The following is a 57,671-nucleotide window of genomic DNA, read 5'->3' as shown; positions in this document are numbered from 1 at the left end:
AGAAGAATATTTCCTGATTGGTGTATATTATTATATAAGTAACGCTAGCCTTGGTTAAGTTAGGTTCTTACAAATTACCTTTCCGCAATTCTTTCACGGCATGATCAGCGGCGCGGGCCGTAATGGCCATAAAAGTAAGCGAAGGATTTTGGGTAGAGTTGGAAGTCATGCAGGCGCCATCGGTTACAAACACGTTTTTGCAATGGTGCAACTGGTTCCATTTATTCAGGAGCGAGGTTTTCGGGTCTTTTCCCATGCGTACGCCGCCCATTTCGTGAATATCAATACCGGGTGCCTTGTTAGGATCGTCGTGCGTTTGAATATTGGTAAAACCCGCCAGCGTTAGCATTTCGGTTAGTTGTTCATGAAAATCCACAATCATTTTTTCGTCGTTGTCGTCGTAAGCTACGGATGTTTTCAGGAGCGGAACGCCCCAGGCATCGGTTAAACCCGAATCAAGAGCAACGTGATTGGTTTCCTTCGGAATGGTTTCGCCCATCATGTGCGAACTTACCCGCCAGTTGCCGTATTTTTTACCGGTTAAACTTTTCTTTAAGTCTTCGCCAAACCCTGTGGTATCGCGGTCTAGCATGCGGCTGGAGCCAAAGCCGGCAGCGTAGCCCCGTAAGAAGTCGGTTTCCTGTTTGTATAAATTGCGGAAGCGCGGAATGTAGCTACCGTTGGGCCGGTTGCCTTCGGTAATGGTTTCCTGAAAACCTTCGTACTCCGCCGAAATAGTAGTCCGGAAATTATGGAAAGAAATATATTTACCCAGCAAGCCATTGTCGTTCCCCAATCCGTTCGGGAAACGGCTAGACTTAGAGTTTAATAAAATCAGGTTGGTGTTTAAGGTAGCGGCGTTTACAAAAATAATCCGGGCGTAATATTCGGTCATTTCCTTGGTATGCGCATCTACTACCCGTACGCCGGTGGCTTTGCCTTTCTTTTCGTCGTAAATAATCGAATGCACCACCGAATCGGGCTTCAGGGTGAGCTTACCGGTTTTCTGCGCCCAGGGCAAAGTAGAAGAATTACTGCTGAAATAACCACCGTACGGGCAGCCGCGCTGACACAACACCCGGTTCTGACATTGGCCCCGCCCCTGCTGGTGATGAATGGGATTGGGTTTGGTGAGGTGCGCACAACGGCCAATAATTACCGGGCGCGAGTTGTTATAATGCTTCGCCATTTGCTGGCTGAAATACTTTTCTACGCACGATTGCTCATGCGGCGGCAGAAATTCACCGTCGGGTAGTTGCGGCAAGCCATCTTTATTGCCTGATATTCCGGCAAATTTTTCGACGTAGCTGTACCAGGGGGCAATATCTTTATACCCAATGGGCCACTCTACGGCAAAGCCATCGCGGGCCGGGCCCTCAAAATCTAACTGCGACCACCGCTGGGTACCGCGGGCCCACAGCAACGATTTACCACCCACCTGGTAGCCCCGAATCCAGGTAAAAGGCTTTTCCTGTACGTAAGGGTGCTCGGCATCTTTCACAAAAAAATGCGCCGAATCTTCTTTGTAGGCGTAACATTGGCTCGCAATCGGGTTGGCTTCTTTTTCAGCTTTCGATATTTGCCCCAGGTGCGGAAATTCCCACGGGTTTTTCATGGCCGTCGGGTAATCTACGCCGTGTTTCACATCGCGTCCGCGCTCTAAAACCAGGGTGCGCAAACCGTAACCGGTTAGCTCTTTCGCCGACCACCCGCCGCTTATACCGGAGCCAATTACAATGGCATCGAACGTGCGGCTTTTTACTGAATCTATGTTAAAAAATGGCATTCTAAATATTAAGAAATAAAATCAGAAAGAATTACTACCAAATATTGGTCTAAAAATCAGGCTTTAAGAGGCACGCAGCCGTGGTAAAAACCGGGTGCCATTTTGTACTCCATCATATTCAGCAGCACGTACTCAGAATTAAGATAGCCCTGAATGGTTAAATTCTTTACCAGACTAATAAATGCTTTGGTTGCCGGATCGTCGCTTTGTTGCAAATGCGTTAGTACAGCCGTGCGCTGGGTAACATCCAGGTCTATAAATAATTTTTCAAAAGCGCCCTTCGCCACCTGATCGAGGGTTATTAAGCCTTGGTTTAAGTTATTCTGGGCAACTTCGCCGTAGCAATCCTGAACCATGCGGAGCACAAATTGATGCACCTTCAAAGTTTTTGCTCCCGGTGTATCGGTTTCGGGAATAATGGTTTCTACTAACTCGGCCAGCAAGGCTTCTTCGGCGGGCGGTAAAACAGCAACAGGGCCCAGTGTAGCGGGGTTCCAGCCAGAAGCCCAGGCCGGCAGGGCAACCAAACCGGCTACCGCCATCGATAAGTTTTTTAATGCAGTGCGTCTTTTCATCAGAAAAGTAAATCTTGGGCTTGGTAAAGGCAATAGCCTTTGTTTCCCATTTTAAATATTAAACCCTTAAAGCAACTTTGCCTTAATTAAAAGGAAAAATCATATTTTTTAAAATTATAGATTATAACTATCAGATACAAATACACGCCCATAGTTATTAAACTATTTCAATATTTATTAATCAGAACTTTCGCAAATCGGTTTTAAACATCGTAAATCTTTCCCATTGTCCCCTCTCAAAAAGAACTTTGAATAATTCTGCAAAAGACCTTTTTATGCCGATTTATATCTTTTAAAGCCATAAATATTCTCTTTGGTTCCTGATTTTAAAAATGCCACTAAATTTCACTTAAAATATTGGGCTAGTTAAGTTAGCGAAACAATCTGGCCGGTCCGCACCGATTCGTCGCAGGCAAACGCAATCCGAAGGCTGTTTACCGCGTCGGCAATATGGTCGGTTAAATCAATATTTTCCCGGATTGCTTTCAGGAAATAGCTTTGTTCGCGGTTACAAAGCTCCTGGTGATCGGGTTCATCTTCCATGCTAATCCAAGTATCTTCCTGCAAAAATTCTGATTGTTGGTTTATAGCGGCCCGGTGGTACCGCAGCCACTCGGTTTTGGTATGGTCTTCCACCGAATCGGATTTACCGGTGCCGCCAGCATCTTTGGCCACAATAGATACGGCCCCTTTGGGCCCAATAACGTCTTTCACGAAAAAAGCGGTTTCGCTCATCATGGGTCCCCAGCCGGCTTCGTACCAACCCACCGAACCATCTTCGAAACGAATTTGTAATTGCCCGTAGTTGTAATTACCTGCCGGAATTTCTTCGGTTAACCGGGCACCAATGGCACTTACCTGTATAGGCTTTGAGCGTGTCATCTGGCACATGACATCAATATAATGCACGCCGCAATCTACAATCGGGCTCAAACTTTTCATTAGATTGCGGTGTACGGTCCACATATTGCCGTGGCTTTGCTGGTTCAGGTTCATGCGCATGACCAGGGGTTTACCTAGTTCTCCGGCCAGCTCAACAAATTTAATCCAGGACGGATGATGCCGCAAAATATACCCTACTACCAATTTTTTACCGGCTTTGGCGGCGGCTGCAGCTACGCGCTCGGCTCCGGCCACGGTATCGGCGAGCGGCTTTTCTATGAACACGTGGCAATTATTTTCCAGCGCTTTTAGGGCCAGGCTTTCGTGCGTATCGGGGTAAGTAGAAATGCAAACTGCATCGGGTTGGGTGCTACGCAACGCTTCGTCAAAGTCCGAAAACAAAGAGTAGCCGCCGCCCAGTTTTTCGTTTAATATTTCCTTACTTTTTCCGGTCGATACAATTCCACAAATTTCAAAGCCATCTAAATAATGATAGGCTGTAGCATGGGAAGTGCCCATATTGCCGCAACCAACTACCAGCACGCGTATATTTTTTGTTTTTTCCGACATAGAATATTTAAAGGTTTTGCCCCATATGAAACATTAAAAAGAATATTTTGGCAAGCTAAATTTTCGGACGTTTCGCCTCTGCTAAAGCCGAATATTATTAAGCTTACTTTAATTAACAAATATTTTTAGCGTTAATAATTACAACCATTTTTTCAGAAAAGCCATAATATCCTGGCGCATTTCCGGAGTTTCCAGGTGACCTACGTTATAAATTTTCAGTTGCCAGGCTTCCGGCGCATTCTTGGCGGCGTAAGCCTTTTTTAGGTTAGCATCTATAATGGCTAAACCTTTTAAGGGTGTAAGCGGGTCTTGGCTGCCGGCTAAACCAAAATGCGGACGGGGCGCAATTAAGGCATTTATACTGGAGGTGGTAAAATGATTGAGCAAATCGGGCACGTAGTAATAAATGCCGTGCCGCTCCAGCCCTTTTTCTTCCAGCAGCGTCTGAAAATCGGTGAGGCAGTTTAAATCTACGGTAACTTTAATGCGCTCGTCCAGGGCTGCCAGCCACCAGGCCATGGTACTGCCCATCGACATGCCCATAGTGGCGATGCGTTTGGTATCTACATCGGGGCGGGTATGGAGGTAATCGAGGGCGCGCAGGTGATCGTACACCATCATACCCCACATAACCTGACCTTTCCAGAGCATTTCTTTAAAAATATCAATTTCGGGCCGGCCGCTGCGTTCGCCAAAGCCCCAGCTATCTATACACAAACCGGCATAACCGGCCTGGGCCAGCGCTACCGCATACGGCGGACTTTGCATTTCTTTGCGGCCTTTCAGGAATTCGTTTTTACCAACCTGATACTGCCCGAAATGCGAATGATTAAATAATATTACCGGAATTTTGCCGGTTGCCGTTTTGGGTTTGGTAAAATAAGCCGGCACTAATTCCAGCCCGTTCAAATCCAGCAGCAGTTTTTCTATAATTATTTCGTCGGTTTCTTCTCTGGAAACTACTTTAACCGAAATAGGCCGGTGGCGATCGGGTAACTTACCCAATAATTGGTATAAAGCTTTGCGTTGTTTTTGTTCGTTTACTAAGGGGCGGGCAGCAGCGTCATTTTCAGGCATAACCATTTTATTTTCTACGGAAGTCACAGGCACTACCCGAAAAGCCATAAATATTAAAATAACGCTAAGCGCTACAAACAATTTCCCCCATTTAAGGTATCTGGTAATCATCATTCTTAAAAAACAGTAAAAATATATTCTGATTGGGTGAGGCCGCTTTTCTTAACATTCATTTACCAGCCTTGTAAATATTCCTGAATCAGGCACCTTCACCAGCAGATTAAGGGCTTCTAATATTTTATCGCTAAATTAGCAGTAGTCTATTGTTAAGTAAATATATATTTTTACCTTTTTAAAACGAACGGCTGTTATATAATTACGCATAGGGCAGCGAACAGCAGATTTATTTTGGGTAAACCCTTTATCGGTAAGCTTGTAGTACTAAAGAAATTTTAAATTTTAAGTTATTATATATTTAAGCAATGGCTCTTTTCGATGAAAAATATAAATCAACGGTAGTTTCTTATGCTCCCCGGAACGAACAGGAAGCCTGGATTGCCATTATGCATGCCTGTATTGCCGTAGACGAAGTGGTAGCAGACGAAGAACTGGAAGAACTTTCGGAAACCCTGGCTAATAATTCTTTTTTTGAAGAGCACGAGGTGCGGGAATATTACCGGTCGGTGTTGCTGGCACACGCCAAAATTGGCAGCAAGCACCTGATTGATACCAGCGTGGATTTAATATCGTCGGAAAACAAAGCCAATTTATTTGCCCGCACCATTGAGTTGGTATTGGCCGATGGCGTGGTTGCCGACAAAGAAGAAGAGCTAATCCGTTATCTTTTTTCGGCTATGGATTTAGAAGAAGCCGTTGCCCGCAATATTGTAAAAGAAATTCTGGAGCGGCACAAAGGCCGGGTAGATATTTAAATTATCTAAAATTTTTCAGTAGAACCCACGCAAGAATATTCTGCTGGAATTAGCACTAAAGCTTCCAGATTATTTCATGCTCTGGCAATCAATCAAAGGGCTTTTATTGGCTTACCCACGCCATGGCATCGTCGCGGTGCAGTTCGGTAAAATATTTTATTTCGGCGCTGGTAAAAGGCTTAATCATGGTGGCAATCCATTCTTCCCATTTTTTATCGCCCACAATAGCCACTTTCCGGAAATCGTTAACGTGTTTTAAGTCAAATTTCAGGTCTTTCCACAGCCCGTCCAGGTGCCAGCCGGCAAAGCCTAGCATTTCCCAATACAGGTTAATTTTGCCGTGCTGGGCTATTTTCTGTTCCAGTAGCGGAATAATGGTATCGTAATCGTGCTTATCCAGGTGCCCCGAAACCCGGACGGCTACCAGGTCATCTTTTTCGGTTGTTAGTTGGCTAATCATAATAGTTAAATTTATTTTCTTTAAATATTACGTTCCGGCCATCAGGTGTGTTTTACACCTTATTTATTCGGTATTTTTTCTGAAGTATTAAAAACCTTTTCGGAAAGCCGTACAGCCGCTTTCTACCATTATTTAACCCAAAATATATTTACCCCTTGCACAAATATTCAGGCTAAAACTACTTTAACGTGGCTTACTCACCGCAAATAACTACTGCTTAAATATTTATACAACAATTACTTGCAAGAGTGCTCCTATTCTTTCGCCTAATATATTACAGAAAGAAATTTTAATGAGTTAGCGGTATTCAAGGATGTATTTTGGTCATTCAACCGTTGGGGTTCGGCCTTCGGGTACAAAAATTTTCAAGCGCTTTTTTTGTGATACATCTTTGTAATGTAAACAACAAAGCGGCTGGCTTTTAAAGCCGCCAAGTTGTAAATAATTAAATAAAACAAGAATAATAAACCCCCGATCCTAATCTAAAAACACTATGAAAAAGTTAATTTTATTTCTCGCTTTCCTGACCCAAACTGCACTTGTATTTGCCACCGACCATCAGACTACCGGTCGCCAGACCGAAAACCGCAGAACGGTGACTACCCGATACGAAAATACGAAGATGCACCGCCAGCCCGGTACTTCTACCCAAATTCTAAGATCTTTACACAGCAACGATGAAATTCAGTATGTGCGCCAATATAACCAAAGCTGGAGCATTGTATTAGTAGATGGCCAGGTAGGGTATGTGCTGACTTCGGAATTAGGCATAACTAAAAATAAACCTAACGTAACCATCGCCAAGAAATAAACACAACAATAAATTTAAACTTAACCTGATTAGGTCCGCCTGTATTGGGTAACTAACGCCAAACGGTTCTTTGTATAGCAGCTGATGAAATTAATATTATTAACCTTATTAACGCTTTTTGGCTTTATTTTCCGGGTATTCGGGCCGGAAACCCAAACATATAATTATGCTTTAGACGAAAGTAAATCGGTTATAGAGTGGTCTGGTGCGAGCCCCAACACCTCGCATCAGGGCTCTTTTGCGGTAACCAGCCCAGGTATTCAGGTAGAAAACAATATTATTACAGGCGGCATTTTTGTTATTCCTATTGCCTCCATCAAAAATTTTGACTTACCCAAAACCATAAAACCCGTTTTGCTGAAACACCTGAAAAGTAAAGATTTTTTTAACCTAGCGCTTTACCCGGAAGCCAGTTTTGCCCTTACCCAGGTAGCGCCGCTGGCGCAGGCTTCGGCTGAGGGAGTAGCGGGCGCCAATATGCTGGTTACGGGCAGTTTTACTTTGCTTGGCCAAACGCACCCCATAACTTTTCCGGCCCGCATAGCTGTGCAAGACGATGCCGTAGCGGTAGAAGCCATTTTTAAACTGGATCGTACTAAATGGGGCATGACTTATGCCGCCGACCCGGCTTTAAAAAATCGGCATATTTATCCGGAAGTAGCTATTCATTTAAAGCTTGTGGCCAACCGGAACGAAGTTAATTAATTTAAATTTATGGGCGCTTAAGGTAAATACCGATTTGGGCGTTAAGCAATAAACCTAAAAAAAGCAGGCTCCTTTACAGAGCCTGCTTTTGAGTAATTTAGTAATAATTTATACGGTTAACAATTATGGCCGCTTTTAACTTAAATAATTGCGGTACTTAATATATAGGTTAGCTCAAATACTTTTACCCGGAAAAACCCGGCAAGGATAATGCTTTAAATCAAACCAGGATTTGGGCCATAACATACATTAATACAAACCAGGTAGTTACAGCTACCCCAATTGAAATTTCTGAAGATTGTAGAGTTTTTTTCATGGCTTTGAATTTAGATGGTGAATGATAATTATTTAAAATGCTTTAAATTCTAGTGTTTACTTAAGTCTTAATATCAGGTCAGAATAAGTGTATACTAGCTTTTTCTACTACCCAACCCAGCAACTCAGGATTGTATAATATATTATACGTAAATTAAAACAATCTGTTCCTCAAATGCACTATTTTTATTTAATATATTTTTATTTATCAATTAATTACGAATATTTACAACAATATATTTAAATAATTATATAGTAAACTCCTTAACACTTAAACTAAGTTAAGCAAGCTTGGTTGGCTGCCCCAACTTCCAAATCTGCTGAGCGTAAAAAACCAACTTCAACCTTAAACCAAAATTTTTATTGCTAGTTGGCATGAGTAAGGTAATTACCCAGAACTATAACACTATTTTATTGCCTTATTTAAATCCTTCCTTACTTTGTAGCAATCCGGAAATAAAGAGCAGTTTTGGGTTTAAGTTAGTTTAGATGAGCCTTAAATTTGAGAGATATGCAAAGCCTGAGCGCTAAAGAATATAAAAACGAATTTGTAAATAATTTCCCGGGCGATAATTCCGGCGATTTACGTCCGCGCCAAACCCCGGGTGTTTTATATAGTAAAGCTAATCCTACGCCGGTAAAAGCGCCCAAATTATTGGCTTGGTCAGCGGAATTAGCCGCCGAACTGGGCATCAGCAAACCTACGCAACAATCAGATACAGACATACTGGGCGGTAATCTGGTAACCGATTCGATGCAACCTTATGCAGCCTGCTACGCCGGGCATCAGTTTGGCCAGTGGGCCGGTCAGTTAGGCGATGGCCGGGCTATAACTTTAGGCGAATGGCTAACCAATGCCGGCCAGAGTTGGGAACTGCAATTAAAAGGCGCCGGACGTACGCCTTACTCCCGGCGGGCAGATGGCCGGGCAGTATTACGTTCTTCGGTCAGGGAATATTTAATGAGTGAAGCCATGCATTATTTGGGCGTACCAACCACCCGGGCATTGAGTTTGGTAACTACCGGCGACCAGGTTATGCGGGATATGTTTTACAACGGCAACCCCGCCTTTGAGCCGGGCGCAATTGTGATGCGGGTTGCCCCCAGTTTTTTACGCTTCGGAAACTTTGAAATGCTTGCGGCCCGCCAAGAAATTGGTAATTTAAAAAATCTTACCAACTGGACTATTTCGCGTTATTATCCGCACCTGCCGGGCAAAGACGCCATATTGCCTTGGTTTGAAGAGGTGGTGGCCAGAACAGCCAGCTTAATGGTTGAATGGCAACGGGTAGGATTTGTGCACGGCGTAATGAACACCGATAATATGTCTGTTCTGGGATTAACCATAGATTATGGCCCGTTCTCTTTCCTGGACGATTACGATCCTAATTTCACGCCTAACACCACCGATCTACCCGGCCGAAGATATGCTTTTGGTCAGCAACCTTCCATTGCCTACTGGAACCTGGGTTGCCTGGCCAGCGCGCTTGCTCCTTTATTACCCGATACTGATGCTCTGGTAGCTACCCTGAAAACGTATGAAGCTGTTTACAGTAAAAAATACCAGGCTATGATGGGAAATAAATTAGGGCTGGACCAAGTAACTAATGAAGATATTTCCCTGTTGGAAGATCTGGAAAGTGTACTCACCCGTTTAAAGCCCGATATGACTATCTTCTACCAAATACTAATGGAACTGCCCGAGCAGGTAGAAATAACGGAAGAAATCCTTAACCATTTTAAAAGCAGCTTTTACCAAACACCCGAACCTAGTGCCGCAGCAGCTTTTATAAGCTGGCTTAAATTATACCAACAAAGAATTAAACAGAATACAATTCCACCGGCAGAAAAGCTTGCCCGGATGCAAAAAACCAATCCACGGTTTATTTTACGCAATTATTTATTGCACCAGGCTATTGAAGATCTGGAGAATGGCGAAACCAACCTATTTGCCAAGCTACAGGAAGCCATAAAAGATCCTTATTCTAAAAAATGGGATGAATTCTTCTTAAAAAGGCCAAATTGGGCCAGCCAAAAAGCAGGTTGCTCCATGCTTTCCTGCAGTTCCTAAACTTTGCTCCTGCCAAGTTCCCGCGCCAGATGCTGGAAATAAACCCTGCGCGGGAACTTGGTAATAGCTTTGCAGATGGTTGATTTATAATAAATTTAGCCAAATTAATCCAGTACAAACGAAAACTCATCGTAATTAGCGGTACGCCAGGCGTGTTGCTGGGTAGTGGGCGAAATCGCGAAGAAAGGCGAGAACGTTTTAACTTTTACGGTTTTGCCATCGGGCAGAAACTCCAAAATGCGAAGCCAGCCATCGCCGCCGTTGCCGTACCAACCACCGCCCAAAGCTTGCGCATTAAACACCATTTGCTGCACCTTTTTGCCGCCCGCATTGGTATCGGTCCGGAAGGCCACGTGCTCTTTGGGTTTATCCGGTGCGCCAATGTGGCCGGCAAAAACCAACTGAATATTCTTGGACGGCTGCACTAATTTCTGATAGATTCCTGCTCCGTAATTTCCTTCGGCAATGGCATAGTTTTCTTTTACCATATGCTCATTTTTAGCGTTCATATAAGAGTGGGTCAGTACCACTACTTTATGCTGTTTATATTTATCCTGGTTGATGACGCCTTTAGCCCAGGCCAAAGTAGTATCGCGCGGCGCAAATTCCAGCGTAACGAACAAGAACTTCTGACCGTGCGGCGAGGTAAATTCAAACGCGGCATTCTCTAAAGTTGGTATTTTCTCGGCGTTTTGGGCTACTTCGCGCACCAGCTTCTGCGTCTGAAAATTCTTATCGATCGGAAAATATTTATTAAAATTGGTATTGCGCGAGCTGATATTGGAGTAGCCGTAATCGTGGTTACCGGCGGCAGTAATAAAAGGCACAATACCATCGAGCTTACTAAATGAACGGGCAACAGATTCTCATTGTAATTTACTCGGCTGGTTGGCGGCTTTTCCATCCGGGTTAATCATCTCGTTTTGTTCAACCAAATCGCCGGTACAAAGCACCATTTTAATATTCAGCGGCTCTACATTTTCTTTAATCCAGGAAGTCATTAATTCCAGTATCGGCTGGTTCCGCTCAAACTTTACGTAGGTTTGCGGGTCCGGCACCAAAATCATCGACCAGGAATTAGAATTGCTTAAGGCCGGCGTAACATATTTCTTTTGGGCAAATACCTGCCCGGTTAAAAGAAGCGCAATTAACAGGTTCAAAAGAATTTTTGATTTCATTATGCTCTTAGGTTGAATAAAAACGGTCTAAAATATTTATACTAACCTCTTCAGGTTCTCAGGCGGGCGGCGTAGTAAGGCCTGGAGCGCAAAAGTATTATCTTCATTTAATAGTTTTACTCCTAGGCCTTTTCTTTAGCGTTTTACCTGGCTCCCGCCTGGCTTTTGAAAGTACTTAAGCTTCGGACTTTTTTTCGGAATCAAGTCCTGAATGGCGGCGGCGGCCTCAATGGGTAAATCCGACTCCAGCACATCGGCACCAGCCTGGAAGGTTTCGCGGTAAGCTTTGCGGCGCTCGGTCGGGTCTTTTAATTTGTCGTAAGTAGGAGCCGCCGAAATCATGCACTTTACACCCCGGGCATGCAATAAATCGTAGAGTTCCTTGTTTTCCGGTTTATTCGTGGGGCCCACGTAAGCCATTATTTGCGACCAGGGCACCCCGGAATTCTCGAAATCTTCAAATTCTTTTTTCGTCCGGACAAAAGCCGAAAACATGCGGTTCTTGTTTTGGTCGTAGTAATATTTGGCTTGCTGCGCATTGTGTACGGTCAGCATCACGTAGGTATCGGCCTGGTGCTCTTGCAACTTCTTGGCGGTCATGGCCAAAGGCACATCTTTTTTATCGAGGTTGATAATGGTTTTGCCTTTACTCCAATTAATTACCTCGTCTAAAGTAGGAATCCGGTGCTCGGTAATATTACCCTCAACATCTTTTAATTTCAGCTTTTGCAATTCGGCCCAGGTATAATCCGACACTTTACCCTTGCCGGTAGTGGTCCGTTCCAAAGTGGCATCGTGCATCAGCACAATAACGCTGTCTTTCGTCAGGCGTGGGTCAATCTCGAAAAAAGCCGGCGTGTGCCGCAGAGTGTTCTCGAAAGTGGCAATGCAGTTTTCCGGAAAACCTTTGATCATGCCGCCGCGGTGCCCGCTAATTAAAGGCACGTCCTGGCCGGTGTACTTGAAAAAAGCATGTAAATCGGCCGGCGATTTAAGGTTTAGCGTATGGAGGTCTTTGCCTTTCTGCGCCCACAACTGGCCCGCCGAACTACTAAGAATAGCTGCCAGTGCCAACACCCGGATATTACGACGGGCTTTGGTTGGAGTAAACTGTTTTAAATATTTAATCATGTTAGCTGGTAATAAATAGTTGGTATTGATTACAGAAAAATTGGTAGTGACGGTAATTTAATAACCCTAGGTTTTGAGCCCATTTTGTATTTTATGAAATAGCTAAAGCCGCCGCCCTTGCTGTGTGTTTTCACCAGCAAGAAGCATGGCAGAAGCTTTAGAATTAGCGGTGATAACACCACCAATGGCACCATAGCGTTTGATTCATTCCAGATTCAAATGTAAATTATAGACTCAGCTAACTACAACTTACTATTCAGGCGAATCAGCGAAATTTCACCGGTTTCATCCAGACCGAAATGCGTAATGGAAGAATTATCCAGCACCAACCGGCGGTAATATTTCAGAGGCATGCCTAACTTGTAAGCGAGGTAAAAACGGTTTACGCCGTTGTGCGCCACTACCATTACATTGCCGATGGGGTATTGCTGCCTCAAATCCTGGAAAAAATCATCTACCCGGGTTACAATTTCCTGGGCCGATTCGCCGGTTCCGCCCGCGCGGGTATTGGCCGGGTCTTCGCACCAGTTTTGCCACAGTTGTTCGTTTTCCGGAATAAAAACCTCTTTGGCTTTGCTTTCCCACTGGCCAAAATCAGCTTCTATTAAGCGGTCGTCGGTTTTTACATCGGGGCGGCCACTCGCAATTTGCGCGGTACGAAAAGCCCTTTCCAGCGGCGAGGAATAAACCGCATCGAACGGAATATTTTTTAATTGTTCGGCGGCTAACTGCGCTTGCTGCAAACCTGTTTCGGTTAACGGTAAATCGGTGCGGCCGCAGTAGCGATTGCCATCGGCGTTCCAGGCCGTTTGCCCGTGCCGCAGTAAATAGATGTTAAGCATATTGATAGTCTTTTTGAATATAGCCCTTTTCCTGCAAGGTCCGAATAAATTCCTGGTATCCGGCTTCGTAGCTGGTGCTTAAGGCCGGGTTCGGCTGAAATTCTTTCTCGATGTGCGTAAGGGCTTGGGTAGCTTCTATAATAGAATTAAAATGAGTTTTGGAGGCCGCCAGAATGGCCGCGCCTACGGCTCCGGTTACATGCCGCATTTTGTAAATAGGCCGGTTAAGTACATTGCTCCGGATGGTAAGCCAGGTATCGGAATTACTGGCGCCACCAGCCGTATACACCGCTTTTACTTTTTCGCCGGATAATCTCTCGATCAACTCAAAGGCGTAGCGCTCCAGGTAAGCAACTCCTTCCAGATTGGCCACAAAACGTTGGGCCGGGGTTAAACCGGTGGGCTCAAAACCGCGGGCCTGTGGCGAAATAAACGGAAAGCGCTCTCCCTCCTGCCTCAACGGGTAAGCCATATAACCCGACGGCATCAGTTGCGCTGCTTGTTCGTTCAGTTCGTCTAAATCAGCTTTAAATTCCCGGGTTATCCAGTCGGCGCCGGTATTACTGGCGCCACCGGGCATCCAGAATCCTTTGGGGTGACGGTGGCTGTAGAGCCGGTCTGCGGGGTCTTTTATTTCGGTGCGGGTTACGCCTTTTACGACTAAGGTTGTTCCAATGGTGGTATTCCAATCGCCGAGGTTAACGGCTCCGGACGCAATTTGCGAAGCGCAGCCGTCGGTCATGCCGGCTACAATTTGTACCTGCGGGCTTAAACCCCAACCTGCCGCCAAAGCCGGGGCTAAATGCCCAATGGGCGTACCCGAAGGTACCACCTCGGGCAGCCACTCTTTTTTTAAAGGCAGTTGTTCGTAAATATAAGCGGGCCAGTAGCCTTCGTTTACATCATAACCCGATTTTAACGCATTGGTATAATCGGTAATGCCCCAGTTTTCGCTTAGTTTACCAATAATAAAATCGGTGGCATGAATCCATTTGTGCAGCCGTTGGGCTTTATCGGGATATTGCTGACCAAACCACACCATTTTGGATAAACCGCTGGAAGCGTTAAAGCCGGTATAGCCCTGCGGATGATATTGCTGGGCAACTTGTTTACACAACCGTCCTTGTTCCGCCGAGCGGTTATCGGAGTACATAATGGCCGGGTGCAACGGATAATGGGCCGCATCCAGCGGGATAACGGTACCGGAGGTAGATGTAACCGAAATAGCTTTAATACTTGCTAAGGTAATTTGCCCGTCGGCTTCTTTTAATAATGCTTTTACCGACCGTTGGGTAGCGGCCCACCACTCCTGCGGCGATTGTTCTTCGCGCGATTTCTCGTTCAAGGCAAAAGCTTCTTCCTGGCTGCCCACCACGTGGCCGGCTACATCCAGCAAAACCACCCGGGCACCTTGCGTCCCGATGTCGATGCCTAAAAAATAAGGTCCTCTCATGCTACTTCCTCCTTGCACATTTGTTTAAAAGTGGCCCGGTTCTTTTTCCATTCGGCGTACAGCTGCTGATCGCGGGCATTTACCTGGGGTTCTACTACGGTTACCGGCACTTCGGCTTGCCCGGCTACACCCAAGGCTTCGTTGCAAATTATAACGCCCCCAACTACCGACGATTGCTGGTAATTAGCGCGTACCCTAACTTTCTTCTGCAACAGGTTAGAAATAAATTGCCGCAGCATCGGGCTCTGAAAACCACCGCCACAGGCCCATATATAATCTTTTTCGTGCGCTTCTATGTCGCAGAGGGTGCTGTAATTTTCTTTGATGCTACAGGCAATATCCCACAAAGTAGCCCACACAAAATGCGCGCGGGTTAATAAATGCGAAACCGGGGCCGGAAAAATAAAACCACCTTTGGTAATCGGGGCTTTTTCGTCGGCAACCAGCGAACCCAGCGAAGCCACGCATTGCAGATGCGTCAGCGCCGAAAGCTCCTGTTCAATTACCGCGTAGCTTTCGTTGGGGTAAAATATTTCTTTCAGGCGCTGATAATTCAGGCCGGTTACGCCCGCGTTGGTTTCCAGAATAAAGCTATCCGCATCGGTGTGGCGGTTAGTCCACGACCGTTCCTGCGCATCAATGACGTAATGGTTAGCTAACTTGATAATAGGCGTAGTCGTGCCCGATACGATTACCACATCGTCGAGCTCGGGTTGGGTGCCCAAAACGGCTAGTTGGGTATCGGCCCCGCCGATAATTACCACGGCCGCCGGCGAAATATTCAAAACACTGGCTTGTTCGGGTAAAATATCTCCCAGAATTGTACCGGCGCTTCCTAATTCCGGTAGGTTGGCCGTGTTAATATCAAAAATAAAACCTAATTCCGGCGACCATTGCTTTTGGGCTACATCGTACAGCAAGGTTTCGGAAGCCTGCGAATGTTCATACCGCGCCACGCCGCTCAACAGGTATTGCGCCCAATCGCTGATACTGACAAAAGTGGCAAACTGCTCCCATATTTCGGGACGCCGCTCCCGGACACCAACCAGTTTTAAAGCCGAAAAGAGGGACGTAGGATAGCGGCCGGTTAAAGTATAAATATTGCTTTTATCGGTCATGATACGCTCCCACTCCCGGCCACGGTGGTCAATATTGGGTAAGCCAATCAGCGAGTTGCCGTTTTGGCCGATTAAAACAATTCCTTCGCGCTGGCTGGTAGCGGTTAAGGCTTTTATTTCTACGCCGGGCACCTGTTGTAAAGCGGTTTGGGCCAGGTTGGTAATAATACCCCACAGCTCATTCGGGTCGAAATAAATAGATTCGGGATAGTTTTCATCTTTGTGGTAAGGCATGTTTGCCCGCGCCACGCTCAATATTTCGCCGCTGGTAGCCGCTACCGCCACCCGCACATTACCGGTGCCAATATCAATAATAATGTATGCTTCTTGTGCCGCCATTTCTTACTATTTACAGAGCTATTTAGCTTTTAACCGTTAATATTTCTTTGTTAGCCAATTGTTTAATATTTCGGTTCTGGTCGGTGAACCAGCTTTTTAAAGCATCGTTCATGATAAAAGCATGGTGGTCTTCTACCTCAAAAGTAGCCCCGGCAATATGCGGCGTGGCCAACACATTAGGGCGGTGAATAATTTTGTAATCGGTGGCATCGGGTGGTTCGTGGTCGAATACATCCAGGATAGCCCCCCGAATCTGGTTATTTTCCAAGGCATCGAGTAAATCTTCGCGGTTTACCACCACGGCCCGGGCCGTATTTACAAAAATGGCATCTTTCTTCATCCGCGAAATCAACGTTTTATCAATCATTCCTTTGGTTTGTTCGGTTACCGGCAAATGAATGGAAACTATATCGCTGGTTTCGAAAACAGCTTCGAGCGTGGTTTTCTTATAAGCTGGATCGGCCTGCTTTACATAAGGGTCGTAAAACTGAATAGGGCAAGGGAAATTCTTCACCATTTCGGCAATGCGCTGCCCAATGGCACCAAACCCAACCATACCAATGGTGCGGCCGGCCAGTTCGTTGCCTTTAAATTGCAGGTAAGAGGTATGCGCACCGACTTCCCAGTTTTCGCCGGCCAGCCACTCGCAACCGGCAATGGTGTTGCGTAAAAACGTAATTACATTGGCCACAAACATTTCGGCCACGGCCTGGGCATTACGCGCGGGCGTATGGAAAACCGGAATATCGCATTCGGTTGCTTTTTCTATGGCTACATTAGAGGGCGTGCCGCGGCATACGCCAATAAATTCTAAGTCCGGGAATATTTCTATTACTTCGGCCGTAACGTTATCGTGTTCAGTTATTAAAGCATTGGCCTGGGTTTCTTTTAACAAAGAAATTAATTCTTCGGCGTGGTAAGCCCGTCCGTGGGGTTTCCAGGGGCGGTAAATAATGTCGCCAAACGTTTGGGCCAACACCGCTTGCGCTTTCTCGTGATAAGGCGCCGTAATTAAAATTCTCATGGTAATCTTGTTTAGGTGAGATAAAACACTTGGGAGAGCATAAACGCTACTGGTTTACTTCCCAAGAAAAATTTATGAATATTAGCGGGCACTTAGTTGTCCTACGGGCCGGCTTGCCACGTCGGCTTTTACATGGTGGGCGGTTTTGGCATTATCGGGTAGGGTAATAAATTTGGTGAGGATGGCACTCAGGAAATAAAGGCCGGCTAAAATCCAGACAACGCCTTCGTTGCCGACTAAGCCAATAAATACGCCCACAATGGCCGGGCCCAGGAAAACCGGCAAACCAGCGCCCAGGTTTAAGATAGCCATGGCCGCGCCTTTGTCTTTAGAAACCAAAGACGGTACCAGCGCCGACAACGGTACATAGCCCGCCAGCAAAGCACCCCATAAAACCCCGGCCATTAATACTATCCAGAAATTATCGCCGACGAGTTGCGGGGTGTAAAAAAATAACAACGTAGACAAAGCGCAACCCACGCCGCCAAACCACATCACCGTATTGCGCCAGCCCATCTGGTCGCCGACAAAACCAAATATTAAGTTAAAAGCAATATTGGCGGTAAAAATAGTACCCCAGATTTGCAGCCACTCGGTAGTAGAAAAGCCGTGCGCCGCCATGTAAGTAGGTAAAAAAACCGGGAAAGCAAATTGGGCCGTGGTATTAATAACGCGCACCAGGCCGCCTAACAGTACTTTGGGTTCTTCTTTTACAATGGTTAAACCTTTCATTAATTCCTGGGCTTTAGCTCCCGGATTGGTATTGCTGGATTTAAATTTATCGCGGTTTAAAACCAAGGCAAAAAAGCCGCCCACCAAAACCCAGAAGATAGAGCTCCACATGGTATTGATATAGCCTAAATGCTGAATGGCCCAACTGGAATAATAAGCGCCCAGTACGTTTAAGCCGCCCGTAAACACAAACCAGAACCAGCCCACAGCCCGGCCCAGCTTTTGCTGCGGGCTGCGATAGGTAATCCAAACCAGGAAAGAATAGGCAAATAATGGATAACCAAAGCCCCGCAAAGCATAGGTAAAGAGCATAATCGGGAAGTTCAGGTTGGTCATACCATAGCCAATAAAACTAATGGTACCAATAATATAAAGGAGTAAGCCCATGGCCATTGTTTTCTTGGCCCCGTAGCCTTCGGCCAGTACGCCCGAAAACCAGGAAGAAATAGCGATGGTAATGCCGTAAACGGTAAACAATGAAGCCGATTGCTGCATGGACATGCCGTGCTCTAATAAATACGGGCTCAGCCAGCCTTGTTCCAGGCCATCGCCCATCATAAAAATTAAAATACCTAAATATCCCCAACCCAGCTGTCCCGGAATGCCGGCTTTTTCCAGTAAGGATTCTCCCGAATTTGTTTCTGTACGCATGTAAGTCTTTGGTTATGATTTTAAATTGGTGGTGGTTTTTGGTTCAAGCGCTGTTTTGTGGAATATTGTATTCTTTTTATTTAACCCGAAGGTTGCAAGGGCAGTCAGGCTCTCTTTTATCTCTTTTTAGATTTTAAAGAAGACAAAAGTTGGCTGGTATCAGGTATAAAGGTTTATATTCATATCATTAAGTTTAATAATTATCTTAAATGCAAATAAAATTAAACCTAATTAAACACTTTTAAACTATAATATACTAAAAAAAGCAAAGCTTTATTTTACCAATAGCCCCGGATAAGTCATGCCGTCGGCCGATTTAAATTCCAACCCGAGCAGGCGGGCTATTATCGGAGCCACATCAATCATCTCCATTTCCTGGATAAATCCGCCTTTTTTAAAGCCGGCGCCCATCCCAATAAAACCAGTCTGGATTTTGGGGAAGTTGGGAAAATAACCGTGGTTGCCCCCGGAGTTAGGTCGGAATATTTCGCCGGTGCTGGCCCGGCCAAAAGTAACACCGGGCGCGGCGGCCAAAGCCAAGGCCACATTGGGGTCGGCGCTGGCTTTGGCTAACTCGGCTCCTTCTATTACTTTAAATAATTTCTGCTGACTTTCGGGTAAAGCCGCTAATAATTGCCGGACCCGGTTAAGCGTTTTTTTATCTTTGGCATCTTTTAAATATAAAAACGCCGAACCACCCGCCGGCTGAAACTGCGCCTGCCACTCGTCTTTTTTAATGTCTTTAAGTAAGCCAGCCTGGGCCAGCCAAATATTGGGCTGAATAGCGGTGTGCCCATCTACAAAGCCGTGGTCGCCGGTAACAATAATGGCCGTTTGGTTTTTAATACCGGCTTTATCTACTGCTTCTATAATGTTCCGGATGGCCCGGTCGGCACCCGTTACGGCTCTTCTTACTTGTTCGCCGTCACGACCTTCGGCGTGGTCTACAACCGGTAAATGCACGGTGGTAAAGTTGGGCCGGTACTTCCGGATTAAATAAGCGGCCATGCGGGCCACGTTATCATCCATAACCAGGTAATCTTTATCCATGTTAAAATCATTGGCTTCTAATTTACCGGTGGCATTTAATTCAATTTCCTGCCATAAACCTGCGGGCGTGGCATGTTTGCTCGTTTCTTCGCGTCTGTCGGGCTGCGAACCTACTTTCCAGATGTCCGGAATATTATAGTCGATGGGAGCACCGGCGGTTACCGGCCACAAAACCGAAGCTGATTTTAACCCGGCCTGGCGCACGGCATCATAAATGGTAGGACTCTTAATAGCATTGTAATGCCAGTACCAGCGGCCGGTGGGGCCGGTTGGCTCAAACGGATCGTTGTAGTAAATTCCGTGTTTGGCCGCCTTCACACCGGTTACCAAGGTGGTATGCGACGGGAAAGTTACCGTCGGGAAAATACCGTTTACTCCTTTGGCGTGCACACCGTTTTCCATAAGGTATTGCAGGTTTACGGCGCCCCAGGATTTATCCAGGTAAAAATCGGGCCGGAAGCCGTCGATGGTAATTAAAATAACGTGTTTGGCTGCTTGCGCCCAACTGCTTACAGAAAAAGATATTATGGCTAAAAGCGTTAATAAAAAGTGTTTCATAGCATAACTTTTCAGGATAGAACCAAGCAATATTTAATGGACAAAGCACCCGATTATTGCCGGTAAACCAGCCTCTACTGCCACCCAAACATGCGAGTATCTGGTAAACCCGCATCAACCGGGGCTTTGCACCAATTATTTAAAAGCAATTAACTCTTTTTAAGTTAATCAGAAAACCATTTGGTTATAATTTGCTTTATTTTAATTAAAAATGCTTAAATTTTATTTAAAAATGTTATTATTTTTTTGCACTTGGGCCAAAAATAAAGTTCCGATTCTGGTCTTTGAAACTAAATTTGCAACTTTGGCTATAGTAACTTTAATCCGGCTCCTGGGCTAAATAGGCGTTAAAAACAATTTTGCTGAAAGGCACGCGGTATTAATATTTAAAATATTCATGCTTTTTCAAGCTGTGAATGAACCAGATTAAATTGCCTCTAACACTTTTGGTTAATAGTAAAAATAATTGAAATACCTTTAAAGGTTTGTTAAGTTTGTATTAAGCCTTAGCGCGCTCTTTTATGAAAAATATTACCGACAGACACCAGCTCATTTTGCAGAAATTACAGGAAGACGGGCGGGTAAATATCCAGGAACTCAGCGATTTAATGGAAGTTTCGGGCGTAACTATTCGCAAAGACCTGAAATTATTAGAAGATAAAAACCTGTTATTCCGAACCCGGGGCGGCGGCTCTATTAACAACCCTTACACCAACGAAAGACCCATTGATGAAAAGGAACTGATAAATGCCGACGAAAAGCAAAAAATTGCGAAAGCCGCTTTATCACTAATCGGGCAAAATGACTCTATTATTATTGGGTCTGGTACTACGGTTTTTCAGTTGGCCCGCCACTTGCATCCAACCAAACACCTGACGGTTATCACCCCCGCCGTTAAAGTAACCCTGGAACTCTGCAACCGCCCCAATGTAGAAATATTGCAACTGGGTGGCTTAATCCGGTCGAATTCGTCTTCGGTGGCCGGTGCTTTCGCAGAGCAAATTTTAGGCGGCATTTCCTGCGGCATTTTATTTTTGGGCGTAGATGGCATCGACCTCGATTTTGGTCTTTCCATTACCAACTTAACCGAAGCCACCTTAAACCAGCGCATGATAGAATCGGCGCAGGTAATTGCCGTACTCGCCGATAGTTCTAAATTTGGCCGCCGCGGCCTGGGCCGGGTTTGCAGCCTGGATCAGGTGCAATATATAGTTACGGATAGCGGCGTACCGGATAGCATCGTTGAAATGCTCGAAGAAAGAGGTATAAAAGTAATTATTGCCAGGTAACCGGCCCCAGCCAAACCTGATAATATTAATTTTAAGACAGCAACAAACGCTTAATAATTAAATAAAGCGGTATAACTGAAAAACGCACCTTTCCTTTCTCGTTAGAACTAATTACTTTAAGTAGTTGCCAGATTAATTTGAGGTTGTGGCAGCGCAAGAATGATAAAAAAAAATGAATATTATTCGGTTAGCGATTATAGACGACCACCAAGTGGTAATTAATGGTTTGGTAGCGATGTTTAGCGGCACTAATATCCAAGTAATTTTTACTTCTACCCAAAGCCCGGCGTTGTTAAATTTTCTGGCCCATACCCAACCCGATGTAATACTGATGGATATTCAGATGCCGGACGTAAACGGCATTGACCTGACCAAAACAGTTTTAAAACAATACCCCGGCATAAAAATTATTGCTTTCAGCAGCTTCGACGATACGCATTATGTAAAACAGGTTTTACGCAACGGCGCTACCGGTTACGTTCTTAAAAATGCCGATCAGGCTACTTTGCGGCAGGCCATTACTGCCGTTGCCAACGGTCAGGAATATATTCACGAGCCTATTCGTAATATTTTAATTCAGGAAAGCATAACGGGCCAGCGCCGTTCTATGTTTGAGGTGCCCATAACCAAACGCGAAAAAGAAATATTAAAGCTGATAGCCGAAGAAAACAGCAACCAGGAAATTGCCGACAGGCTTTTTCTGAGCCTGCGCACCGTAGAAACCCATCGGTTTAACCTTACCCAAAAACTCGACGCCAAAAATACTGCCGCACTGGTAAAAGAAGCTTACAAAAGAGGCTTGGTTTAAAAACAGAAAGCCGTTAATAAGGCACCTTAATATTACAAGCTACTTACTTGGTTATAAATAAATTATACGTTTCTGTTTCGCATATATTTTAGCGCTATTGGTGGTGTTAGCAGCACCCATTCTAAAGTTCCTGCCTAACTATTTGCTGGCGCCTCCCTAACAAACGCAATGCTTCATTCAATTTGTAAAATGGTAAACAGCTTCCATATTAATTGGAAAAAACAGGTTAAACAGTGGCAAAGAATTTATGCTTCCATTCTATTTGTTGGGCCAGAAATTTCTCCACGAATACAGTAGTTTTTATCAGCAAATTAGGAATTCTGATTACCTCACCATTCTTAAATATTATTTCAAAAACAGTATTGGATCCCCAAGGATTTCTGGAACCATGATGAGAAAGAATAAGAATGAGTTGGATATCTTCTTTTAAATATTCCCGGGGCTTTGCTTTTGGTCCAAAATAAAAATTAGCGTGGCCTTTAGCGAGTTGTAAACAAAGGTCTTGGCTGTAATAATAGTAATCTAAAAACAGGTATACGTTGGGCCCATTTATAATAGCAAAAAGTCCGCCCGCTATTGCTATTCCTAATATATTGGTAAATACTTCCCAATCAGTAAAGCCCAGGGTAAAAATCAGTAAAATTATAAAGGTGTCAAATATTGTCGGATAAAGTAAAAAGTTTAAAATTCTGGCCTTGGTAACCGTATATTCAAAAGAGTTGGTTACAAAATGCTTTTTGGGGTCTTCGTAAAACGGGGCTTTTTGATGGCTGACAAAAGTATCGGCATTATTATAGATAGCGGTAATGGCTGCAAAACAATCTTTTAAGTCAGGAACAACGCTAACTTGCAGCTTTTCGTTCTCATCGCAATAATACAAGCAAAATGAATTGTTGTAATAAAGCCCAACTTTTAAAAACTTACCGGACGGGTGCTCTATGGTAACAGACGGACCAGTAAGTTTTACAAAAGCTGGTTGGCGATATTCCTGCCACGGAAAATTTGCTACCAGTTCAATGGTTTCGTTAAGCGTACGGCCACCAATGCGGGTAAACTCCCCTGGTTCGTAGTTTTGCAATTGAACTTTAGAAACCAACTTTTCTACTGCAACTGCTTCTAAAAATTCTGGTTGTGGCATTTATTTTTCTTTATTTTCGCTTACCCAATACTTTAGTTTACAGATTATATGAAAATATTCCCCTGCGTTTAAAACCAAATAACCGGATTACGGATTGGTAAATTGCGTACCACTTCTTCTACCTGCGGGTGGTGGTCGAGTTTTTTCCAGGTATTAAACCAGGTATTTTCTGAAAACTGAACAGCGCCAAAAATTAGAAAGGGTTGCGCTACGGGCCAGTTTTCCCAGTACATCACATCCTGCTTAAAAGGCCACTTACTTTTGTCGGCTACAAACGGCTGCAAATACGCTATTCCCTTCTTAATCGAGCGGCCATCCTGGGTTTGGTAAGACCATAAATTATCTTTTTCCGTGGAAAGAATCTGGCAAATCATGGTCATGGCATCGAGGTTAAATAACGAATACCCGTAAGGCTTGGTGCGCTGTATTTCCAACGGAAAAGAACCATCCGGCGCCATTTGGTTGGCCAGCAAAACTGTTTTGTACCGTTCCCGGCAAAACTTCAGCATTTCTTCGTTATTCGTAAGCCGGGCAAAAGCCGCTACCTGCATTACCCAGCAAGTACCGTGGTTATTTTTGGCGTTCATCTCGTCTTGGCCGTATTTATGGGTAGTTAGCCAGGTTAAATATTGCCCAAACCAGTTTTTAATACCGGCCAAATCGGCCGCCGGAAATGCTTTGGCGTTTTGCATAACCATAACGCCTTGGGCTACTTCCATCAGGTGAATGGTATCGATAATGCCAATGCCGCGGCCCGTGTGGCGCCCTTTAATAGCCTGCGCATACAGCAAATTAGGATTCATTAGCGTTGCCGGATTGGTAAACCAGGCTTTCAGGTGTACGAGGGCATGGCGTACGTATTTCTCGTCGTTGGTAATTTTATAGGCTGAGGCCAGGGCACCCACAATGCGGCTGAACCGAATCATGGCCAGGCGGTGCGCCACAAAATTCTCCGGGTTCGTCATGCCGTCTTTCTGAATGTAAGGTCCTTCGGAGTTCTGCGGATCGGGCCACCAATAATCGCCTTCCGAGAAAAAGTCGTGCGGTGTACCGGCGCTGCGCGCCGAAACACTGGCCGTAACGGTAACCGGTTGCTGCTGCAAGGCCCAGGCGGCCTCGGTTAATATTTGTGATTTTAAAACCTGAGTGGCTTGTTTTTGCAGGTTTTTATCTGGCTTAACCGGTACCAACCCGCTAGCCGACAGACATAATAATGAAAAAAGGAAAATAAAAGATAGTTTAAGCAATTTAGTCATGGTAAATATTAAAGATTTTAGGGCGGAATGGCAAAGTTGCCAGTTGGAAATATTTCAATAATTTGATTTGGGTCAGTTTTGCTTTAAGGTTAATATTAACTGATTTTACGCAAAGTTTTATTTTAAAAAGTTAGTTAGTTAGTTAGTTAGTTAGTTAGTTAGTTAGTTAGTTAGTTAGTTAATCTAAGAAGCCCACTTCTGTCATTCAGGAGGAAACTATTTAGCAGATCACCAAATAGGTTCCTCCTGAACTACAAGTGTGGATTGCTTTAACCTAAATTTTTTATTATTGCGTAATATCAGATATTAACCCAAAACCCGGCAGCGGCAATATTATGGTTTAGTCATAAACTTCCAGGTTACCTTCCCAATTGTGTTAGGTTTACCAGCGGGAGCTTTGGAAATATTACCTTTAAATTGTCCGTTTTTCTGGCGGGCTACTTTAATATCGCGCCAGGCATACGCACCCTTTTCATAGTCGAAAGTTTCTCCATCGTCGTCGTACAAGCGGTAAATGCCGTTTTTCTCGCCGTAATGCCGGATTTCCAGGTTTACTTTTTGGTTGGCTTTGGGCGCTTGCAGCAAAGGCGGCATCATTGGGATAATACCGCCATCTTTTACGTACACCGGCATTTTATCTAAGCCGGGCGTTACGGTTAATATTTGGCCATCGCCTACGTATGCGCCGGTATAAAAATCGTACCAGCGGCCTTTGGGCAATATTACTTTGCGGGTAGTCTGGCCGGCAAACATAGGCGCTACCAGCAAATATTCACCGGCCATATACTGGTCTTTTACTTCTTTGGCTACGGCTTCCAGGTATGGATTTTCTTCGAGATTGGTATTCGTAACGGCCGCAATATTTTCATTCTTGGTTGGTAGTTGGTAGCCGTCTTCCAGGTTCATGGCCCGGAAAGGCGGGGTGCCTTCAAAATGATATTTAGCAAATTCGGTGTACCAGTAAGGCAAGAGGCGCATGCGCAGCAGCGCATATTCTTTTACCTGTTTTTCTACTTCGGGGTAAGTCCAGGGTTTGGTGCCGCTGGCCCAGGCATTAATCATAGCCATCGGCGAAAATACATTAGATTGGAACCGGCGCAGCCATTCTTCGCCGGTTTTAGATGCCCGCACTTCCGGCGTCCAGAGCACGCCGGCAAAGCCGCTGTTAATCAAAGCCGTAATAAAATCTTCGTGGTTATAATAATCGTTGTAAATTACATAAGGAAAAGAAGTGCCGCCGCCGTTGGAGGCCCGCACCAAACCAAAGGTTCGCCGGTTCTGCTTCCGGAACATTTCGGCGCTGTAGCGCATGGTTAGCAAACCGTAAGTCTGGCGTATTTGCTCGGCGCTGGTACCGGACGGGAATAAAGCAACATCGGGCCATAACCAATAATCGTAGCCATCTACCTCATCAATTTTATAGCCGCTTACCCCAATATCAACCTGGTCTTGTTCTAGTTGCGAAAAGAAAATATTCCGTGCTTCGGGCATGGTAAAATCCGGCACCAAGCCTAGCCAAACGGTATGCGAAGCGGTGTAAGGTTTAATTTGTTTGTAAAACGGTGCGTCCGGCGACACGTACGGGTTAATCCAAAGGTTCAGGCGAATTCCTTTTTTCAGCATATCCTGGGTAAACTTGGCCGGGTCCGGAAAACGGGTTTTGTCCCAGGCAAAAGTGCCCGGATACGCTTTGCTCTGCCAGCCCGGCTCCAGGCCAATAAAATCTAAGGGGTAACCTCTTTCAGCAAAGTCCTGCACTTCTTTTTCTACATCGGCAGCAGTAGATTTGGTCATCACCCGCTGGGTAAAACCAAGTCCCCAGCGGGGCGGCAAGTAGCCACCGCCGTTAAATAAATTAAAGCGTTTTACGGCATCTAAGGGGCGCGGACCGGCAAACACATATATTTCAACGCCTTCGGCCGGCACCAGCATTTCTACGGCATCGGAATAAGGACGGGCCGCCCAGGTTTTATCGGTGTTGCGGTCTTTGGGCGCAGGAAAATTTTCACTATCGTGGCGTACGCCAGTACCGGCCCACACTTTAATATATCTCGCGGAATTTACAAATATTCCGTAACCTTCCGACGAAACGTAAAAGGGCGTAGGTGCGTGGGTGCGGCCGTTATCTTTGCCGCCGTAATGGTCTACGTGTAACTCCAATATTTTACCCCGCTGGTGTACCATCTGAAAATTTAACCCAAAACCGTAAAGCTGCTCTTTTTCTACCAGCGGAAATCGCAGGTACGTTTTGCCATCTTTTACCACCGCCGATATTTGGGCTTGCGGCAGCGGAAATGCGGCCTTCCCGATATTATTTAAACCTGCTTTATACGGCGTAGCGCCTGCCGCCTTGAGTAAATCATAAGCTTCGGGCTTTCCAACTATTCCCTTCCAAACGCCTGGTTCTACTTCTTGCCAGGTGAGCGCCTGGGCTTGCACCACCAGGGCGACTTTCAGCATAAAAAAAACACTAAATAACAGCTTAAACTTATGCATGGCAGGGCTTACGTAGTACTACTTAATTTTATTTTTACCGATTTCTGCGCAAAAATCCGCTCTCAGCAGATAGTAATTTTGACCTATCAGAAATATAAAAAACAACAGAAAAGCATAACCGGCTCTGGAACCAGGCCCGGTTAAACAATACAAAAAATTAATCCTTAAATATTTACCTAAACTCTTAAAACACCAAAAACTATGAAAACTTTAAAGCATTTATTCCTGCTTTTATTTGCCTTTACTTTTATTTTAACTAGTTGCGACCCGGATAAAGAGAAAACGGACCCGCAACCCCAAACCACTTTAACCGCTAATGCCGGACCCGACCAAAACGTACAAACCGGGCAAACGGTAACCCTTAATGGCAGCGGCTCTAAAGACAGCGAAAACAAAACTTTTACGTACGCCTGGGCCTTTACCCAAAAACCGACCGGCAGCCAGGCAACCTTAACCAATGCCGCTACCACTACGCCTACTTTTGTGCCCGATTTGGCCGGCGACTACGAACTGGAATTAACCATTGGCAACGGTACTGGATCGCATAAAGACAAAGTGCTGGTTAAAGCCACGGCTTCGACCACGGCTTTGGTGCTGGGCAACATAACCGTTAAAACCGTGCTCGAAGACCGGATTGCTGACCCGAACCTGCCCGATTACCTCGTGAATGCCTCTATTGGAGTTGATGCGGAACTGACTGTAAAACCCGGCGTAAATATTGCCTTTGCCGAAGATGCCCATTTTTCGATTGACGAAGACGGAGTAATTATTGCCAAAGGTGAAGCGAATAAAAAAATCCGGTTTACCGGCAAACAAGACCAGAAAGGTTATTGGGCGGGTATTATGATTTACTCCAATAGCAGCGCCAACGAATTTAATTATACCGAAATATTAAACGCCGGCAGCACTGACCTGGTAGATGAAGTAAAAGCAGCCATAACCGTATCGGATGGTGCCCGGATAACTATTAAAAACTCCGAAATTGCGAAAAGCAACGGCTACGGCCTGTACCTGCGCGATGGTGCTATTCTGTACGGTTTTGCCGCTAATAAATTCGATAATAATACCGCCTCTCCTATTAAGCTAACTGCCGAAAATGTACCGATGCTGGATGCCGCTACCTTGTTTACTGCCAACCACGGCATTAAAGCCATCGAAGTAAATCGCTCTTCTATTCAGGAAACCAAGGAGGTGGTATGGCAAGCGCTACAAAACGGATTTCCTTACCGCTTGACCGGTTTAATTACGGCTAATTCCGGCTGGAAACTTAGCCCCGGCTTAAACATAGAAGTAAGTCAGAATAATTACATTGAGGTGGGCGATGGTTACCTGAACGCGGTGGGTACCGCCGATAAATCAATAACCATTACGGGAGTAGATCAAACGGCAGGTTCCTGGAATGGCATTATATTCTACTCCAGAAACTCGCAAAACAAAATGGAACATGTAAATATTAAATACGCCGGCGGTCAGCCCTTAAACGCCAATATTAAATCCAGTATTACGTTATCCAGCGCTTCTTCCCTGCAAATTAAAAATTCAAAAATTAGTTTTAGTGGCGGCTACGGCATTCACGTATACGGCGACGAACCAACCCTTAATGCTGATGCCGGCACAGTTAACCAGTTTAATTCTAACGCCTTAAATCCTATTTTTTACAACAAATAAGTTATTTCGGAAACCAGAACTGTTAAAAAGATAACCCTGTACTTTACTTGTACAGGGTTATCTTTTTATTTTACAGCCGAAATTAATTAAACCATATTAAATATTTAACCTAAGAACCTTATGCACAAAGGCATGTATAATAAAAACAGGTACCCTTAAGCCCGCATGTTTATGGCGGAAGTTTGGTAAAAGTAAAACAAAGTTTAATAAACTCAGAAAATAGCCGGGTACGGGCCAGCCGGTAAAAAGCGTTAAATTCCGAAACAGCTTTAATGTAAACCGGAGAACAGCGCAACAATGGTTATGTAAAAACGGATAGCACTCTTTAAACAATTAAGTAAGATGAGAAAAATAGGTTTTGTATTATTTATTTCTATTCTTTCGGCGGTATTGGCTATAGCAGGTTACCGCTACCTCGATAAACGGGAACCAGCTGGTTTTTATACCGAAGGCGAACAAAGTGTCCGGTTTGTAAATAATGTTACCGATGCCCATGGTGTAACCGCTAACCCCGAATTTGTAAAAGCCTCGGCCATGGTTTCGCCGGCGGTGGTGCATATAAAAACTACTTATGCTAATGTAGCTACCCAACGGAGTGCTTTAGAAGAACTTTTTGGCGCGCCCCAATCGGGCGGGCAAGCCCGGGCTTCCGGTTCCGGCGTGCTTATTACCCCCGATGGCTATATTGTAACGAATAACCACGTAATTGAGAATGCCTCCAATATAGAAGTTATTTTACCCGATAAACGGGCTTTTAAAGCGAAACTAATAGGCCGCGACCCCAGCACCGATTTGGCCCTGGTAAAAGTAGAAGGCCAGAACCTGCCCATTGTAGAAATGGGCAACTCCGATAATGTGCAGGTAGGCGAATGGGTTTTGGCCGTAGGCTATCCCTTATCTTTAAATTCTACGGTTACTGCGGGTATTGTTAGCGCCAAAGGCCGCAGCATTGGTATCCTCGATCGCCCCAGCCAGGAAAATTACGGGCAGCGTACCCAAGCGGCGGGCAGTTCGGCCATTGAGTCTTTTATTCAGACAGATGCGGCCATTAACCCCGGTAACAGCGGTGGCGCACTGGTAAATAGTTCCGGGCTTTTAATTGGAATTAATGCCGCAATTGCTTCCCAAACTGGTAGCTACGCGGGTTATGGGTTTGCCATTCCGGTAAACCTGGTAAAAAAAATAGTAACCGATTTTAGAAAATACGGCGAAGTTAGGCGCGGCTACTTGGGCGTTAATTTTCCGGCCCCCACCGTAGAAGACCAGATTCTGCGGGAACAAGGTATTAATCCGGCCAATATTAAAGGCGTTTATATTACCGGAGTAGTACCGGGCAGTGGTGCCGCTACCGCCGGTTTAAAAGCCGGCGATATTATTCAAAGCATCAACGGTGTACCGGTAACTTCATCGGCCGAGTTTTCAGAACGCATTGCCCGGCAACGGCCCGGCGATAAGGTAGAACTTTCTTACCTGCGGAATAAAAAAACCGATAAGGTTTCCGTTACCCTGCAAGGCGAGGAAGCTACCCGAGTTGCCGCTAATAATGCTTCCGGCCAGGCTTTACACAATAAATTGGGCGCTTCTTTTGCGCCGCTGCCTGCCGAATACAAACAGCGTTACCGGCTCAGATCCGGCGTAGTTATTACGGATGTAGCCGACGGTGGCTTTTTTGATATGGCCGGCGTTCCCCGCGGCACCATTATTACCAGCGTAAACGGCCGTCCGGTAAATACCTTGCAAGAACTGGATAATGCCCTTGGTTCATCTAAATCCGGTATGGCCCGCATCGACGGCATCACCCCCGATGGTACCGGCTTCGTATTTAATTTCCCGCTTGGGGCATAAGCCAGTAAGTCGTAAATAAATTATCTAAATAACACGGGCTTCTTTAATCAGATTAAAGAAGCCCTTGTTATTAATTTCGAAAAGGTAATATTTATCTTCCGGCGCGCTTATATAAAATTATTGCGCCAAGCTGTAATTCCCAATAGTAAATATTGTATTCCGTAGCAGCCCAGCAAACAGCATCTCTTGCCAGTTATTCAGGATAATTCGCAGCATGTAAAAGAATCTTCTGCCTAAGCTAGATAAACAGGTAATAACAAAACCTGGCATTTACCTGTAACGCTTTCTAGGCAGACGAATGACGGGTGGGCAGGAAAGAATATATATTATCAGGGATGGAAGACCTTTAATACTACTTGGTATAACTTGTTTAGAATTAACTTTAAAATTCAATAAAATTAGGCTCAAAGTATATTACAGGTAAATAGTTAAACCTATTTTACTTTATTTAAATCAGCCCATATTAATCTTTAAAGCTACCTTAAATATTGCCGGGCTATTTTGAAATGTATAAATAAATGCCCAAGGCAATAAACAGAAGAAAAATGAAGGTTATGGCTAAATAAGTCAGTAACCTGGATTTGGTATGAGATTCTTTCTGCATAAAACTAAAGCTAATATTTAAATTTAAAGTAATATTTAAGCTTTCAGGGCAACAACAGCATTGTTTTTAGCAGCGCTGCAGGCAGTGTATAATAAGTTTAAAAAATAAAAGAACTGGCAGCTTAACACCACCAGTCCTTCTTCTGAATATAATTTTTCTTTTTTAGAATCAGTAAATTTGCTTTTAGCTCAAAAACTAATCTGCTTTACGAAACTTGGGGAGCAGCAGATGAATATTTAAGGTAAAATATTGCCGCTTTTAACGAGCAGCAGTATTTTTCTGAATAAAACTTTTGCCGCTGGTGGTTAACAAATACGCTTTGCTGCCCGGCATATTATTTATATAAATTAAATTTTGCTTTAAAGCGTAAGCAATTAATTCTCCAAAATCTTCGGCTTTAATTTTCTCGGTAAGCTGTTGGCGTAAGGCCAGATTATTATGCGGCGCTGGTTCTGTTAACAAATGCGATAACAAAATACAGGTAAGATCGAGGTAATTTTCTGGTAACTTCATAAAAGGAATATTTAAGTTAAATTTCAGTTAGGCCTTTATCCCAAACTTTAGCTTTAAAAAAGAAGCAATAAGGGCTTATAACTACTTAAGCTTAACTTAAAACATTCCAGATTAAATGGTTAAAACCAATGCACCCTAACTTTATAAGTGCGGTTTAGCCCGGCGTTTGCAAGGAACAGTTTGCTAATCTAGCAAATTTTATCTTAAAAGGTTAATCTTTTTAGGATTGCTTTCTGCGCAAATCATACTTTGCTTCTTACGGACCCGGCTCTCCAGAATTTTAATCTTAAATATTTACAAAGGAATATTTAAGCAAAAAATTTGGTTTAACGGCTGCTAACTAAATATCAAGGCCCCGTTAAAGCATCATTCCGGCGAGCCGCAAAAGTTTTGAAATAACGCAATCCAATAATTTTAAAAAGCCGTTCTCCGTTACAAGGTGTTTTAAAAATAAAAATTATAAAACTTCAGTAATTATTATTTAGCATCAGAATGAACTGTTACGACTGATTTTCTGTAGAAGGGATATAACAAATTACAAAATGATAAAAGGAACAGTAAAATTCTTTAACGACCTGAAAGGATTCGGTTTTATTAAAGAAACAAATTCAGAAAACGAATACTTTGTGCATGTATCTGGCTTGGTTGACGAAATCAGACAAAATGATGAAGTAACGTTTGATGTAAAACAAGGACAAAAAGGACCAAACGCGATTAATGTTAAACTAGTTTAGTTTTACTATATAAGCAATTCTTTACAAAAAAGCCGTACCTAAGGGTACGGCTTTTTTGTTTTCATATGCCCGCCAACCGGAATACAATAAGGCAAAATTCTGATTTTGGCAACTACTAGTGTTAAAAGTGCATTTTTATCAAGATAAGCATCTCTAAATAAAGTTGGTACCTTCTATTTTTATCCTGTATATTTTAATTTTCGTTTTCAAGTTTTTTATCAATTTCGGTTGGCTTAAAAAATAATTAAGATAATTCTTGTTCGGAATAAGCGTCTTGTTTTATCTTTATAAGTGTAATTTATACATCTATAAACAAAAATTGTATAACTTAATAAGTTAATCCTTTAAACCAGCAGCATCCATTTACCAGAAAAACTGTACTATAATTATTACCAACCCAACCACCCCCATGAAAATAAAACTTTTACTTTCCTTTTTCCTGGTTTGTAGTTTTACCTCGTTTGCCCAAAACTCCGGCGAACTATCGGTACAAACCAGCCCCGACAAAACCATTAACCGTCACATTTACGGGCATTTTGCCGAGCACTTGGGCCGTTGTATTTACGGCGGCTTTTACGTAGGCGAAAACAACAACAAAATACCCAACACCCGCGGCATACGCAACGACGTGGTAGATGCCCTTAAAAAATTAAAAATACCGAACCTGCGCTGGCCGGGCGGTTGCTTTGCCGATACGTACCATTGGAAAGATGGCATTGGCCCCAAAGATCAGCGGCCAACCATTGTAAATAGCTGGTGGGGCGGCGTAACCGAAAACAATAGCTTTGGTACCCACGATTTTTTGAACATGTGCGAACTGCTGGGCACCGAGCCGTACCTGGCCGGTAATATGGGCAGCGGCGCGGTGCAGGAACTGGCCGACTGGGTACAATACGTAAACTTTAGCGGCGAAGGCCCTATGTCTAAACTGCGGCGGCAGCACGGCCGGCAGGAGCCCTGGAAAGTTAAATATTGGGGCATTGGCAACGAAGCCTGGGGCTGCGGCGGCAACATGACCGCTGATTATTATGCCAACGAATACCGCAAATACGCCACTTTTGTATCGGACTGGAATAACTCCGGCGGGCTTTTCCGGATTGCTTCCGGCGCCAACTCCGCCGATTATAACTGGACTGAGGTGCTGATGAAAAATATTCCTAAAAGCTTAATAGAAGGCGTAGCCCTACACCATTATTCGGTAATTGATTGGGATAAAAAAGGCCCTTCTACTACTTTTAACGAGCAGCAATATTTTACCACCATGCAGCGCGCTTTGTTTATGGATGAATTAATTCAGAAGCATACCGCCATTATGGACAAGTACGACCCGCAGAAAAAAGTAGCCCTGATAGTGGACGAATGGGGTGGCTGGTACGAAGTAGAACCAGGTACCAACCCCGGCTTCCTGTACCAGCAAAATACCATGCGCGATGCCATGATCGCCGGCACTACCCTTAATATTTTCCATAAATACTGCGACCGCGTGCGGATGGCAAACCTGGCCCAGGCCGTAAACGTGCTGCAAGCCGTTATTTTAACCGAAGACGAAAAAATGCTTTTGACGCCAACTTACCACGTAATGGAAATGTACAACGTGCACCAGGATGCCTCTTTGCTGCCTTTAACCTTAAAAAGCAACGATTACAGCGTCGGCAATAACAAACTGCCGGCGGTTTCGGCCTCCGCTTCCCGCGACAAAAACGGGCTGGTACACGTATCGTTGGTAAATATTGATGCAAAAAAAGACCAGGAAGTAACCCTGGATATTAAAGACGCTAAATTCAAATCGGTTTCGGGCCGAATTTTATCTTCTAAAACCCTGCAGGACCATAACACCTTCGCTAACCCAAATAAAATAAAACCAGCTACTTTTAAAGGCGCAAACCTGAAAGGCAACTCGCTTAAAGTAAAATTACCGCCGTTCTCAGTGGTAGTACTGGAACTGAAATCGTAATATTTAAAAGTAGTTAAGCCTGATTAAACAAGTAAAAGCCTCTCCGGATATAAATTTGGGGAGGCTTTTTATTTACCCCAAACCAAAGGTTTTAATTTTGCTTTTTTACAGGCTAATGAAAACTTTGTAGATGACCTCAGAAGAAGTAAAATCGGTTAAGTAATAAAGGCCATCGTAAATATTCCTCATGTATTAAAGCAGCTCTAACTAAGCGTAGACAGCGGCTTTATTCTTTAAATATTCAGGTGTTCGGTAATTACTCAACCAGAAATTAGCTGCATCTATTATAAAGTTAAATTTTAATATATTATAGAATATTAATTCTTTGAATATTCAGAAAATTTTAAAATATTTATAAGTAAAATTATATACTTTAAACTTCAGCTATACTTACCTTTGGCAAAACCATTTCGGATTGAAAAGTAGCGTCGCTATAATATTGCTGTTTGTCATGCTGATGCAAATCCTCAGCAGGGTATTTATTGTGTTCGATTACCAGCTAAATAAAGATTTTATTGCGACCTATCTTTGCATTAACAAAAGCAAGCCCGAATTACATTGCGAAGGCCACTGTTACCTGCAAAAGAACTTAAAAAAAGCAGCGGAACCTGAAAGTAAATCTACCCAGCCTACTTTAAAAATTGATTTTCCTCTATTTCTACAACCTGGTTTTACCTGCAACTTTACCTCCATTACACCAGGTAAATCTTTTTTTGCAGACTATGCGGTTGGGCAAACGGCTGGTTATTTATCGGTAATATTTCACCCACCCCTATTACAGTTAAGCTAATTTTTTAACGCCTAAACCCTGAATATTAAGGTGTTTTGAAGGTAGTCTGGCTTAAGCTTAAAGCCGGCTGTCTGGTAAATTATTTAACTGTAATCTAATTTTCATGAAAAAAATATTCATGGGCATTTTCAGCGGGCTGCTATGCTGCTCCGTAACGTGTGCCCAGGTGCCGGTAAAAGGTAAAGTTATAGATGCCTTCACCAAAGAAGCCTTGCCAGGCGTAAATTTACGGCTAATAAATACAACTACTGGTACTAACTCCAACGCCGATGGTAGCTTTGTCTTAACCGCCAATTCGCCAACTGATTCTATTAGCATTTCTTTTGTTGGCTATCGCAACCGAAAAATTCCTATTGGGCAAAAACAGCTTTTAATTCAGCTTTATCCGCAATCCAGTGCGTTAAATCAGGTAATTGTATCGGCGAGCCGCGAGGGGCAAGCCCGCACCGAAGCCCCCATTGCCATAAGCACCATTACCAAACAGGTACTCACCGAAACCAAAGCCGTAACCCTGGACCAGGTATTAAATAAAGTAAGCGGGGTGTATATGGTTAACCTGGGCAACGAGCAGCACACCATGGCTATTCGGCAACCCATTGGTTACCGCAGCCTTTTTCTGTACCTCGAAGATGGCATTCCGATTAGAACTACCGGCGATTTTAACCACAACGCCTTAATCGAGATTAACATGGCCGCTTTAAAAACCATGGAAATAATCCGGGGCCCATCATCGTCGCTTTACGGCAGCGAAGCCATTGGCGGCGCTATAAATTTTATAACGCAGCCGCCTTCGCAAATATTAACCGCCAAGCTACAAGCCGAAACCAGCAACCAAGGCTATAAACGAACCGATTTTGCGGTTTCGAATACGTTTGGCAAATTAGGCCTGTATGCCGGGGGCTACTATGCCACGCAGCGCGACGGGATTATCAGCCACAGCGATTACAATAAACTGGCCTTTACCTTGCGCGGCGATTACGCTATTAATAGTAAAAGTAAATTTATTACCACCGCCAGCTTAATAGATTACCACACCGACCAGACCGGCGGCCTGGACAGCACTAAATTTTACGGTAAAAAATACGAAAGTCTGCAAACGTTTACCTACCGTAAAGTAAATGCGCTGCGAATTAGGAGTACGCTGGAGCACCAGTGGAATGCTGCTAATAACACCACCTTAAATGTATTTTTCCGGCGCAATGCCATTAAACAAAATCCTTTTTACGCTATCCGGAATATTGCCCAGAACCCTTTAAAAGCGGCCGGCGAAATAAATACCGATGCTTTTAAAAGCTACGGATTGATTGCGCAGCATAAAAAAAATTTTCACTTTCTGGATGCCCGATTAATTGGCGGCCTTAGCCTAGACCAAAGTCCGGCCACTTACGAGGCCCATTATATAAACATAGACCGGAACCAGGCCGGCGTTTATACCGGCTATACGCCTACCGATTCGTTACTCACCAATTATGCGGTAAATTTACTAAACACGGCAGCTTACGGCCAGTTAGAAATATCGCCCCTGCCCAAAGCCAAATTAGTAGCAGCCTTGCGTTACGACCGCCTAGATTATAATTTCGATAATCATATTACACCCAATGCCTTTACCGGCGCACCAGACGAGCAAAATAACTTTACCAGTTTATCGCCGAAGCTAGGCGCCACTTATAGCCTCAACAGCCAGTTGGGCACATATGCCAATTACAGCGTGGGTTTTGCGCCACCGCAAATCACAGATTTGTACCGCGGCGTAAAAGTACCCACGCTTAAACCAACTACTTACGCCAATTACGAAGCCGGCGGCTGGCTCAGCTTTAACCAAAGCAAAGGCTATTTAGATGTGAGTATTTACCAACTCAACGGGGTAAACGAAATTATTTCGGTGCGCCTGCCCGATGGCTCTTACCAAAACCAGAATGCCGGCAAAACCAAACACCAGGGCGTAGAATACACCTTAAAATATGCGCCCCATAAAAGCCTTAACCTGCGGGTTAGCGGTACCAATGCCCGCCACGTATTTACCGACTACATAGAAAGAGGCACGAATTATAATCAAAACGAAATGGCTACCGCGCCCCGGTTTATTTCTAATTCGGAAGTTACTTACAAACCAGCTTTTTTGCCGGGCTTGCGCCTGGGCCTGGAGTGGCAGCACCTGGGCAAATATTACATGGATGCCGCCAATTCTGAATATTACGAAGGATACGATTTATTTAATTTCCGGACCGGCTACACCCTAAAAGGCTTTGAAGTATGGGTGAATGCCTTAAACCTGACCGATAAGTTGTATGCCACCACCGTAGATAAATTTGCTTACGGCAAAAGTTACCGGCAAGGCATACCCCGCACTTTTAACGTAGGCCTGGCTTATAATTTTTCGGCCAAAGCTCCTGAATAATTTCCCTTATTTAAGAAATCCGATTTCGTTTTTAGTAATTCAAGCAACATGCAATATTTACGAACCCTTTTATACATAACTTTTATCGGTCTTATCTTTAATAGTTGCCAACGCCCACTTAAACAAGCAGCGCCGGTAGCAGTAAGAATTTCCAGCCCAAATTTAAAAAGCTCCTGCCCGTACCTTACCCAAGACCACCAAGGCCGCCCGGTGCTTTGCTGGGTGCAGGCCCAGGATACAGCAGGTAATTTTTTAATGGCGTATGCAGTGTCATTGGATGGTGGCCAAACCTTTGGCAATCCTAAATTTATTGCTACTACCCAAGGCGTACACCCGCACGACGAAAATTTATCGAAAATACTTTTCCGGGAAAACGGCGACATCATTGCGATGTTTGCCGTGAACAACCCGAACCCCGAGAATAATTACGCCGGCTTGGTAAAATATACGCAATCGTTTGATGGTGGCAAAACCTGGACTGCGGCTAAACAAATTGCTGAAGATGCCGCTGCCAGCATAGACGAACGTTATTTTGATATGACTTTATTGCCGAACGGCGAAGTAGCAGTTATTTGGCTGGACTCGCGTAAAGAAACGCCCGCCGAAGGTTCCTCGCTGTATTACGCCAGCACACAAGGCCGCGCCGGCTTTAAGCACGAAAAGGTAATAGACCAACAGCTCTGCCAGTGCTGCCGCACCAAATTATTTGTAGATGCAACCGGCAATTTACACGCGGTTTACCGGGGTATCATTAACGGCACCGTGCGCGACATGATGCACCTGGTTTCGCCGGACAACGGCAAAAGCTTTTCGGAACCGGAGCGCATTAGCGCCGATAATTGGGCAATTGACGGATGCCCCCATTCTGGCCCGGCCATGACGGCTACCAACAACAACCTGCATTTTGTTTGGTATACCATGGGCGGTGGCAGCGGCGTTTATTACTGCCGCAAACCCGATAAACAAGGCTTCTCGCAACGCGAAATTGTAAGCAATGTACCCTCGGCCAAACACCCCCAAATTTGCACCTTCAACCAAGAGCAGTTAGCCATTGTTTGGGATGAGCAAACCCAGCAACCAAATAACCTGAATAACCGCATAGGTCTACAAATCCGCGACGGCAAAGGCCAAATAATCCGCAATACCCACCTTACCCCCGACAGCATTTCGGCTACGCACCCGGTTATTTTAAAGGTAGCGGAATCAGCAATAATAGTGGCCTATACAGATAAAACCACCCCAAACAGCCAAGTATGGTATAAGCTGATAACCCTTTAAAATAACCTTCTGCGGATTTATATTTTATAGATCGAAATTATTTAGAATTATTCTTGATAAGTAAGTTTTGGCTTGTAGCTTTGTGCTTATTTACAAATATTCTAAATAATGAAAGGTTTACTACTTGCCACCATTTCTTTTTTCTGGTTCAGTTCTGCTGTATTCGCCCAGCAGAGCAATATTATCAGTGGTCAGGTTTTCGACGAAAAGGGCGCTCCCCTGCAAGGTAGTGTGGTCAGAATTTTAAATTCATTGGTAGTAGTACCGGTTGCTAAAAACGGCGATTACAATATTTTTAACCTGCAAGATGGCACTTATACCTTGCAGGTAAATGCGGTAGGTTACGAAACTGCTACCGCTCAGGTAACGGTTAGCAACAATGCCAGCATCTCCCAAATTTTTAATTTAAAACCCGGTTACAGTCAGTTAAACGAAGTAATTATTTCGTCGAGCCGGGCGAAAGAAACGCTGGGCGAAACGCCGGTATCAGTTACCATTCTGAACTCCCGCGAAATTCAGACGCAAGCCAGTATTAATCCCAATCTAAGCAATATGCTAACTTGGTCGGTGCCGGGCTTGGGCTTTGCGAACAACACCACCTCCAACGTGGGTCAGACTTTAAGAGGCCGCAATCTGCTGGTTTTAATAGATGGCATTCCGCAATCTACGCCACTGCGGGCCGGTAGCCGCGACATCCGGAGCATTGATCCCGCAGTAATAGACCGCATTGAAGTAATAAAAGGCTCTACCTCTATTTTTGGCAACGGCGCCGATGGTGGTTTGATTAATTACATTACCAAGCGGCCCGAAACCGGTAAAAAGTTTAATTCTACTACTACCCTGGGCAGTACGGGCAATCTGGTGGGAATAAAAAATTCATTAGGGGGTAGGTTTTCGCAGCAGTTCTACGGACAGGTAAATAAAGTAGATTACGTAGTTTCGGGTTTGTACGACCAAACCGGCGTGTTTAAAGATGCGGCCGGCGAAGTTATCTCGCCTTATTATGGCCTGGGCGAAACAAAAACCTATAATGGCTTTGCCAAAGTAGGCTACAACATTAACCCGGATCATCGGCTAGAAATAATGTATAATTATTTTGGTTCTCGCCAAAACTCCGATTATGTAGCCCAGGTTGGTAAATACGGCGAAACGCCCACTATTGGGGTAAAAGGCGAAGTGTTGGGCGAAGAACAGGGCACCCGCTACAACCACAACGGCCGACTAGTCTACACCGCTAAAGGTATTTTCGGTAAAACCGACCTGGAGGCCAATGCTTATTTCCAGAAATTTAAAACCATTTACGGCTTCGACAGCTTTTTTTACGGCGGCGGCCAATCCGTTATAGAATCAGATAAAAAAGGCTTACGCGCTAATTTTATTACTCCCTTTACCTTGCCCAACTTAGATGCTACTATTACCTACGGGGTTGATATTTTAAATGATATTACGGCTCAACCACTGGTAGATGGCCGCGTGTGGGCGCCCGAAATGAATATGCAAAACCAGGCGCCTTATGCACAGCTTAATACTACATTGTTCAACAATCTGGTTTTTAAAGGCGGCGTACGTTACGAAAATATTTCGATTGATGTAGACGACTACCAAACCTTAGCCACTGGCCCAAATAATGCCGGCTCGCTTGCGGTAAAAGGTGGCAAACTGAATTACAATGCCCTAACGTTCAACTCCGGTTTGCGCTACATTAAATATAACTTTTTTAAACCTTATGTAAGCTACTCGCAAGGGTTTTCTATTTTTGAACTGGGCCGTATTTTAAGATCAGCTAATGAAAATACCATTCAGCAATTAAACCTGAAACCGGTTATTGTAAACAACTACGAAGCCGGCTTTAATACCGATATACAAAAGCTTAATTTCGAAGCGGTTTACTACCTAAGCACCTCGCGGCTGGGCGCTAATCTGGTAGAGCAAAACGGTATATTTGTAACGCAACGCTTGCCCGAACGCATACAGGGTTATGAACTGGCTTTAAATTACAACGCGCTGTCGTTTTTATCGGTGGGTGGTAGCTACGCCTTTGTAGAAGGCAAAACCGATGGCAACAACGATGGCGATACGCAGGACGGAGAAGACAAATATTTAAATTCTACCCGCATTGCGCCGCCCAAAGTAACCTCGTATATTAAACTAACCCCCATAAAAGCATTAGATTTAAGGGTAGATTATATTTTCTCAGGCGCCCGCGACCGGTTTAACCCTGGAGCTAATGGACGGTACGCTTACGGCGAAGGCAAAATAACCGGCTTCAATTTATTTAACCTGAGTTCGGCTTACCGCTTAAACCAAACTACCCGCCTGAACCTGGGTATTGAGAATTTATTTAACACCCGCTACTACAATCCGGTGGCGCAGTTTTATGGCCGCGACATGGAATATACCCGCGGCAATGGCATCCGGTACAATTTAAGTGTAACTGTTAATTTATAATTACAAAATAGTCGCTGCCGCTAGGTAGTGGCTTTAAATGTATGCGTAACCCCATCGGTAAAAAAGTTTACAAAATACATAAGTGGTGCGGCTTGGTGGCCGGCCTGTTTATTTTTGTAATGGGACTTACGGGCGCGGTGCTGGTTTTTAACCACGAACTAGAAGCTTGGGAACACCATAAATATTGGGAGGTAAACAACCAGGCTCCGGTAAATATCGACAAAGCTTATCGCACCATCACCAGCCAATATAAGAACTGGGAAATTCGGCTGCAGCGATTCTCAGATAATCCGCAGGAAACTTTAATATTTAGTTTACGCCGGCCCCAAGAGCGTTTAATGGTATTTACGCATCCGGCTAATGGCCAAATCTTAGCCACATTAGATTCGCATAAAACCATAACCACTTGGTTGCTAACCCTACATTATTCTTTCCACGCCAACTTACCGGGTAAAATAATGGTTTTTATAACGGGCTTAATTTTCCTGATTTCGCTTGTTACCGGGGTAATTACCTACCGGAAAGTAATTTTAAAAATGCTGCTGTTCCGGGTAGGATTCAGCACCAAAACCAAGCGGTCTTTTGCTTCTTCCCTGCACCGGTTTGTAGGCGTTTGGGCCCTGCTCCTGAATTTATTAATGGTGCTAACAGGCGCGTGGATCAGCTACGGCATTATGGCGAACGGCTTTATAGCGGCTAGTACTCCGGCCAAATCCGCGGCCAGTCCGCCCATTGCTATTTCCATCGATCAGGCGTTAATAAAATTAAAAACGCAGCATCCGGATTTCCGGCCTACCTACATGCGCTTCCCCAAAGCCGAAAACCAACCCTTAACCATTAATGGCTTTGTAAGCGGGCAACCTTTTTACTACAGCCAATTTTACAATGCTGCTACTTTTGATGCAAAAACTGGCGCAATACTAAACCTTAAATTAAACCCTGCTGCCGAAACCAAAACTAAACTTGACAGCATTTCGCATTCCATCCATTTCCTTGAATTTGGTAACTGGCTAATTAAGTTATTATTTTGTTTTATTGGCATTAGTGCGCCCCTGCTATCTATAACTGGGTTCCTGCTCTGGAAGTGGAGAATAAAAAATTTTAAAGAAGGTTTTAAACCCCAACAGAGCCTCCGACCTGGCTCGCGCAGATTGGTAAGTACTAAATAATTTTTAGTACCTAATATTTTACCTTTTTACGTCTGTAAGCCCTTAGATTAGTATTTTTAATTTATTTCCCGAAGCTTCTTTTTTGTTCAGGATGGCAGTTATGTGCACTAGGCTTTTTCGGCAAATTATACCAAATAGTAAATATTACCTTCCATAAAACGCACCTTTATTTTTGTCATCATGGAAGGACCTTTTGGTTAGAAAATCAAGTAGGCAATATACCTTTTAACGCTAGTTGCCTGTAAGAACATCTAAACAATAGATTTTTTCAAAATGACAGAGAGCAAATCTATGCAAGATAGCTGATACTATTTGGTATTATAATGGTAAAAATAATAAAGCTACAGTGGCAATATTAAAGGTAGCCAGCCAGGAATAAGGAATTGTTCTGCTGGGTCATGTTGGGATCATATATTTTTTAGTTTGTTGCGGCACAGGCACGCAGCAGCCTTAATTTTTAGCTACGCACGCAGCCACTAAAACAACCTGGGGTGCCTGGAGCAATATTTTTAATTCCTATTTTCTGAATTGGGTTTAGAGCGGCATTAGCTAACTAGTGCTTCTCCAGATTAATATTTATAAAACTTATCCATTAAATAAGACAATATTGGTCGAGTTGATGATAATTCATAATTCATAATTTTTAATTTGGCGGAGTACTAGGCCGGAAATCATAATCCCGCACCTTCTGCCAGGGGCCACCGTGGTATTCCCATAAACTAAGCCCCGTGCCTGCGGCTGTAAAAGGCTGAAAGTTGGCGGATAGTTGTTCGTACAAAGTCCTGGCCGTTTCTACTGCTACTTTATTTTGCACGGTTATATGGGGCCGAAAGCCTTGCTGGTCCTGGGGAGTTAGCCAGGGTTGCCATTGTTTTTTTAAATATTCCTGTAGTTGCTTTAAAACTTCACTTTCTATTTTATACGCCACCCCCCGGCCTAACTTAATTACTGCTGTAATTTCTAGCGGCATAATATTTTGCTCCCTGGCTACCTTTTCCAGCAGTTCGGGTATTGCACTATTATTGGGCAAATGATGAAACAAAGTTAAATGAGCATCCAGGTAATTAATATTGGCAGGAAAATGCTTTTTACGTAAGGCATTAAAAAAGGCAAAAGCCGGTTCATCTAACTGCAGCGTTAAAATTAAAGGCGGTGGTGCGGGCATGGCTGTTTTTACGAACCTGACCGGATTAGGATAATGCAAAAATTAATATTATATTTTGTATCTTAATTGTTATATTTTCAGTTGTTATAATCACATCAATATTTCAAAATAAATAAAGTTTATGGGTTAAACTAAATCCAGACTTTTCACCTGCTTTTAGGTGTAAAAATAGGTTACCGGTAAAATTAGTTGCCATCAGATTTTTAGGGTTTGAGTAAGCTCCTTTGGGAGAAATCTCCTCCGGGAGAAAAGAGTACGCTTAGCCTTTTAGAATTAACCTGTATCTTCATGAAAATAAACTTCTCTAAAACAATTATAGCGGCTCTAACCGGCGCCATTCTTTTAATTTCGTGTCAGCAGGAAACAATAAATCCGAAAACAGAAAATCCGCCGGATAAAACCGAAAATCCCACGCCGCAACCAGAAGAACCACCTAAAAAACCGCGCCCGCCCATTCAGGAAAGTTCTTTCGTAACGGGTGCCAATAATTTTACTTTCCGGCTTTTTGCGGCGCTTCGTAATAAGCAACCAGACCAGAATCTGTTTATTTCACCGTTAGGCCTTTCTTCGGTACTTACCATGGTTTTTAATGGCGCCGATGGCACTACTAAAGAAGCCATGCGCAAGACCCTGGACTTTGGCCAGCAAACCGATGCGGAAATTAACCAATTATTTAAGGAACTACAGGCTACTTTAGATACCCAGGACAAGACTGTAACCTTTACTTCGGTTAACGCCCTTTGGTACGACCAAATCTGGCAATTACAGCCCGACTTTGTACAACTAAACAAAAATTATTTTGGCGCTACCGTGCAGGCTATGGATTTTAATGCGCCGGAAACTAAAAATACGATGAACAACTGGGCGAAGGAAAAAACCCAGGGCAAAATAGATAAAGTAGTTACAAATATTCCGGAAGATGCCGTTATGCTGCTGATAAATGCTATTTACTTTAAAGCCACCTGGACGTATCCTTTCGAAACCCACGGAACCCGGAAAGGCAATTTCCGCAAAGCAGATGGCAGTACGATGCTAGCCGATTTTATGATTAGGTACGGCGGCAAATTTCTTTACTACCACGATACCGATAAAACCGTGCTTGATATTCCGTACGGCAACACGCAATTTAGCATGACTTTGGTAATGCCGAACGATCTGGTTACGATTACTAACCTGAGCCAAACCCTGAGCAACACCCAGCTAAACGACTGGTTGAACAAATCTGACACGACCCGCATGGTGCTGCGCATGCCAAGGTTTAAGATTGAATACGGGAATAAGCTGAACGATGCCTTAACGCAATTAGGAATGGGCGAAGCTTTCTCGGATAAAGCCAATTTTAGCCGCATGTTAACCGGAGGCCAGGGCTCCAAGCTTAGTGAGCTAGCGCAAAAAACTTTTGTGGTGGTAAATGAAGAAGGCACCGAAGCCGCCGCCGTCACAACCGCTATTACTGTACCAACTTCGGCCCCGCCTACCATCATGATTGACCGGCCGTTTATTTTCCTAATCCGCGAGAAATCTACCAACGCCATTATTTTCATGGGCCAGTTAATGAGTCCCTGATTTTGGAGTTAGGGGAATATTTGCTTTTAAGCGGGCACAACACACGCCGATACTTCCTGTACAATCTGCTCGTAAAGTTGCTTTAAATCGTCCCAGCGGTTATTATTTATTAACTCAGCCGGAAACAACCCGCTCCCGATACCTACGCCTTGCGCACCGGCTTTAAAATATTCCCGGAAGTTTTGCAGGTTAAGGCCTCCTGTAGGCAGTAATTTCAGGTAAGGCAGCGGCGCCAATAATTCTTTTATAAACTCGGGGCCTAGTTTAGTGGCCGGAAAAACTTTAACCATAGTGGCCCCCAGCTTCCAGGCTTTGTATATTTCGGTGGGCGTAAAAGCGCCCGGAAAAACCGGAATATTGGCGGCTACGCAGGCCCGGATTACTTCTTCGTCCAGAATGGGCGTTACAATAAATTGGGCACCGGCGGTTAATGCTTTTTCCAAATCAGTTTGGTCGCATACGGTACCAGCCCCAATATTCAGGCGGTCGCCATAATTTTTTACGAGCCAGGCAATTGTATCGGGTGCGCCCGCCGAGTTCATGGTTATTTCTAAAGTAGTTAAGCCGGCGGTAGCGTAACACGCGGCCAGAGCCTCGGTATGCTCCGGCGGCATATTCCGCATAATGCCTACTACCGGTACTTTATTAAATCTTTCCTGGGAAAAATGCTGGCTCATAATTACTAGTCTGTTAAACGTTGGTATATTTTAAATTGCCCCCGCACCACGGCTTCGTCTACCCATTGGGCCGGAAAAGTCTGCATTTGCTCCGTAAGCCCTAGCGCCTGCAGCGCTAAGCTATAATATTTTTGTAAGGCGTGGCCGGCTACTAAATAAAGCTGGCCATTGCTATTTACTAAATCCTGCAACTCGGTGCCAATTACTAACCCACTTAAATAGCTAAAATTTTGCTGGGGGTTTAATTTACCAAATAAATTATTCGTCCGGACCCGGAAAGCTGCGTGCAGCAAATTAGTGCCCACGGCATCTGTTACCCCTTGTTTAAAGGCAATCGCCAGGGCTGGTTCTTCCGGGTTTTCAGCGGGGGCAACAGTGGCACTCAAAATACTTTTTTGCGCTAGTAAACCAAAAATTTCCCCGGTCATGTAAGTTTTAAAACCGGTAACGCTGTTGTTGTTTACCCAAATGTGTTTGGAGTGCGTACCCGGAAAAATAAAAACCTGCTCCTGCCCTATTGCTGGATCTTCGGTAAGTAATCCAAGTAACTGGGTTTCTTCGCCCCGCATTACATCGTGGGCGCTTTTTACGCCCGAAACCAATACTCCCTGATGCGGAAAATCCGGCGTTGCTTTTAAATATTGCGTTTGCAAGCCGGCCCCATCCAAGCCAAAAGGCAGTTCCTGGTACGGCAACTCCAGCATACCAATTGTAGAAGAGGCCATTCCGGAAATTACAACCGGCACCTGCGTTAAATGCAAGCTTATTTTTTTTTCGAGCTGTTGAATATGTTCCAGGATAATGCCGAGATAAAATATTACCCGATCTGGTTTTTGGGCTTCGCGCCAGCTTTGGTAAGTCGCGGCTATTCCTTTCTCCGAAACTACTTCTGTTATTACTTTTAATTCGGGTACCGAAACCAACCGCAACCGGAAAGCCGAAGTACCCCAGTCACAACTCAGGAAATATTCCATTAATCAAATTTTGAAGCTAAAAATACGTAAGAATCTGTAAGCTGCATGTCAATAATTGATTTATTACCTAAGTTTCAATTTAGATAGGGCCAATCCTCGGTTTGTGCCCCCACAAACCGAAAGAAAGCCATTAACACCAGCAATCCTTCAGGTCTGTGAGGGCACAGACCTGGGTAGGAGCCCCTACTGAAAAACAAGCGTATATCTGGGAATAATTAAAGATAAATCTTGGAGTTCATAACTCTTCTTTATCTCTCTTTCATCCTTACTGCTTTTGCTTGCTGTAACCGGTTAACGTTACTGGCCCCAATAACCCGGATGGCATGGGTTTCCAGACCGAAGCATCAAATGGTTTGTAATTAATATTTACAAAGTTTATTTCGTGGTAACGCCGCCATTCTATTTTTTGCTGGTCCATGTACCGGATGCGGTTGGCCATTAAATTAGCTACTTCAACTTTTAAGGTATTTTTACCGGGCTTTAAATATTGCCCTACCCGGGCCCGGAACGGAATACTCCACAAAATACCAACTTCCTGTTCATTCAGCCAAACCCGTGCACTCTCGTTTACTTTACCTAAATCCAGCAGGTACTCGCCGGCGTTTTTATTGGGCAAATTAAAGGTAATGGTATATGCACCGGTGCCAGAAAATGCTTCGGCTTTTTTATCCGGCAGGGCGGTCCAGGATACGAGTTGCTTTAGTCTTTGGTCGGCAAGTAAATCCGGGCCGCCTTGCGTAAAATGCAGCGCCCACTCGCCTTTTATTTCCTGCACTTGCTTAGGATTATCTAAATATTGCCAGGCCGTTATGTTATTAGCGGGCGTAGTCGTAGCTTTTAATATTAAAGCTTCCCCGGATTGCAATTGCACCCGAACGTTGGTTTTATTTTGAACTTTGTTAGCTATTGCTAAGCCGGCCCGGCCACTCTGCGGGTCTAGTATTACTACCGATGGGGCTTCGGAATTTAAAGGAATGGTTGTATCAATGGGTTTGGCCGTGTGGTTTACCAGGTAGTAATATTTGCCTTCCGGAATTTCGCGCCGGATAAATTTTAGGCCAGCATCGGTTAAAGCTTCGCGGTTTACGCCAACTGTTTCCAGGGCTTTAGGTATATTTTTCGTGAGCAAAATTTGTCCGGAACCAGTTTTAAACGTTTGCAGGCCGTTACCCGCGTTTGTAAACGCCAGCGAATTGATTAATGCTTTTAACTTTTGTCTCCGGTTAGTTAAATCGTGCAGGCCCGGCACATCTTCGGGCATTTGTTCTATTACTATGGTAGCGCCGGCTTTAGCTAGTTTGAGTATATTTTCGAAGGTACTTACCGGCATGTATTTGGCCTGCGGTACCAGCAAAACTTTATGCGTGGGCGCAGTAGCGGCGGTCTGGATATTTCCATTTTTTACCTCAGCGGCGGCCAGCATTTTATCCGAAACAAAATCGAGCGAGTAGCCCGTAGTCATTAAATTTTTAACTTGTTTGTAGAACGGCGTGGGATGCAACCATTCGTCAATAGCGTGTACTGTAATCAGGCGTTCGCGGCCTTCGGGTTGGTTCCAGAAATCGTAAACCGGCCAGTAAATAGCCAGTTCGTTATCGGGTTTGCCTGCCTGCAACACCGATTGGGTACGGGCAATATAATCGTTCAGGCCCCGGAAATGCGGCCACAAACTATTGGCCGGCGTTAAATTAAGCGAGGCATAAAATAACCAGCCCGGCCAGGCCACATCTTCCGGCGAATACGTTACACCGTGGTAAAAAACATGGTTCACGCCGGCCAGAAAAGCTTGCTCTACTTCGGGTTTGCACTGCGAAAACGAATTTTTAAAATGTTCGCCCAGCCAGGTAAAAGTCTCGGAAGAAACCAGGTTTTTACCGGAAGCATGCCCACCCGACGAAGCAAATTTTAACATAATCGGGTCCGGATCTACGTTGCGGACATCGGCGCTGTCGCGGCGCAAACCCGGAATGGGAAAATAGCTGGAGCCAAACGTTTCACCTTCCGGAATATCAACCGCCGCGTATAAATCTAATAAATTGCCCGGCGAGCCGTGGGCCTGGTTTTTAGTAAGGCTGTTACGCTGGTGCGCCCAACCCGTCCAGGTGCGCGTAAAATTCTCCAACACCATTTCGCTCATGGTTTCGCGGTAATCCGCTTTCAGGCGGGCAATATTTTCGGTTTTCTCTTCACTCGTCAGTTCCCGCAAATAAGGCTGTAAATCGTAGCCCCGGCGCTTCCGGAATTCTTCCAGAAACGAAGGTGTCCAGTCAGCACCGTAAACTTCGTAGCTATCGTTGTAAAAGGCCCGTACCCCGTGGTTCTGGTTGCCAAATACCGGGTTAAAGCGTTCCAGGTAAGCCGTAACCGCGTCTTTATTCAGGTGGTCGAGGGTAAAACCAACGCCGCCGGGTGCCGCTCTTTTCACCATTTGCCGGGTTTTACCGTTGAAAGCTGCTTAAATTTGCCAGTTCCCGGTTTTGGGCAACCAGTTCAGTTTTCCGGCGGCGCTAACTTTATCGGTAATATTTAATATTTCGCCTTTGTCGCCGTAGGCCATCACAGCTTGCAATATTGGTCCCAGTTCTTGCTGTTTGGCATCATTTACGCTAATATTTTCCGCTAACGATTGGCCACCTTTTAAGGAATATTTTTGAATAATCAGCTTGGAGGCGGCGTAGGCCGGCTTTACCTGCGGACCGCCAAAAGGCCAGCCGGTGCCTTGTGTCATGTCTACGCCCATGCCCAGGTCGCCGGCTTTCTTAACCGTAAAATCCAGCATTTGCATCCATTGCGGCGATAAAAACTCAATGTAGCGGCTATCGTGGCCCATGGCGCCGTAAATAGGGGCTATCTCTACGCCGCCCAAACCGACCCGCGCATATTCACCTAACAACCGATTGATATTTTTCTCGTCTACGGCGCTGCCCATCCACCACCAGCGGGTCCAGGGGCGGTTTTCTTTTTTAATTTCGGGCCAGGCATTATTCGCGGCTACGGCCGGTTTGGCATTGGTAATATTGCTGTTGTTTTGCGACGGACGGCAGTTGGTTAACAAGGAGCCGCAAAGCGCCAGGGCCAGAAAAATTTTACGATTAGAAATCATCAAAATAAAATATTAAGCAGTAAAGCCAGGTGGCACAAAACAATAGAAAAGCTTACCCGCGAAAGTTACGGTAAATAAAATACTTCTTTTAAAGGCACCGTTACCGGCGAATTATCCGGGTTGGTGTCCATGATATCGGCCATGTAAGCCCACCATTTCTGCACAATGGCGGTGCTGCCCAAATCCTGCGACGATTGACCGGCTTGTTTTTGCACAGCAAAGAGCGTATTAGTTTCTTCATCCAGAAATATTGCATAATCGCTTACGCCGGCTTCTTTTAATAATTGCGCCAGTTCGGGCCAGATTTCGTTGTGTCGTTTCTGGTATTCTGCCTCAAAACCAGGTTTCAATTTCATTTTAAAAGCAAATCGCTGCATCTGAGTTGTATGTTTTGTATTATTTATGAAATCATTAATTTTTATTTATCCTGTTGTATCCTGTAAAATAAAACCGGCCGTTCCTATTTTGTGATATAAAAATTAAGTTTTAAACCGAAATATGCTAAGGTTGATACAAAACTTTTACTTTTTAAAGCAGCATATAATATTAGCATTCCATTTTAAGATTAGGATGGCCTTTTTACAAATATTTCTTACTTTATGGTTTTACAAATAGGTGGGTTCAGATTTAATGAAAATTAAAAGAAATATACTGCTTCTTGTGTTGGTATTAATGGGCTTTGCTTCGTGTCAGCAGGAAGTAAAGCATTTAAAGGGCCGCAGCTATAAAATTACCGGCGAGGTGGCTAACTGCGAAGGTTGTGAGGTAAAACTACAACTCTACGACTTTAACCAATACAAATTTGCGGAACAAACCCCTATCCGGCTCGATTCAGTTAAAAATAACCGGTTTACGCTGAAGGGGCGTACCACGCAGGCCGGCTTTTACGAGGTACACATTAAGGATAAAGTAACCGGCAAACCCATGGTAGCTATTGTTTATTTGCCCGCCGAATTAATACACCTAACGGCTGATGCAAATGGTTTAGCGCCCGGCAAACTTCAGCGGTTCCAAAGCAATTTACTCCCAGCCGGGCGAACTGGTGCTTTCGACAAAATCAGCGTAACTTCTTCTTCGCCAGTGCAAGCCGACATAACCAAATTTCTTTTATTACAAGATAGCTTAACGGTAGCTTATTTAAAAAAGGAAAAAGAAACGTACACGGCTTTCCGGTCTACTTACGACTCGGGTAACCCCAAATTAATAAATGCCTGGGCCGATTCGGTGCAACAGGTGCCTTATAAATATTCGCTGTACAAGGCTTATGCTGCCGATTTATTTATCCGGCAACACCCGCAGTCCGAAGTGACTATTCTGGCCATGCTGGAAAACCACCACGAAAAAACCACTAATTACCGTTTTTACCGCTATTTTAAAGCTTTGCCTTTGAGCAAGCAAATTACTTTCTACGGGCAAGCTTTAGCCCGCAAACTTAACCTGCCCGACAAACCGGCCAAATATAAACAGCACTGGGTGGGCAGCAGCATTACTTACTTAAAAGGAAAAACGCCCGATCAGGAAGAACTGGATGTAAAAAAAATATTCAACCAGAATAAATATACGTTGCTTACTTTTTGGGCTTCCTGGAATGTGCCATCCCGCTCGCAAATGACGGAATACCAGAAAATTTATCAGCAACACCAAAAACAAGGCTTCGAAATAATTGCGGTTTCCTTCGACCAGGATTACCGCGCCTGGACGCAGGCCATTGCGGACGAAGCCCTAACTTTCCGGCAGGTATCAGAGTTGAAAGGCAAATATGCGGACGAATATAGAAGATTCCGTATCCGGGATATTCCGTTTAATATTTTGTTCGATAACCGGGGCACCATGGTAGCCGTGGATCTGACACCGCAGGAAGTAGCCCAAAAGCTAAAACAAAACTTATAAAATATTGGAGATCAATATTAGGAGCTAGGTAAACAAGTACCCCGACAAACTAAATATTAAGAGATAGCCGCTTTAATCAACAGAAAACAAAAGCCCCGCTGTAGAGGTACGGCAGGGCTGGTGATTTTAAAATAAATATTCGCTCTATAAAATAAACTAAAGCGAATTGCGGCGGATAAGGGTAAATGGGTTGCGAATTTTTCCTTTTCTTTTATTAATAATCATGTAAGCGGCCGTTTCACCCATTTTCTCGTGGTCGGTGGAAATAACGGTAATGCCGTTGGCTAATATTTCTTTTAAAGGGGTATCGTTGTACGAAATAATGCCCAAGTCCTGGCCAAGTTCCAGATTATTAACCCGCGCGTATTTTATTAAATCTACCAGATCCGATTCTTCCAGCACAATAAAGGCCGTTTTTTCGGTAATGGCTTCTTCATCAATGCCATCTACTACGCTGCAAGCAAAAGAAGTTTCCTGGCAAAACCGCTGAAATCCTTTTACAATTTCAATGGGATACGGAATATCTTTGGGGTAAACCATTACCAGTTTTTCGTATTTGTATAATAAATCAATGCCCGAATGTAAAGCATTATTTATATCCCGTTCAAAGTCCTGGTAAATGGCCGCACACTCACCGGCATACCTATCCAGGTTTTTATCGAGCAAAAGCAATTTATTAGACGGTATCTTGCTAATGGTTTGCATAATGGTATCGGCGTGCTCGTAGAAATGCGGCATAATAACGTAATAGTTATACTTGCCCAGGTTTTCCTGAATCAAAGCTTCGCAAACTTTACCATCGTTGTGGTGCACGTGCAAATCTACTATGGCATCTTCGCCGAGGGTGCGCAGCAGCGAATAATACATGTTTTTTTTGTAAGTGCTTAACTTGTTAAAAAGCAAAAGCACCCGGGTTTTATTTACCGAAAACTTCTGACAAATATAATTGCCCTTACCCCTAACCGAATTAATAATTCCGCGTTCGCGCAGTTCTTTATAAGCCTTCTCAACCGTGTCGCGCGATAAATAATACATTTCGCTGGTTTCGTTGATGGAAGGAATGCGCTGCCCGTGTTTTAAAATGCCTTCTTCTATGTCCGAAATAATGGCGTTTACAACCTGTAAATATTTAGGTATGGTAGACGATTCATCTATACGATCCAGAAGTTCCATAAATAATTTAATTGGGGGTTTGCCAACGCTTATTGCAATCTAAAATAAGCTATTTTTTGATAAATTCTAACTTTATAAATAAATATGATGCTGAAATTTGAAAAATGCGAGCTAAAATTGCGCTATAAATATTTAAATTTTAAAACCTTATAGCCACTTTATTATAAGTAATTCTAACAAAACAGAATATTGTTAGACTATTTACAAGAAAGTTCTCGTCAGTTTAAAGAGGAATAAATTATTAAAACCGGTAAAAAAGCAGGTTGAATTTTATCCTGAACCTCCGAAATAATTATTAGCAGGACTTGCGCAAATTAGTTTTTAACACTGAAGTTGTTTAGCATTTCCGTTTCAAACAGATTCTGGTGCCATTGGTGGTGTTATCACCGCCAATTCTAAAACTTCTGCCAAACTACTTGCTGGTGAAAACACACAGCAAGGGCAAAGGTTCATCCAACTTAAAAATGCTAAACAACTTCACTGTAAACCATCCCCCTTGCTCCCTCCGCAGGTGGACTATAAATAATCTTGCGAAAGTCCTAATTAAGATTAATTATTCCGGTTTCTGTTAAACCAAATAGTTTAGCCCTGTTGCCGATTATAAATATGGCATTAAGGCGGCTACCGGTACATGCGGGCATAAGCCTGCGGCGTTAAGTTGGTAATGGCTTTAAAGTAGCGGTTAAAGTTCGAAAAATTAGCAAAGCCGCTTTCAAGGCAAATCTGGCCAATGCTTAACCGGTCTTCCATTAGTAATTTGCAGGCGTGGCCAATCCGGATTTCTAACAAAAACTGGGAGTAGGTTTTGCGGGTGTGGGTTTTAAAATAACGACAAAAAGCATTGGGACTTAGGTGCACCGTGGCGGCCACTTCTTCCAATTTAATTTTTTGACTAAAGTTAGCCAGGGTAAAAGCGTGTATTTTGGCAATCCGGCGGGTGTCCTGATCGTTTAGCGGAATATTAAAGCCATCGCTGGAAAGAAAAGTAGTTTCGGACGACAGGGCAATTAATTGCAAAATGTGCAGCAGCGCCGTTAGGCGGTCTAAGCCTTTTGCGCCAACCATGGCCTGCATTTGTTCTGCAACCCTTTGGCGGGTTTCACCTTTTATATGAATGCCGCGCCGGGCTTTCCGGAATAACTCTTTTATAATACTTAGTTCGGGCAAATCCAGGAAGGTATCGCCCCAAAAGTTAGCTGTAAATTGTACCACCATGGCCTGGCACTCCGTAGACTCATTAGCCGCCGTTTGGTTTTCGCCCCGCCAGAAATGCGGCAAATTAGACCCGAGTAAAATTAAATCGCCGGCCTGAAAATTCTGAATACTATCACCCACAAACCGGATGCCGGAGCCTTCCTGCACATAAGTAAGTTCGAGTTCTTCGTGGTAATGCCACTGGTTGTAAAACAACGGATTTACCTGTTGCCGTACGGCAAACGACTGCTCCGGCACTACCTCTACTTTCAGTAAATGTGGCTTCATTACCTATATTCTACCAAGTTAAAAGGCCAATTTAATTTAATAAGGTTAAAATAGTATCAAACCTGGCCAATATTTAACATTTTACTTTAGTAGCAAATGTATTTATTTGTAAATATTAGCCTATTGTAAATTGTCTTGAATATTTCAGAAGGATTAGAAATGGAGAAGATAAAAAGGATAAAGCACTTCACCATTGTTATTCAGGAGGAACCTATTTAGTAGGTAACAAAATAGTTTCCTCCTGAATGACAACTGTGGGGTCAGGTACCAAGATTAATTAAGTTTATGTTGCTGCGAAAACCGTAGCTTTTTAGGTATGTCGTTCGATACCAAAGATTTCAAATGGCTAAGTATTCCACCACCGTATTAATTAAAAATCTATGAAAGTCGGATTATTTATTCCGTGTTATGTGGACCAGTTTTACCCCCAGGTAGCTATTGCCACTTTGCAACTACTCGAAAAACTCGGCCTGGATGTAGATTACCCGCTTAACCAAACCTGCTGCGGGCAACCTATGGCAAATTCGGGCTTCGAAAAATACGCGAAAGGTTGTGATGCGTTGTTTACGAAAAACTTTGCCCAGTACGATTACATTGTGTCGCCTTCCGGAAGTTGCGTACTGCACGTAAAAGAACATTTACACGACGATAAAAATCCGGCCGAAGCCAAACACATTCAAAGCCGCATTTATGAGTTGTGCGAGTTTTTAACCGATATTCTGCAAATAAAGGATTTGGATGCCCGCTTCCCGCATAAAGTTGGTTTTCATATTAGTTGCCACGGGCAGCGCGGTTTGCACCTAAGCCAGATGTCGGAGTTAGTAGCCGAAGACTTTTCGAAACCCGGTTATCTGCTGAATATGGTTAAAGATTTGGAACTGATTCCGCTGAACCGGAAAGATGAGTGCTGCGGTTTTGGCGGTACGTTTTGCGTGTCGGAAGAAGCCGTTTCGGTGAAGATGGGGAAAGACCGGGTGCAGGACCATTTGCAGCACCAGGCAGAATATATTACCGGCGGCGATATGTCGTGTTTAATGCACCTGGAAGGCATTTTAAGACGCCAGAAAAGCCCGGTTAAAGTAGTTCATATTGCCGAAATATTAAACGGAAGTTATGCATAACGAACACATCATACCTACGGACCACGCTACCGCTGCTGAGGTATTTTTGCAAGACGAAGAACGCGCCAACTGGCACGACAAAGCTTTGTGGTTTATCCGGGAAAAACGCGACGTAGCTACCAAGCAAATACCCGACTGGGAACTGCTCCGCGAAACGGCTTCGCAAATAAAACAAAACGTGTTGGGCAACCTGGATAATTACCTGGAACAGTTTGAGCAGAACGCCCTGCAAAACGGTATTAAGGTACACTGGGCTGCCGATGCCGCCGAACACAACCAGATTGTACTGAATATTATTCAGCAGCACGGCATTCAGAAGCTGGTAAAAAGCAAATCGATGCTGACGGAAGAATGCCACCTGAATGATTATTTACTGGAGAACGGCATTGATGTAATTGATACGGATTTAGGCGAGCGCGTGGTACAACTGGCCAAAGAACCGCCCAGTCACATTGTGCTGCCTTGCATTCACAAGCGCAAAGAAGAAGTTGGCGAATTATTTCATATCCATTTGGGTACCGAAAAAGGTGCCAGCGACCCCGCTTACCTCACCGAAGCGGCCCGACAGCATTTACGCGAAAAATTCCTGACCTCTGATTTAGCTATAACCGGGGTAAATTTTGCCATTGCTGAAACCGGCGGTTTTGTGGTATGCACCAACGAAGGCAACGCCGATATGGGTGCGCATTTAGCCAAAGTACATATTGCCTGCATGGGCATCGAAAAAATAATACCCAAAGCCGAAAACCTGGGCGTGTTTTTACGCTTATTAGCTCGCAGTGCTACCGGTCAGCCAATTACTACTTACTCCAGCCATTTTCACCGGCCGGCCAAAGGTCAGGAAATGCACCTGGTGCTGGTAGATAATGGCCGTAGCGTGCAGTTGGGCCGCAAAGATTTCTATAATTCGCTTAAATGTATTCGCTGCGGAGCCTGTATCAATACTTGTCCGGTTTATCGCCGGAGCGGCGGGCACAGCTACCATTATGCTATTTCGGGACCGATTGGTGCTATTCTGGCCCCTAATATGGATATGCGTAAAAACGCCGATTTACCTTTTGCCTCTACTCTTTGCGGCTCCTGCACCAATGTATGTCCGGTTAAAATAGATATTCATAACCAGTTGTACAAATGGCGGCAGGTATTGGGCGAAGAAGGTTATGTGCCTGCCACCAAAAAGCAAAGCATGAAAGCCATGGGTTCTTTACTCGCCAACCCAACACTTTACCGCATAGCCGGCAAATCGGGCCGCACCATGATGCGCCTGCTACCTGGCTTGGCCAACAACAAAGCCATGAACCCTTGGGCCAAACAACGCGACATGCCCGCACCGCCGAAAGAAAGTTTCCGGGATTGGTACCTTAAAAACAAAAAACAACATGACTAGCCGCGAAAAAATATTAAATCAGGTCCGCCAGAACAAACCGGTAGCAATACCTTTACCCCAAAATATTACGTTTGCTACCGTTACCGAACCCGAACGACTACCGGCTTTTGTAAAAAGCTTTACCAGCGCTGGCGGTGTAGTTTCAATAGTACCGGATTTTACCACTATCGGGCAAGAACTGCAAGTTCTTTTCGACCAGCCCGAACGGGTAATGAACACAATTCCGGCTGTAGGTTACGGCCTGGCACCCACCGATGCCATTGCGCAGGGGCACATTTTAGCCAACCTGGAAGTAGCCGTCGTAACTGGTTCGTTAGGCGTAGCCGAGAACGGAGCCATTTGGGTTTCGGTCGAAAATATTCCAACGCGTGTATTGCCTTTTATTTGTGAGCACCTGGTTCTGGTATTGCCCCAAAGCAAAATAGTAGGCACCATGCACGAAGCTTACGCAATACTGCCTAAATCTTTTCCGGATTACGGGGTGTTTATTGCCGGCCCAAGCCGCACCGCCGATATTGAACAGTCGTTGGTAATTGGCGCCCACG

General features: G+C 44.3%; 46 protein-coding genes (1 of these 46 cut by a window edge). 20 read left to right on the top strand and 26 right to left on the bottom strand.

What is annotated here, in order from left to right; all coding sequences use genetic code 11:
- Positions 1 to 67 precede the first annotated feature (67 nt).
- The 4 genes from F0145_RS09280 to F0145_RS09265 all read right to left on the bottom strand — a co-directional run bounded on the left by F0145_RS09280 (position 68) and on the right by F0145_RS09265 (position 5,004).
- Positions 68 to 1,786 (bottom strand): GMC oxidoreductase, encoded by a 1,719-nt coding sequence (locus tag F0145_RS09280; protein ID WP_150088126.1) that lies wholly within the window; start codon positions 1,784 to 1,786, stop codon positions 68 to 70.
- A gap of 56 nt (positions 1,787 to 1,842) precedes the next feature.
- A complete protein-coding gene (locus F0145_RS09275) occupies positions 1,843 to 2,361 on the bottom strand; it encodes a gluconate 2-dehydrogenase subunit 3 family protein (RefSeq protein WP_150088125.1) in 519 nt (172 codons plus the stop codon).
- Positions 2,362 to 2,727: 366 nt separating this feature from the next.
- On the bottom strand, positions 2,728 to 3,813 hold the full coding sequence (locus F0145_RS09270) for a Gfo/Idh/MocA family protein (RefSeq protein ID WP_150088124.1): 1,086 nt from the start codon (positions 3,811 to 3,813) through the stop codon (positions 2,728 to 2,730).
- A gap of 138 nt (positions 3,814 to 3,951) precedes the next feature.
- The gene (locus F0145_RS09265; RefSeq protein WP_223815922.1) at positions 3,952 to 5,004 is read right to left on the bottom strand and encodes a dienelactone hydrolase family protein; all 1,053 of its coding nucleotides are present in this window, start codon (positions 5,002 to 5,004) and stop codon (positions 3,952 to 3,954) included.
- Positions 5,005 to 5,312: 308 nt separating this feature from the next.
- On the opposite strand from F0145_RS09265, the gene F0145_RS09260 reads away from it, so the two are divergent.
- Complete coding sequence (locus F0145_RS09260) at positions 5,313 to 5,762, top strand: TerB family tellurite resistance protein (protein WP_150088123.1); 450 nt, start codon at positions 5,313 to 5,315, stop codon at positions 5,760 to 5,762.
- Positions 5,763 to 5,865: 103 nt separating this feature from the next.
- Here the strand turns inward: F0145_RS09260 and F0145_RS09255 are convergent, their stop codons facing one another.
- A complete protein-coding gene (locus F0145_RS09255) occupies positions 5,866 to 6,222 on the bottom strand; it encodes a SpoIIAA family protein (protein WP_150088122.1) in 357 nt (118 codons plus the stop codon).
- Positions 6,223 to 6,715: 493 nt separating this feature from the next.
- Between F0145_RS09255 and F0145_RS09250 the strand changes: the two genes are divergently transcribed.
- From F0145_RS09250 to F0145_RS09240, 3 genes are all read left to right on the top strand, one after another.
- Positions 6,716 to 7,033 (top strand): SH3 domain-containing protein, encoded by a 318-nt coding sequence (locus F0145_RS09250; protein WP_150088121.1) that lies wholly within the window; start codon positions 6,716 to 6,718, stop codon positions 7,031 to 7,033.
- An 84-nt stretch (positions 7,034 to 7,117) separates the two neighbouring features.
- Positions 7,118 to 7,738: a YceI family protein gene (locus tag F0145_RS09245; protein ID WP_150088120.1), complete on the top strand. Its 621-nt coding sequence runs from the start codon at positions 7,118 to 7,120 to the stop codon at positions 7,736 to 7,738.
- Positions 7,739 to 8,564: 826 nt separating this feature from the next.
- Positions 8,565 to 10,124, top strand: a complete 1,560-nt coding sequence (locus F0145_RS09240; protein WP_150088119.1) for a protein adenylyltransferase SelO — start codon at positions 8,565 to 8,567, stop codon at positions 10,122 to 10,124.
- A gap of 104 nt (positions 10,125 to 10,228) precedes the next feature.
- Here the strand turns inward: F0145_RS09240 and F0145_RS09235 are convergent, their stop codons facing one another.
- The 9 genes from F0145_RS09235 to F0145_RS09200 all read right to left on the bottom strand — a co-directional run bounded on the left by F0145_RS09235 (position 10,229) and on the right by F0145_RS09200 (position 20,200).
- Positions 10,229 to 10,951: a metallophosphoesterase gene (locus tag F0145_RS09235; RefSeq protein ID WP_223815920.1), complete on the bottom strand. Its 723-nt coding sequence runs from the start codon at positions 10,949 to 10,951 to the stop codon at positions 10,229 to 10,231.
- A gap of 39 nt (positions 10,952 to 10,990) precedes the next feature.
- Entirely contained in the window at positions 10,991 to 11,302 is a 312-nt protein-coding gene (locus F0145_RS26540) for a hypothetical protein (RefSeq protein ID WP_223815918.1), read from the bottom strand.
- Positions 11,303 to 11,437: 135 nt separating this feature from the next.
- The gene (locus F0145_RS09230; RefSeq protein WP_150088118.1) at positions 11,438 to 12,433 is read right to left on the bottom strand and encodes a glycerophosphodiester phosphodiesterase family protein; all 996 of its coding nucleotides are present in this window, start codon (positions 12,431 to 12,433) and stop codon (positions 11,438 to 11,440) included.
- Between the two features lie 242 nt (positions 12,434 to 12,675).
- The gene (locus F0145_RS09225) at positions 12,676 to 13,275 is read right to left on the bottom strand and encodes a histidine phosphatase family protein (protein ID WP_150088117.1); all 600 of its coding nucleotides are present in this window, start codon (positions 13,273 to 13,275) and stop codon (positions 12,676 to 12,678) included.
- Positions 13,268 to 14,728 (bottom strand): FGGY-family carbohydrate kinase, encoded by a 1,461-nt coding sequence (locus F0145_RS09220; protein ID WP_150088116.1) that lies wholly within the window; start codon positions 14,726 to 14,728, stop codon positions 13,268 to 13,270. The genes F0145_RS09225 and F0145_RS09220 overlap by 8 nt, the downstream gene beginning before the upstream one ends.
- A complete protein-coding gene (locus F0145_RS09215; protein WP_150088115.1) occupies positions 14,725 to 16,185 on the bottom strand; it encodes an FGGY-family carbohydrate kinase in 1,461 nt (486 codons plus the stop codon). The genes F0145_RS09220 and F0145_RS09215 overlap by 4 nt, the downstream gene beginning before the upstream one ends.
- Positions 16,186 to 16,207: 22 nt before the next feature.
- Positions 16,208 to 17,209 carry a 2-hydroxyacid dehydrogenase gene (locus tag F0145_RS09210; protein ID WP_150088114.1) on the bottom strand — a complete coding sequence of 334 codons (1,002 nt, stop codon included), beginning with the start codon at positions 17,207 to 17,209 and terminating at the stop codon, positions 16,208 to 16,210.
- Between the two features lie 81 nt (positions 17,210 to 17,290).
- A complete protein-coding gene (locus F0145_RS09205; protein WP_150088113.1) occupies positions 17,291 to 18,592 on the bottom strand; it encodes an MFS transporter in 1,302 nt (433 codons plus the stop codon).
- A 273-nt stretch (positions 18,593 to 18,865) separates the two neighbouring features.
- A complete protein-coding gene (locus tag F0145_RS09200; protein WP_150088112.1) occupies positions 18,866 to 20,200 on the bottom strand; it encodes an alkaline phosphatase family protein in 1,335 nt (444 codons plus the stop codon).
- Between the two features lie 521 nt (positions 20,201 to 20,721).
- Between F0145_RS09200 and F0145_RS09195 the strand changes: the two genes are divergently transcribed.
- Positions 20,722 to 21,489: a DeoR/GlpR family DNA-binding transcription regulator gene (locus F0145_RS09195; protein WP_150088111.1), complete on the top strand. Its 768-nt coding sequence runs from the start codon at positions 20,722 to 20,724 to the stop codon at positions 21,487 to 21,489.
- Positions 21,490 to 21,661: 172 nt separating this feature from the next.
- Positions 21,662 to 22,297 (top strand): response regulator, encoded by a 636-nt coding sequence (locus F0145_RS09190; RefSeq protein WP_223815916.1) that lies wholly within the window; start codon positions 21,662 to 21,664, stop codon positions 22,295 to 22,297.
- 226 nt (positions 22,298 to 22,523) lie between these two features.
- On the opposite strand, the gene F0145_RS09185 is transcribed toward F0145_RS09190, so the two are convergent.
- The 3 genes from F0145_RS09185 to F0145_RS09175 form a co-directional block, all read right to left on the bottom strand.
- Positions 22,524 to 23,435, bottom strand: a complete 912-nt coding sequence (locus F0145_RS09185; protein ID WP_150088110.1) for a hypothetical protein — start codon at positions 23,433 to 23,435, stop codon at positions 22,524 to 22,526.
- Positions 23,436 to 23,503: 68 nt separating this feature from the next.
- Positions 23,504 to 24,691, bottom strand: coding sequence for an alginate lyase family protein (locus F0145_RS09180; protein ID WP_150088109.1), 1,188 nt, complete (start codon positions 24,689 to 24,691; stop codon positions 23,504 to 23,506).
- 333 nt (positions 24,692 to 25,024) lie between these two features.
- Complete coding sequence (locus F0145_RS09175; RefSeq protein WP_150088108.1) at positions 25,025 to 27,187, bottom strand: glycoside hydrolase family 31 protein; 2,163 nt, start codon at positions 27,185 to 27,187, stop codon at positions 25,025 to 25,027.
- Positions 27,188 to 27,388: 201 nt separating this feature from the next.
- On the opposite strand from F0145_RS09175, the gene F0145_RS09170 reads away from it, so the two are divergent.
- Positions 27,389 to 28,855: a PKD domain-containing protein gene (locus tag F0145_RS09170; protein ID WP_150088107.1), complete on the top strand. Its 1,467-nt coding sequence runs from the start codon at positions 27,389 to 27,391 to the stop codon at positions 28,853 to 28,855.
- 342 nt (positions 28,856 to 29,197) lie between these two features.
- Positions 29,198 to 30,700, top strand: coding sequence for a trypsin-like peptidase domain-containing protein (locus tag F0145_RS09165; RefSeq protein ID WP_150088106.1), 1,503 nt, complete (start codon positions 29,198 to 29,200; stop codon positions 30,698 to 30,700).
- Between the two features lie 862 nt (positions 30,701 to 31,562).
- Here F0145_RS09165 and F0145_RS09160 read toward each other — a convergent pair.
- Positions 31,563 to 31,817 carry a hypothetical protein gene (locus tag F0145_RS09160; protein WP_150088105.1) on the bottom strand — a complete coding sequence of 85 codons (255 nt, stop codon included), beginning with the start codon at positions 31,815 to 31,817 and terminating at the stop codon, positions 31,563 to 31,565.
- 542 nt (positions 31,818 to 32,359) lie between these two features.
- On the opposite strand from F0145_RS09160, the gene F0145_RS09155 reads away from it, so the two are divergent.
- The 7 genes from F0145_RS09155 to F0145_RS09125 all read left to right on the top strand — a co-directional run bounded on the left by F0145_RS09155 (position 32,360) and on the right by F0145_RS09125 (position 42,588).
- Entirely contained in the window at positions 32,360 to 32,551 is a 192-nt protein-coding gene (locus F0145_RS09155; RefSeq protein WP_150088104.1) for a cold-shock protein, read from the top strand.
- A gap of 409 nt (positions 32,552 to 32,960) precedes the next feature.
- Complete coding sequence (locus F0145_RS09150; protein ID WP_150088103.1) at positions 32,961 to 34,505, top strand: alpha-N-arabinofuranosidase; 1,545 nt, start codon at positions 32,961 to 32,963, stop codon at positions 34,503 to 34,505.
- Positions 34,506 to 34,920: 415 nt separating this feature from the next.
- On the top strand, positions 34,921 to 35,295 hold the full coding sequence (locus F0145_RS09145; protein ID WP_150088102.1) for a hypothetical protein: 375 nt from the start codon (positions 34,921 to 34,923) through the stop codon (positions 35,293 to 35,295).
- 103 nt (positions 35,296 to 35,398) lie between these two features.
- Complete coding sequence (locus F0145_RS09140; protein WP_150088101.1) at positions 35,399 to 37,693, top strand: TonB-dependent receptor; 2,295 nt, start codon at positions 35,399 to 35,401, stop codon at positions 37,691 to 37,693.
- A 48-nt stretch (positions 37,694 to 37,741) separates the two neighbouring features.
- A complete protein-coding gene (locus F0145_RS09135; protein ID WP_150088100.1) occupies positions 37,742 to 38,971 on the top strand; it encodes a sialidase family protein in 1,230 nt (409 codons plus the stop codon).
- Between the two features lie 108 nt (positions 38,972 to 39,079).
- Entirely contained in the window at positions 39,080 to 41,419 is a 2,340-nt protein-coding gene (locus F0145_RS09130) for a TonB-dependent receptor (protein ID WP_150088099.1), read from the top strand.
- Positions 41,420 to 41,460: 41 nt separating this feature from the next.
- Positions 41,461 to 42,588, top strand: a complete 1,128-nt coding sequence (locus F0145_RS09125; RefSeq protein ID WP_150088098.1) for a PepSY-associated TM helix domain-containing protein — start codon at positions 41,461 to 41,463, stop codon at positions 42,586 to 42,588.
- A 643-nt stretch (positions 42,589 to 43,231) separates the two neighbouring features.
- Here F0145_RS09125 and F0145_RS09120 read toward each other — a convergent pair.
- Positions 43,232 to 43,753, bottom strand: a complete 522-nt coding sequence (locus tag F0145_RS09120) for a 2'-5' RNA ligase family protein (RefSeq protein ID WP_150088097.1) — start codon at positions 43,751 to 43,753, stop codon at positions 43,232 to 43,234.
- A 288-nt stretch (positions 43,754 to 44,041) separates the two neighbouring features.
- Between F0145_RS09120 and F0145_RS09115 the strand changes: the two genes are divergently transcribed.
- On the top strand, positions 44,042 to 45,319 hold the full coding sequence (locus tag F0145_RS09115; RefSeq protein WP_150088096.1) for a serpin family protein: 1,278 nt from the start codon (positions 44,042 to 44,044) through the stop codon (positions 45,317 to 45,319).
- 26 nt (positions 45,320 to 45,345) lie between these two features.
- On the opposite strand, the gene F0145_RS09110 is transcribed toward F0145_RS09115, so the two are convergent.
- From F0145_RS09110 to rhaM, 5 genes are all read right to left on the bottom strand, one after another.
- Complete coding sequence (locus F0145_RS09110) at positions 45,346 to 45,996, bottom strand: bifunctional 4-hydroxy-2-oxoglutarate aldolase/2-dehydro-3-deoxy-phosphogluconate aldolase (protein WP_150088095.1); 651 nt, start codon at positions 45,994 to 45,996, stop codon at positions 45,346 to 45,348.
- A gap of 5 nt (positions 45,997 to 46,001) precedes the next feature.
- Entirely contained in the window at positions 46,002 to 46,970 is a 969-nt protein-coding gene (locus tag F0145_RS09105) for a 2-dehydro-3-deoxygalactonokinase (protein ID WP_150088094.1), read from the bottom strand.
- 265 nt (positions 46,971 to 47,235) lie between these two features.
- Positions 47,236 to 49,398 carry a glycosyl hydrolase gene (locus F0145_RS09100; protein ID WP_223815914.1) on the bottom strand — a complete coding sequence of 721 codons (2,163 nt, stop codon included), beginning with the start codon at positions 49,396 to 49,398 and terminating at the stop codon, positions 47,236 to 47,238.
- A gap of 27 nt (positions 49,399 to 49,425) precedes the next feature.
- A complete protein-coding gene (locus F0145_RS26535; RefSeq protein WP_223815913.1) occupies positions 49,426 to 50,073 on the bottom strand; it encodes a glycosyl hydrolase in 648 nt (215 codons plus the stop codon).
- A 65-nt stretch (positions 50,074 to 50,138) separates the two neighbouring features.
- A complete protein-coding gene (gene rhaM / locus F0145_RS09095) occupies positions 50,139 to 50,450 on the bottom strand; it encodes an L-rhamnose mutarotase (protein ID WP_150088093.1) in 312 nt (103 codons plus the stop codon).
- Positions 50,451 to 50,703: 253 nt separating this feature from the next.
- On the opposite strand from rhaM, the gene F0145_RS09090 reads away from it, so the two are divergent.
- On the top strand, positions 50,704 to 51,963 hold the full coding sequence (locus F0145_RS09090; protein WP_150088092.1) for a TlpA family protein disulfide reductase: 1,260 nt from the start codon (positions 50,704 to 50,706) through the stop codon (positions 51,961 to 51,963).
- A 156-nt stretch (positions 51,964 to 52,119) separates the two neighbouring features.
- Here the strand turns inward: F0145_RS09090 and F0145_RS09085 are convergent, their stop codons facing one another.
- Complete coding sequence (locus F0145_RS09085) at positions 52,120 to 53,136, bottom strand: GntR family transcriptional regulator (protein ID WP_150088091.1); 1,017 nt, start codon at positions 53,134 to 53,136, stop codon at positions 52,120 to 52,122.
- A gap of 621 nt (positions 53,137 to 53,757) precedes the next feature.
- Positions 53,758 to 54,618: an AraC family transcriptional regulator gene (locus tag F0145_RS09080; protein WP_150088090.1), complete on the bottom strand. Its 861-nt coding sequence runs from the start codon at positions 54,616 to 54,618 to the stop codon at positions 53,758 to 53,760.
- A gap of 380 nt (positions 54,619 to 54,998) precedes the next feature.
- Between F0145_RS09080 and F0145_RS09075 the strand changes: the two genes are divergently transcribed.
- The 3 genes in view from F0145_RS09075 to F0145_RS09065 are tightly spaced (each overlapping or abutting the next) and all read left to right on the top strand, a layout consistent with a single transcriptional unit that may run on beyond the window.
- Positions 54,999 to 55,739: a (Fe-S)-binding protein gene (locus tag F0145_RS09075; RefSeq protein ID WP_150088089.1), complete on the top strand. Its 741-nt coding sequence runs from the start codon at positions 54,999 to 55,001 to the stop codon at positions 55,737 to 55,739.
- Complete coding sequence (locus F0145_RS09070) at positions 55,732 to 57,126, top strand: lactate utilization protein B (protein ID WP_150088088.1); 1,395 nt, start codon at positions 55,732 to 55,734, stop codon at positions 57,124 to 57,126. The genes F0145_RS09075 and F0145_RS09070 overlap by 8 nt, the downstream gene beginning before the upstream one ends.
- Positions 57,119 to 57,671 carry the 5' portion of a LutC/YkgG family protein gene (locus tag F0145_RS09065; protein ID WP_150088087.1) on the top strand. 41 nt of this gene lie beyond the right edge of the window, so only the first 553 of its 594 coding nucleotides appear in the window; its start codon is at positions 57,119 to 57,121; its stop codon lies beyond the right edge, outside the window. The genes F0145_RS09070 and F0145_RS09065 overlap by 8 nt, the downstream gene beginning before the upstream one ends.

This window comes from Adhaeribacter rhizoryzae, from assembly GCF_008629685.1.
Taxonomy (GTDB): domain Bacteria; phylum Bacteroidota; class Bacteroidia; order Cytophagales; family Hymenobacteraceae; genus Adhaeribacter; species Adhaeribacter rhizoryzae.
This window is presented reverse-complemented; position numbering and strand designations above follow the sequence as displayed.

What these genes read in the sequence shown, in the direction of transcription:
- F0145_RS09280 (WP_150088126.1), bottom strand. Translation starts at nt 1,786, where the DNA reads ATGCCATTTTTTAACATAGATTCAGTAAAAAGCCGCACGTTCGATGCC.
- F0145_RS09275 (WP_150088125.1), bottom strand. Translation starts at nt 2,361, where the DNA reads ATGAAAAGACGCACTGCATTAAAAAACTTATCGATGGCGGTAGCCGGT.
- F0145_RS09270 (WP_150088124.1), bottom strand. Translation starts at nt 3,813, where the DNA reads ATGTCGGAAAAAACAAAAAATATACGCGTGCTGGTAGTTGGTTGCGGC.
- F0145_RS09265 (WP_223815922.1), bottom strand. Translation starts at nt 5,004, where the DNA reads ATGATGATTACCAGATACCTTAAATGGGGGAAATTGTTTGTAGCGCTT.
- F0145_RS09260 (WP_150088123.1), top strand. Translation starts at nt 5,313, where the DNA reads ATGGCTCTTTTCGATGAAAAATATAAATCAACGGTAGTTTCTTATGCT.
- F0145_RS09255 (WP_150088122.1), bottom strand. Translation starts at nt 6,222, where the DNA reads ATGATTAGCCAACTAACAACCGAAAAAGATGACCTGGTAGCCGTCCGG.
- F0145_RS09250 (WP_150088121.1), top strand. Translation starts at nt 6,716, where the DNA reads ATGAAAAAGTTAATTTTATTTCTCGCTTTCCTGACCCAAACTGCACTT.
- F0145_RS09245 (WP_150088120.1), top strand. Translation starts at nt 7,118, where the DNA reads ATGAAATTAATATTATTAACCTTATTAACGCTTTTTGGCTTTATTTTC.
- F0145_RS09240 (WP_150088119.1), top strand. Translation starts at nt 8,565, where the DNA reads ATGCAAAGCCTGAGCGCTAAAGAATATAAAAACGAATTTGTAAATAAT.
- F0145_RS26540 (WP_223815918.1), bottom strand. Translation starts at nt 11,302, where the DNA reads ATGAAATCAAAAATTCTTTTGAACCTGTTAATTGCGCTTCTTTTAACC.
- F0145_RS09230 (WP_150088118.1), bottom strand. Translation starts at nt 12,433, where the DNA reads ATGATTAAATATTTAAAACAGTTTACTCCAACCAAAGCCCGTCGTAAT.
- F0145_RS09225 (WP_150088117.1), bottom strand. Translation starts at nt 13,275, where the DNA reads ATGCTTAACATCTATTTACTGCGGCACGGGCAAACGGCCTGGAACGCC.
- F0145_RS09220 (WP_150088116.1), bottom strand. Translation starts at nt 14,728, where the DNA reads ATGAGAGGACCTTATTTTTTAGGCATCGACATCGGGACGCAAGGTGCC.
- F0145_RS09215 (WP_150088115.1), bottom strand. Translation starts at nt 16,185, where the DNA reads ATGGCGGCACAAGAAGCATACATTATTATTGATATTGGCACCGGTAAT.
- F0145_RS09210 (WP_150088114.1), bottom strand. Translation starts at nt 17,209, where the DNA reads ATGAGAATTTTAATTACGGCGCCTTATCACGAGAAAGCGCAAGCGGTG.
- F0145_RS09205 (WP_150088113.1), bottom strand. Translation starts at nt 18,592, where the DNA reads ATGCGTACAGAAACAAATTCGGGAGAATCCTTACTGGAAAAAGCCGGC.
- F0145_RS09200 (WP_150088112.1), bottom strand. Translation starts at nt 20,200, where the DNA reads ATGAAACACTTTTTATTAACGCTTTTAGCCATAATATCTTTTTCTGTA.
- F0145_RS09195 (WP_150088111.1), top strand. Translation starts at nt 20,722, where the DNA reads ATGAAAAATATTACCGACAGACACCAGCTCATTTTGCAGAAATTACAG.
- F0145_RS09190 (WP_223815916.1), top strand. Translation starts at nt 21,662, where the DNA reads ATGAATATTATTCGGTTAGCGATTATAGACGACCACCAAGTGGTAATT.
- F0145_RS09185 (WP_150088110.1), bottom strand. Translation starts at nt 23,435, where the DNA reads ATGCCACAACCAGAATTTTTAGAAGCAGTTGCAGTAGAAAAGTTGGTT.
- F0145_RS09180 (WP_150088109.1), bottom strand. Translation starts at nt 24,691, where the DNA reads ATGACTAAATTGCTTAAACTATCTTTTATTTTCCTTTTTTCATTATTA.
- F0145_RS09175 (WP_150088108.1), bottom strand. Translation starts at nt 27,187, where the DNA reads ATGCATAAGTTTAAGCTGTTATTTAGTGTTTTTTTTATGCTGAAAGTC.
- F0145_RS09170 (WP_150088107.1), top strand. Translation starts at nt 27,389, where the DNA reads ATGAAAACTTTAAAGCATTTATTCCTGCTTTTATTTGCCTTTACTTTT.
- F0145_RS09165 (WP_150088106.1), top strand. Translation starts at nt 29,198, where the DNA reads ATGAGAAAAATAGGTTTTGTATTATTTATTTCTATTCTTTCGGCGGTA.
- F0145_RS09160 (WP_150088105.1), bottom strand. Translation starts at nt 31,817, where the DNA reads ATGAAGTTACCAGAAAATTACCTCGATCTTACCTGTATTTTGTTATCG.
- F0145_RS09155 (WP_150088104.1), top strand. Translation starts at nt 32,360, where the DNA reads ATGATAAAAGGAACAGTAAAATTCTTTAACGACCTGAAAGGATTCGGT.
- F0145_RS09150 (WP_150088103.1), top strand. Translation starts at nt 32,961, where the DNA reads ATGAAAATAAAACTTTTACTTTCCTTTTTCCTGGTTTGTAGTTTTACC.
- F0145_RS09140 (WP_150088101.1), top strand. Translation starts at nt 35,399, where the DNA reads ATGAAAAAAATATTCATGGGCATTTTCAGCGGGCTGCTATGCTGCTCC.
- F0145_RS09135 (WP_150088100.1), top strand. Translation starts at nt 37,742, where the DNA reads ATGCAATATTTACGAACCCTTTTATACATAACTTTTATCGGTCTTATC.
- F0145_RS09130 (WP_150088099.1), top strand. Translation starts at nt 39,080, where the DNA reads ATGAAAGGTTTACTACTTGCCACCATTTCTTTTTTCTGGTTCAGTTCT.
- F0145_RS09125 (WP_150088098.1), top strand. Translation starts at nt 41,461, where the DNA reads ATGCGTAACCCCATCGGTAAAAAAGTTTACAAAATACATAAGTGGTGC.
- F0145_RS09120 (WP_150088097.1), bottom strand. Translation starts at nt 43,753, where the DNA reads ATGCCCGCACCACCGCCTTTAATTTTAACGCTGCAGTTAGATGAACCG.
- F0145_RS09115 (WP_150088096.1), top strand. Translation starts at nt 44,042, where the DNA reads ATGAAAATAAACTTCTCTAAAACAATTATAGCGGCTCTAACCGGCGCC.
- F0145_RS09110 (WP_150088095.1), bottom strand. Translation starts at nt 45,996, where the DNA reads ATGAGCCAGCATTTTTCCCAGGAAAGATTTAATAAAGTACCGGTAGTA.
- F0145_RS09105 (WP_150088094.1), bottom strand. Translation starts at nt 46,970, where the DNA reads ATGGAATATTTCCTGAGTTGTGACTGGGGTACTTCGGCTTTCCGGTTG.
- F0145_RS09100 (WP_223815914.1), bottom strand. Translation starts at nt 49,398, where the DNA reads ATGGTGAAAAGAGCGGCACCCGGCGGCGTTGGTTTTACCCTCGACCAC.
- F0145_RS26535 (WP_223815913.1), bottom strand. Translation starts at nt 50,073, where the DNA reads ATGATTTCTAATCGTAAAATTTTTCTGGCCCTGGCGCTTTGCGGCTCC.
- rhaM (WP_150088093.1), bottom strand. Translation starts at nt 50,450, where the DNA reads ATGCAGCGATTTGCTTTTAAAATGAAATTGAAACCTGGTTTTGAGGCA.
- F0145_RS09090 (WP_150088092.1), top strand. Translation starts at nt 50,704, where the DNA reads ATGAAAATTAAAAGAAATATACTGCTTCTTGTGTTGGTATTAATGGGC.
- F0145_RS09085 (WP_150088091.1), bottom strand. Translation starts at nt 53,136, where the DNA reads ATGGAACTTCTGGATCGTATAGATGAATCGTCTACCATACCTAAATAT.
- F0145_RS09080 (WP_150088090.1), bottom strand. Translation starts at nt 54,618, where the DNA reads ATGAAGCCACATTTACTGAAAGTAGAGGTAGTGCCGGAGCAGTCGTTT.
- F0145_RS09075 (WP_150088089.1), top strand. Translation starts at nt 54,999, where the DNA reads ATGAAAGTCGGATTATTTATTCCGTGTTATGTGGACCAGTTTTACCCC.
- F0145_RS09070 (WP_150088088.1), top strand. Translation starts at nt 55,732, where the DNA reads ATGCATAACGAACACATCATACCTACGGACCACGCTACCGCTGCTGAG.